The organism is Mycobacterium asiaticum (assembly GCF_001668675.1).
Lineage (GTDB): Bacteria > Actinomycetota > Actinomycetes > Mycobacteriales > Mycobacteriaceae > Mycobacterium > Mycobacterium asiaticum_D.
The window spans coordinates 1-46732 of sequence record NZ_LZKQ01000117.1 but is presented as its reverse complement, the minus strand read 5'-3'; the positions used below and the strand labels follow the sequence as shown (position 1 = coordinate 46732).

The 46732-nt window shown below is 67.1% G+C and carries 52 protein-coding genes and 1 pseudogene; 28 read left to right on the top strand and 25 right to left on the bottom strand.

Annotated features, from left to right (window positions below):
- Nucleotides 1-179: 179 nt before the first annotated feature.
- The 3 genes and pseudogenes from A9X01_RS10340 to A9X01_RS10330 form a co-directional block, all read right to left on the bottom strand.
- Nucleotides 180-857, bottom strand: a pseudogene (locus tag A9X01_RS10340) (PPE family protein); the annotation flags it as partial.
- A gap of 205 nt (nt 858-1062) precedes the next feature.
- Complete coding sequence (locus tag A9X01_RS10335; protein WP_065120667.1) at nt 1063-1497, bottom strand: SRPBCC family protein; 435 nt, start codon at nt 1495-1497, stop codon at nt 1063-1065.
- Between the two features lies 1 nt (nt 1498).
- Nucleotides 1499-2308 (bottom strand): lysophospholipid acyltransferase family protein, encoded by an 810-nt coding sequence (locus tag A9X01_RS10330; protein WP_065120666.1) that lies wholly within the window; start codon nt 2306-2308, stop codon nt 1499-1501.
- Nucleotides 2309-2553: 245 nt separating this feature from the next.
- Here A9X01_RS10330 and manT point away from each other — a divergent pair, with 245 nt between their 5' ends.
- From manT to mmpH, 3 genes are read left to right on the top strand one after another with little or no spacing between them, the layout of a single operon-like run.
- The gene (gene manT, locus A9X01_RS10325; RefSeq protein ID WP_065120665.1) at nt 2554-3810 is read left to right on the top strand and encodes an MMP alpha-(1->4)-mannosyltransferase; all 1257 of its coding nucleotides are present in this window, start codon (nt 2554-2556) and stop codon (nt 3808-3810) included.
- The gene (locus A9X01_RS10320) at nt 3804-4562 is read left to right on the top strand and encodes a class I SAM-dependent methyltransferase (protein WP_065120664.1); all 759 of its coding nucleotides are present in this window, start codon (nt 3804-3806) and stop codon (nt 4560-4562) included. Before manT ends, A9X01_RS10320 begins: the two co-directional genes overlap by 7 nt.
- Entirely contained in the window at nt 4549-5625 is a 1077-nt protein-coding gene (gene mmpH, locus A9X01_RS10315; RefSeq protein WP_065120663.1) for an MMP endo-(1,4)-3-O-methyl-alpha-D-mannosidase, read from the top strand. Before A9X01_RS10320 ends, mmpH begins: the two co-directional genes overlap by 14 nt.
- Here the strand turns inward: mmpH and A9X01_RS10310 are convergent.
- The 3 genes from A9X01_RS10310 to A9X01_RS10300 form a co-directional block, all read right to left on the bottom strand.
- Nucleotides 5606-6292, bottom strand: a complete 687-nt coding sequence (locus A9X01_RS10310; RefSeq protein ID WP_065120662.1) for a class I SAM-dependent methyltransferase — start codon at nt 6290-6292, stop codon at nt 5606-5608. The genes mmpH and A9X01_RS10310 overlap by 20 nt on opposite strands.
- Nucleotides 6293-6396: 104 nt before the next feature.
- Nucleotides 6397-6678, bottom strand: coding sequence for a hypothetical protein (locus tag A9X01_RS10305; protein ID WP_065120661.1), 282 nt, complete (start codon nt 6676-6678; stop codon nt 6397-6399).
- 62 nt (nt 6679-6740) lie between these two features.
- Entirely contained in the window at nt 6741-7604 is an 864-nt protein-coding gene (locus tag A9X01_RS10300; protein ID WP_065120660.1) for a cyclopropane mycolic acid synthase family methyltransferase, read from the bottom strand.
- Nucleotides 7605-7794: 190 nt separating this feature from the next.
- Here A9X01_RS10300 and A9X01_RS10295 point away from each other — a divergent pair, with 190 nt between their 5' ends.
- From A9X01_RS10295 to katG, 3 genes are all read left to right on the top strand, one after another.
- Entirely contained in the window at nt 7795-8499 is a 705-nt protein-coding gene (locus A9X01_RS10295; protein WP_065120659.1) for a DUF899 domain-containing protein, read from the top strand.
- A gap of 94 nt (nt 8500-8593) precedes the next feature.
- Entirely contained in the window at nt 8594-9028 is a 435-nt protein-coding gene (locus A9X01_RS10290; protein ID WP_155772018.1) for a Fur family transcriptional regulator, read from the top strand.
- A 34-nt stretch (nt 9029-9062) separates the two neighbouring features.
- Entirely contained in the window at nt 9063-11300 is a 2238-nt protein-coding gene (gene katG, locus A9X01_RS10285) for a catalase/peroxidase HPI (protein WP_065120658.1), read from the top strand.
- Nucleotides 11301-11365: 65 nt separating this feature from the next.
- On the opposite strand, the gene A9X01_RS10280 is transcribed toward katG, so the two are convergent.
- The gene (locus A9X01_RS10280) at nt 11366-12148 is read right to left on the bottom strand and encodes a DUF1906 domain-containing protein (RefSeq protein WP_065120657.1); all 783 of its coding nucleotides are present in this window, start codon (nt 12146-12148) and stop codon (nt 11366-11368) included.
- A gap of 17 nt (nt 12149-12165) precedes the next feature.
- On the bottom strand, nt 12166-12999 hold the full coding sequence (locus A9X01_RS10275) for a hypothetical protein (RefSeq protein ID WP_065120656.1): 834 nt from the start codon (nt 12997-12999) through the stop codon (nt 12166-12168).
- Between the two features lie 76 nt (nt 13000-13075).
- Between A9X01_RS10275 and A9X01_RS10270 the strand changes: the two genes are divergently transcribed.
- Both A9X01_RS10270 and A9X01_RS10265 read left to right on the top strand, forming a co-directional pair.
- Entirely contained in the window at nt 13076-14329 is a 1254-nt protein-coding gene (locus tag A9X01_RS10270; RefSeq protein ID WP_065120655.1) for a L,D-transpeptidase, read from the top strand.
- A 101-nt stretch (nt 14330-14430) separates the two neighbouring features.
- Entirely contained in the window at nt 14431-15816 is a 1386-nt protein-coding gene (locus A9X01_RS10265; protein ID WP_065120654.1) for an MBL fold metallo-hydrolase, read from the top strand.
- Here the strand turns inward: A9X01_RS10265 and A9X01_RS10260 are convergent.
- Nucleotides 15813-16403: a rhodanese-like domain-containing protein gene (locus tag A9X01_RS10260; RefSeq protein ID WP_065120653.1), complete on the bottom strand. Its 591-nt coding sequence runs from the start codon at nt 16401-16403 to the stop codon at nt 15813-15815. The genes A9X01_RS10265 and A9X01_RS10260 overlap by 4 nt on opposite strands.
- A gap of 222 nt (nt 16404-16625) precedes the next feature.
- Here A9X01_RS10260 and A9X01_RS10255 point away from each other — a divergent pair, with 222 nt between their 5' ends.
- A complete protein-coding gene (locus A9X01_RS10255) occupies nt 16626-17294 on the top strand; it encodes a cutinase family protein (protein ID WP_065120672.1) in 669 nt (222 codons plus the stop codon).
- Here the strand turns inward: A9X01_RS10255 and A9X01_RS10250 are convergent, their stop codons facing one another.
- A complete protein-coding gene (locus A9X01_RS10250) occupies nt 17295-17627 on the bottom strand; it encodes a hypothetical protein (protein WP_253849046.1) in 333 nt (110 codons plus the stop codon).
- A gap of 662 nt (nt 17628-18289) precedes the next feature.
- Between A9X01_RS10250 and A9X01_RS10245 the strand changes: the two genes are divergently transcribed.
- From A9X01_RS10245 to A9X01_RS10230, 4 genes are all read left to right on the top strand, one after another.
- Nucleotides 18290-18589: a PE family protein gene (locus A9X01_RS10245; protein WP_065120651.1), complete on the top strand. Its 300-nt coding sequence runs from the start codon at nt 18290-18292 to the stop codon at nt 18587-18589.
- A 34-nt stretch (nt 18590-18623) separates the two neighbouring features.
- Nucleotides 18624-19811, top strand: a complete 1188-nt coding sequence (locus A9X01_RS10240; RefSeq protein WP_065120650.1) for a PPE family protein — start codon at nt 18624-18626, stop codon at nt 19809-19811.
- A gap of 27 nt (nt 19812-19838) precedes the next feature.
- Complete coding sequence (locus A9X01_RS31840) at nt 19839-21029, top strand: PPE family protein (protein WP_065120649.1); 1191 nt, start codon at nt 19839-19841, stop codon at nt 21027-21029.
- Between the two features lie 64 nt (nt 21030-21093).
- Nucleotides 21094-21897, top strand: a complete 804-nt coding sequence (locus A9X01_RS10230) for a glycoside hydrolase family 16 protein (protein WP_065120648.1) — start codon at nt 21094-21096, stop codon at nt 21895-21897.
- Between the two features lie 13 nt (nt 21898-21910).
- Here the strand turns inward: A9X01_RS10230 and A9X01_RS10225 are convergent, their stop codons facing one another.
- The 3 genes from A9X01_RS10225 to A9X01_RS10220 all read right to left on the bottom strand — a co-directional run bounded on the left by A9X01_RS10225 (nt 21911) and on the right by A9X01_RS10220 (nt 24313).
- Nucleotides 21911-22960, bottom strand: coding sequence for a M48 family metallopeptidase (locus tag A9X01_RS10225; RefSeq protein ID WP_065120647.1), 1050 nt, complete (start codon nt 22958-22960; stop codon nt 21911-21913).
- Nucleotides 22961-23092: 132 nt separating this feature from the next.
- Complete coding sequence (locus A9X01_RS28985; RefSeq protein WP_081282303.1) at nt 23093-23299, bottom strand: hypothetical protein; 207 nt, start codon at nt 23297-23299, stop codon at nt 23093-23095.
- A gap of 165 nt (nt 23300-23464) precedes the next feature.
- Nucleotides 23465-24313 (bottom strand): class I SAM-dependent methyltransferase, encoded by an 849-nt coding sequence (locus A9X01_RS10220; RefSeq protein ID WP_065120646.1) that lies wholly within the window; start codon nt 24311-24313, stop codon nt 23465-23467.
- Between the two features lie 89 nt (nt 24314-24402).
- Here A9X01_RS10220 and A9X01_RS10215 point away from each other — a divergent pair, with 89 nt between their 5' ends.
- Entirely contained in the window at nt 24403-25416 is a 1014-nt protein-coding gene (locus A9X01_RS10215; RefSeq protein ID WP_065120645.1) for an NADP-dependent oxidoreductase, read from the top strand.
- Here A9X01_RS10215 and A9X01_RS10210 read toward each other — a convergent pair.
- On the bottom strand, nt 25406-26014 hold the full coding sequence (locus A9X01_RS10210; protein WP_065120644.1) for a TetR/AcrR family transcriptional regulator: 609 nt from the start codon (nt 26012-26014) through the stop codon (nt 25406-25408). The genes A9X01_RS10215 and A9X01_RS10210 overlap by 11 nt on opposite strands.
- 85 nt (nt 26015-26099) lie before the next feature.
- Between A9X01_RS10210 and A9X01_RS10205 the strand changes: the two genes are divergently transcribed.
- The 5 genes from A9X01_RS10205 to A9X01_RS10185 all read left to right on the top strand — a co-directional run bounded on the left by A9X01_RS10205 (nt 26100) and on the right by A9X01_RS10185 (nt 30513).
- Nucleotides 26100-26993 (top strand): haloalkane dehalogenase, encoded by an 894-nt coding sequence (locus tag A9X01_RS10205; RefSeq protein WP_065120671.1) that lies wholly within the window; start codon nt 26100-26102, stop codon nt 26991-26993.
- 45 nt (nt 26994-27038) lie between these two features.
- Nucleotides 27039-28274 carry a TetR/AcrR family transcriptional regulator gene (locus tag A9X01_RS10200; RefSeq protein WP_065120643.1) on the top strand — a complete coding sequence of 412 codons (1236 nt, stop codon included), beginning with the start codon at nt 27039-27041 and terminating at the stop codon, nt 28272-28274.
- A gap of 107 nt (nt 28275-28381) precedes the next feature.
- Nucleotides 28382-28651: an EF-Tu/IF-2/RF-3 family GTPase gene (locus tag A9X01_RS10195; RefSeq protein ID WP_065120642.1), complete on the top strand. Its 270-nt coding sequence runs from the start codon at nt 28382-28384 to the stop codon at nt 28649-28651.
- A 71-nt stretch (nt 28652-28722) separates the two neighbouring features.
- The gene (locus tag A9X01_RS10190; protein ID WP_065120641.1) at nt 28723-30147 is read left to right on the top strand and encodes an amino acid permease; all 1425 of its coding nucleotides are present in this window, start codon (nt 28723-28725) and stop codon (nt 30145-30147) included.
- A 96-nt stretch (nt 30148-30243) separates the two neighbouring features.
- Nucleotides 30244-30513 (top strand): hypothetical protein, encoded by a 270-nt coding sequence (locus tag A9X01_RS10185; RefSeq protein WP_065120640.1) that lies wholly within the window; start codon nt 30244-30246, stop codon nt 30511-30513.
- Nucleotides 30514-30575: 62 nt separating this feature from the next.
- Here the strand turns inward: A9X01_RS10185 and A9X01_RS10180 are convergent, their stop codons facing one another.
- A complete protein-coding gene (locus tag A9X01_RS10180; protein ID WP_436405256.1) occupies nt 30576-31244 on the bottom strand; it encodes a hypothetical protein in 669 nt (222 codons plus the stop codon).
- A gap of 56 nt (nt 31245-31300) precedes the next feature.
- A complete protein-coding gene (locus A9X01_RS10175; protein WP_065120638.1) occupies nt 31301-32134 on the bottom strand; it encodes a hypothetical protein in 834 nt (277 codons plus the stop codon).
- A 121-nt stretch (nt 32135-32255) separates the two neighbouring features.
- Here A9X01_RS10175 and A9X01_RS10170 point away from each other — a divergent pair, with 121 nt between their 5' ends.
- The 3 genes from A9X01_RS10170 to A9X01_RS10160 are packed head-to-tail and all read left to right on the top strand — an operon-like array spanning nt 32256 to nt 34316.
- On the top strand, nt 32256-32687 hold the full coding sequence (locus A9X01_RS10170; protein WP_065120637.1) for a tautomerase family protein: 432 nt from the start codon (nt 32256-32258) through the stop codon (nt 32685-32687).
- Nucleotides 32677-33453 carry an SDR family NAD(P)-dependent oxidoreductase gene (locus tag A9X01_RS10165; protein WP_065120636.1) on the top strand — a complete coding sequence of 259 codons (777 nt, stop codon included), beginning with the start codon at nt 32677-32679 and terminating at the stop codon, nt 33451-33453. Before A9X01_RS10170 ends, A9X01_RS10165 begins: the two co-directional genes overlap by 11 nt.
- Nucleotides 33454-33494: 41 nt before the next feature.
- On the top strand, nt 33495-34316 hold the full coding sequence (locus tag A9X01_RS10160) for an alpha/beta fold hydrolase (protein WP_065120635.1): 822 nt from the start codon (nt 33495-33497) through the stop codon (nt 34314-34316).
- Nucleotide 34317: 1 nt separating this feature from the next.
- Here A9X01_RS10160 and A9X01_RS10155 read toward each other — a convergent pair whose 3' ends face one another.
- Nucleotides 34318-35223 carry an NAD-dependent epimerase/dehydratase family protein gene (locus A9X01_RS10155; protein WP_065120634.1) on the bottom strand — a complete coding sequence of 302 codons (906 nt, stop codon included), beginning with the start codon at nt 35221-35223 and terminating at the stop codon, nt 34318-34320.
- Between the two features lie 76 nt (nt 35224-35299).
- Between A9X01_RS10155 and A9X01_RS10150 the strand changes: the two genes are divergently transcribed.
- Complete coding sequence (locus tag A9X01_RS10150) at nt 35300-36985, top strand: sensor histidine kinase (protein WP_253849044.1); 1686 nt, start codon at nt 35300-35302, stop codon at nt 36983-36985.
- Nucleotides 36967-37650: a response regulator gene (locus A9X01_RS10145; RefSeq protein WP_065120633.1), complete on the top strand. Its 684-nt coding sequence runs from the start codon at nt 36967-36969 to the stop codon at nt 37648-37650. The genes A9X01_RS10150 and A9X01_RS10145 overlap by 19 nt, the downstream gene beginning before the upstream one ends.
- Before the next feature lie 23 nt (nt 37651-37673).
- On the opposite strand, the gene A9X01_RS10140 is transcribed toward A9X01_RS10145, so the two are convergent.
- Nucleotides 37674-38009, bottom strand: coding sequence for a PE domain-containing protein (locus tag A9X01_RS10140; RefSeq protein WP_065120632.1), 336 nt, complete (start codon nt 38007-38009; stop codon nt 37674-37676).
- Between the two features lie 286 nt (nt 38010-38295).
- Here A9X01_RS10140 and A9X01_RS10135 point away from each other — a divergent pair, with 286 nt between their 5' ends.
- The 4 genes from A9X01_RS10135 (at nt 38296) to A9X01_RS10120 (ending at nt 40684) form a co-directional block, all read left to right on the top strand.
- The gene (locus A9X01_RS10135) at nt 38296-38964 is read left to right on the top strand and encodes a PE family protein (protein WP_301336929.1); all 669 of its coding nucleotides are present in this window, start codon (nt 38296-38298) and stop codon (nt 38962-38964) included.
- Nucleotides 38965-39054: 90 nt separating this feature from the next.
- Nucleotides 39055-39315 carry a hypothetical protein gene (locus A9X01_RS10130; RefSeq protein ID WP_065120630.1) on the top strand — a complete coding sequence of 87 codons (261 nt, stop codon included), beginning with the start codon at nt 39055-39057 and terminating at the stop codon, nt 39313-39315.
- A gap of 6 nt (nt 39316-39321) precedes the next feature.
- Nucleotides 39322-39732, top strand: coding sequence for an NYN domain-containing protein (locus A9X01_RS10125; RefSeq protein ID WP_065120629.1), 411 nt, complete (start codon nt 39322-39324; stop codon nt 39730-39732).
- Nucleotides 39722-40684 carry an NAD(P)H-dependent flavin oxidoreductase gene (locus A9X01_RS10120; protein WP_065120628.1) on the top strand — a complete coding sequence of 321 codons (963 nt, stop codon included), beginning with the start codon at nt 39722-39724 and terminating at the stop codon, nt 40682-40684. The genes A9X01_RS10125 and A9X01_RS10120 overlap by 11 nt, the downstream gene beginning before the upstream one ends.
- An 8-nt stretch (nt 40685-40692) precedes the next feature.
- Here A9X01_RS10120 and A9X01_RS10115 read toward each other — a convergent pair whose 3' ends face one another.
- Genes A9X01_RS10115 through A9X01_RS10085 form a run of 7 tightly spaced genes read right to left on the bottom strand, consistent with a single transcriptional unit; the run spans nt 40693 to nt 46676 of the window.
- Nucleotides 40693-41346 (bottom strand): CAP domain-containing protein, encoded by a 654-nt coding sequence (locus A9X01_RS10115; RefSeq protein ID WP_065120627.1) that lies wholly within the window; start codon nt 41344-41346, stop codon nt 40693-40695.
- 9 nt (nt 41347-41355) lie between these two features.
- Nucleotides 41356-41706 (bottom strand): DUF732 domain-containing protein, encoded by a 351-nt coding sequence (locus A9X01_RS10110; RefSeq protein ID WP_065120626.1) that lies wholly within the window; start codon nt 41704-41706, stop codon nt 41356-41358.
- A gap of 9 nt (nt 41707-41715) precedes the next feature.
- Nucleotides 41716-42198, bottom strand: a complete 483-nt coding sequence (locus A9X01_RS10105) for a hypothetical protein (protein ID WP_081282302.1) — start codon at nt 42196-42198, stop codon at nt 41716-41718.
- A gap of 35 nt (nt 42199-42233) precedes the next feature.
- Nucleotides 42234-42827, bottom strand: coding sequence for an Rv1363c family protein (locus A9X01_RS10100; RefSeq protein ID WP_436405254.1), 594 nt, complete (start codon nt 42825-42827; stop codon nt 42234-42236).
- A gap of 10 nt (nt 42828-42837) precedes the next feature.
- Entirely contained in the window at nt 42838-44283 is a 1446-nt protein-coding gene (locus A9X01_RS10095; protein ID WP_065120624.1) for an MCE family protein, read from the bottom strand.
- Nucleotides 44284-45426, bottom strand: coding sequence for a virulence factor Mce family protein (locus tag A9X01_RS10090; RefSeq protein WP_065120623.1), 1143 nt, complete (start codon nt 45424-45426; stop codon nt 44284-44286).
- Entirely contained in the window at nt 45423-46676 is a 1254-nt protein-coding gene (locus A9X01_RS10085) for a virulence factor Mce family protein (protein ID WP_065120622.1), read from the bottom strand. The genes A9X01_RS10090 and A9X01_RS10085 overlap by 4 nt, the downstream gene beginning before the upstream one ends.
- Between the last annotated feature and the right edge of the window lie 56 nt (nt 46677-46732).

Genomic DNA, 46732 nt, shown 5'->3' with positions numbered 1-46732 from the left:
CCGCAGAGCAGCATCGCCAATGCCGCCCAGGCGTTCTCGGCGGTGCCGAACTCGCTGACCAGCCTCGCCGCGCCGGCGGCGGCCGCCGACGCGGTGGATCCGATTCAGGTGCTGGACATCCTGGGCGACCTCAGTGGCCTGTTCCTCGACCCCGGCATCGGCACAGCCGGGTTGTCCACCGACGCGGTGCTGGCCGGCGCGGCGAGGCTGGTCAGCGAGTTCGGCACCGCCGAGAACGCCTGGGCGGCATTGGCGATGCTGCTCTGCGCGTTGCCCGCGGCGGTGCCGGCGGCCTGACTGACCACCGTGGACTGGGTGGCCGAACCGGCTGGGTCGGTGGTGGCGGCCGGCTCGGTGAACGGCGAGAGCGTGGTGGCTCTGGCTGCGGCGCCGGCATAGCCCTGCATGGCGGCGGTGTCCTGGGCCCACATGTCGGCGTACTGGGTTTCGGTCAGCGCTATCAACGGCGTGTTCTGTCCGAAGAAGTTGGTGGCGACCAGCGTCATCAGCAGCAGCCGGTTGGCCGCGACCACCGGGGGCGGCACCGTTTCGGCGAACGCCGTTTCGTAGGCGACGGCCGCGGCGGTGGCCTGGGCGGCCGTCTCCTCTGCCTGCAAGGCGGTGCCCTGCAGCCATGCCACGTAGGGAGCGGCGGCGGCGACCATCGCGGCCGACGACGGGCCGATCCATGGTCCGGCGGTTAGGGTCGAGATCACCGATTGATATGCGCTGGCCGCCGAATACAGTTCGGTCGCCACCTCGTCCCACGCCGCGGCGGCGGCGAGCAGGGACCCCGAGCCGGGCCCGGTGTAGATCCGGGTCGAATTGATCTCCGGTGGCAACAGTGCAAAGTCCATCGCACCCTCTCCGATCGGTCTGGGCGGCTGCTAGCCGGCCTGGAGGCGGAAATTCGGTGCGCCGCCCCCACTGCCGGCGCAAATGCTAAGCCGAACTACCAGCTAATCGCCTGGTGTTCCCATAGCCGTCACAAATAAATCACACATTTGTCTTTGCGGCCCGCGCCCGCCGCACCGCAGCGCCGGTAGCTCGGCTCGTGCCCAGCTACCGCTCGAACTCCAGGTGATGACGGATTTCCTCGGCGGCCGCCTCGAGATTGCGGTTCACCAGCCCCCGGCCGATCCATTCGCTGAGCCGGGCGAGACCCAGGCCCTTGGTCGAGAACGTCAGGCTCAGGGTGAGCCGGCTGCCGTCGCCGTCGGGCTCGACGAGCGCCGTGAACGAGTGCCGGGTGCCCTGCACCGACCGCCATTTGAGCAGGCTGCCGCGGGGCGGGGCGATCAGCACGCGGCCACCGAGCTGAATGGTGCCCCCGTCCATATAGACATCCCAAAGTTCGCCGTCGGCACGGGATTTCACGAACCGGCACCGGCTGAACGTGGATACCTGCGGGATCAGCTGGTGCGGGTCGGTGACGAAGTTGCTGCTCTCTTCCAGAGGGCAGCGGACATGGCGGCTAACCGTGACGGTCTGGGTCATCTCACCGAACCAGCGGAACGATGGTCTTGCTGGCCAGTTTCGAAAGCCCCACCTGCATCACGCTGGTGACGTAGTCGTAGGCGTGATCCCAATCGGGGTCCTCGCCGTATCGCTCCCGCAGGTCCACCGGTTCGAGCACCTGCATCCGGATCTTGGCCGGCAGCGGGAAGTGTGGCAACGGCACCGGCGACAGGCCCCACGGAATGCTCAACGTCATGGGCAGGCTCTTGACCCGGGCGAGTTTGTCCAGCCGCAACAGCTGTGCGGTGCGACGGCCGTCGTTGAGCACGATCAACGTGTCGTGGCCGCCGGTGGCCACCACCGGGACGATCTTGACGTTGCACTTGTGAGCCAACCGCAGAAAACCTTTGCGGCCGGAAAAGACGATCTTGTTGCGGTCGCGCCAGGGTCGCAGTGCCTCGACGTCGCCGCCGGGATAAACCAGCGCTGAGCCGCCGCTGTCAAAGACGCGTTCGGCGAACGAGTTCGCGGCCGGAACCACACCGAGCTTGCGGGTCAATCCCCCGATCCCGGGCGCGGCGGTGACCGTGTCGTGGGCAAGGGCGTAAAGCGGGCGGCCTTCGACCGTGAAATAGGTGTTGTAAGCGAGCAAAAAGATGAACGTGTCCGGCGTGGCGCCGCCACCGCTATGGTTTCCGACGAACAGCACCGGCTCGTCGGGAACGTTCTCAAGACCGTGCACCTCCGCGCGGAACCACACGGTGGCCGCCAGCCACAGCGGGGGCAGGACGGAGCGGATGAACTCGGGATCGCGGTGGCGAAGTTCCTGCGGAAGGCGTTGCCGGGTCACCCGATTGACACTATCCCGCGCGGCGAAGTTTTAATCACGATCGTTGTCGGTGGCCGCACCGGGGTCGCGGCGAGCAGCGGCTATTGTTGCGACGGTGCCTTCCGGGGGTTGGGTTTGCGTCGTTTAGCTGATCGAACTATCATCTGGACACATGTCCAGTTTGCTGTCGCGGCCGTCGTGGAGCCGTTGACCGCAATGCACCCGGCGCGTTTCCGCGGTGGCTCGCTGGCAGCGAAGGGTTGAGTATGCGAATTGCTCTGCTGTCCTACCGGAGTAAGGATCACTGCGGAGGACAGGGTGTTTACGTGCGGCATCTCAGCCGCGGCCTGGTGGATCTCGGTCACGAGGTGGAGGTCTTCTCCGGCCAGCCCTATCCCGAGTTATTGGATCCGCGGGTGCGTTTGACCAAGGTGCCCAGCCTGGATCTGTACCGGGAGCCGGACCCGTTCCGGGTGCCCCGCCCCAGCGAGATCCGTGATTCGATCGACCTGCTGGAACTCGCAACCATGTGGACCGCGGGATTCCCCGAACCGCGCACGTTCACGCTGCGGGTAGCGCGACTACTGGCCGAGCGGGCGGGCGACTTCGATGTCGTGCACGACAACCAGAGCCTGGGCACCGGCCTGCTCTCGCTCGCCGAGACGGGGATGCCGGTGGTCGCCACCGTGCACCACCCCATCACCCGCGACCGGCTGCTCGATCTGGCCGCCGCGCGCTGGTGGCGAAAGCCGTTGGTGCACCGCTGGTATGGGTTCTCCAACATGCAAAAGCAGGTCGCCCGCCAGATCCCGGACCTGCTGACGGTCTCGTCGTCGTCGGCCGCCGACATCGTCACCGACTTCGGCGTCTCCGCCGAGCAACTGCACGTGGTGCCCCTGGGAGTGAACACCGAACTCTTCAAGCCGGGATCGACTGCGCGGCAACCGGGCCGGGTGATGGCGATCGCCAGCGCGGACACCCCGCTGAAGGGCGTCAGCACCTTGCTGCACGCCGTCGCGAAGTTGCGGACCAGTCGGGACCTCGAATTGCGGCTGGTCGCCAAGGTGGAGACCAACGGCCCCACGCACAAGCTGATCGCCGAACTCGGGATCTCCGACATCGTGCACATCGCCAGTGGGCTGCCCGACGCGGAGCTGGCCGCCCTGTTCGCCTCGGCCGAGGTCGCGTGCATTCCGTCGCTTTACGAAGGGTTTTCGCTGCCTGCGGTGGAAGCCATGGCCAGTGGAACCCCGATCGTCGCCAGCCGGGTCGGTGCGCTGCCCGAAGTCCTTGGCACCGACGGTGCCTGCGCGGAACTGGTGGCCCCCGCCGACGTCGACGCCCTCACCCAGGCCCTCGGCAAGTTGCTTGATTCGCCGGAGCGACGCCGGAGCCTGGGGGCTGCCGGGCGGGCGCGTGCGGTCAATGTGTTCAGTTGGGAAGCCGTGGCCGCGCAAACGGTGCGCGTCTATGAGCGGGCGATCGCGCGTCGCGGCGCCGTCGAGGGCGAAGCGCGATGCTGACGGTTGACTTCGACCGGCTCGGCATCGGCCCGCGCACCACGGTGATCGATGTGGGCTGCGGCGCCGGCCGGCACGCTTTCGAGGCCTACCGGCGGGGTGCCGACGTGGTCGCGTTCGACCAGGATGCCGCCGAATTACGCTCGGTGGACAACCTGCTGCGGGCCATGGCCGAAACGGGTGAGGCGCCGCCGGCGGCGTCGGCGAAGGTGGTGCGTGGCGATGCGCTCAACCTGCCCTACGCCGACGGCACGTTCGACTGCGTCATCGCCTCGGAGATCCTCGAACACATCCCACACGACGACGCCGCGATTGCCGAGCTGATCCGGGTGCTGAAACCCGGTGGGACACTTGCGGTCAGCGTGCCACGCTGGTTGCCCGAGCGAGTCTGCTGGCTGTTGTCCGAGGAGTATCACAGCAACGAGGGCGGCCACGTCCGTATCTACCGGGCCTCCGATCTGCGCGACAAGATCGCCGGGCGCGGCATGGAATTGACCCACACCCACCACGCCCATGCATTGCACTCGCCCTTCTGGTGGCTCAAATGCGCGGTGGGGCCGTCGAAGAACGACCATCCCGCGGTCACCGCTTATCACAAGCTGCTGGTCTGGGACCTGATGCAGCGGCCCAAGATCACCCAGCTCGCCGAAACGGTGCTCAATCCGCTGGTGGGCAAGAGCGTGGCGATGTATTTCACCAAACCGCCGTCAGCGAAAGCCGAAGCACCCCAGGGGTACTCAGTTGCGTCGGGATAGCGTGCCGGCCGTTGCGGGAGTCCTGACTCCCGAGCAGTGCCGACAGACCGCGCTGTCGATCGCCGCCGCGCAGGAGCCGTCGGGCGCCATTCCCTGGTTCACCGGCGGGCACACCGATCCGTGGGATCACGTGGAGAGCGCGATGGCGCTCACCGCGGCGGGCCTGCTGGAGCCGGCGCGGGCCGCTTACGACTGGAGTCGCCGCACGCAGCGGCCCGACGGGTCCTGGCCGATCCAGCTGCGCGCGGGCGTGATCGAAGATGCCAACAGCGACAGCAACTTCTGCGCGTACATCGCCGCTGGCGTCTGGCACCATGTGCTGGTCACCGGTGACGAGAGCTTCGCGCAGACGATGTGGCCGGTGGTGCAGCGGGCGATCGACTTCGTCATCGATCTGCAGACCGGATACGGCGAAATCAGTTGGGCCCGAAGCGAAGCTGGGCCGCTGCCGGAGGCGCTGCTGACCGGATGCGCCAGCATCTTCCACAGTATCCGGTGCGCGCTGGCGCTGGCCGCCCTGATCGGGGAACCGCAACCGGAATGGGAGCTGGCGTTGGGCCGGTTGGGCCACGCGATCGTCGCGCACCCCGAGGCGTTCACCGAGAAGGACCGTTACTCGATGGACTGGTACTACCCGATCCTCGGTAGTGCCCTGCGGGGCCCGGCGGCCGAAGCCCGAATCTCCCAGCGCTGGAACGACTTTGTCGTCGGCGGGCTCGGTATTCGCTGCGTGCTCGACCGGCCGTGGGTGACCGGTGCGGAGACATGTGAATTGGTGATGGCCCTGGATGCCATCGGTCAACGGTCGGCCGCGCACCAGCAGTTCGGCGCAATGCAACATCTCCGCGAAAACGACGGGTCCTACTGGACCGGACTGGTATTCGCCGACGGCAAGCGGTGGCCCGAGGAGCGCACCACCTGGACCGGTGCGGCCATGATCCTGGCTGCCGACGCGTTGTCGGACACCACACCCGGCAGCGGCATCTTCCGCGGCGACGGCCTGCCGGTGGGGCTGCAGACCGACTTCGACTGCGAGTGCGTGTCTACCGGGCCTGGTCGCTGAGGGCCTCGACCGACTCGCCGGCCACACCGCCCACCCGCTGCAGCACCCGCAGCGATCCCGTCGCGACTACCTCGCGAAATTGGCCGGAATCTAGTGCGCGGCAATAGATTTGATACGGGGCGCGACCGCCGTCCGCGGGATCGGGAAAGACGTCGTGGATCACCAGTCCCCCGCCGGCATCCACCCACTTGGCCCAGCCCTCGAAGTCGCGGGCAGCGGCCGCCTCGGTGTGACCGCCGTCGATGAACAGGAACTGCAACGGCGACCGCCACCCTTGAGCAACGACCGGTGACTTGCCGACGACGGCGACGACATGGTCGTCGAGTCCGGCGGCGTCCAGCGCCCGGCGGAAGGTCGGCAAGGTGTCGAACAATCCGGTGACCTCGTCCACCAGCGACGCGTCGTGGTATTCCCAGCCGGCCTGATGCTCCTCGGACCCATGGTGATGGTCGACCGTGTAGAGCACACTGGCGGTCTCCTGCGCCGCCGCGCCCAGCAACAGCGTCGACTTGCCGCAATAGGTGCCGATTTCGACGCCGACCCCGCCGCTCAGGAAGCGCCGCGCCGCCTCATACAGTGCCCGGCCCTCGTCGCTCGGCATGAAGCCCCGAACCTGTTCGGCCAGCGCGAACAAGCGCTCGGTCGAGGTGGTGTCGCTGTTGCCCATCAGCCGAACCTATCGGGCGCCCAAGCAGCACCGACAACATGGTCGCCGTCCTTGCTGGCGCTTCGCGTCACCGACGCTTGCTGGACAGCCGTCCGGCGGGGGCCTCAGCCGTGCGGCGCCTCGGAAATCTTGCTGTCCGGCTTCCCGACGGTCTGGCAGTAGGCCTGCACCGATGCCCGGGTCGCGGTGATCTCCAGCGAGCTCGGCTCAGCACCGCTCTTGTCCTTGAGCATCTTGCTGACTTCTTCGCTCTGCTTCTTCTCGTCTTGGGACGTGTAATCCTTGCATTTGGTGTCACCACCGGTATTGATGACTTCTGAGGCCGAACACCCACTGAACATCAGCGCGGCGATGGCAACCATGGCAGGTGCAAGGCGCTTCATCATTACCCCTCCTCATCTCGGATTCTCAGCTCATTATTATCCGCCGCGTGATCTCCCCAAACGCGCTATTTCTGCAGCGTGAACTGGTTGACGTCGATATAGCCGGTGCGGAAGGCCTCCGCGCAGCCGGTCAGGTACCGGCGGTAGCGGTCATAGACCACCTGGCCCTGGATCGCGAGAGCGTCGTCCCGGTGGTCTTCCAGGGCCTGCGCCCAGATGTCGAGGGTCTTGGCGTAATGCTGCTGCAGGGATTGGCGGCGCGTCAGCCGGAAGCCGGCGTTCGCGGAGAGCTCCGCCACCATGTCCACCGACGGCAGGCGTCCGCCGGGAAAGATCTCGGTGCTGATGAACTTCACGAAGCGGATGTGCTCCATGGAGATGGGCAGACCACTTGCCAGCAGCTCCGCCATGGTCAATCCGGTGATGGTGTGCAGCAGCATCACACCGTCGTCCGGCAGCAGCTTGGCGACCCGCCCGAAGAAGTCGTCGTAACGGTCGTGGCCGAAGTGTTCGAACGCACCGATGGACACGATGCGGTCCACCGGCTCGGCGAACTCCTCCCAGCCCTGTAGCAGCACCTGCCGGCTGCGCGGAGTGTCCAGCTGTTCGAACATCCGCTGCACGTGGGCCGCCTGGTTCCTGGACAGCGTCAGGCCCACGACGTTCACGTCGTACTTTTCGATCGCCCGGCGCATGGTCGCGCCCCAACCGCAGCCGATGTCCAGCAGCGTCATGCCGGGTTGAAGCCCCAGCTTGCCCAGCGACAGGTCGATCTTGGCGAGCTGGGCTTCTTCCAGCGACATGTCGTCGCGTTCGAAGTAGGCGCAGCTGTATGTCTGGGTGGGGTCGAGGAACAGGCGGAAGAAGTCGTCCGACAAGTCGTAATGTGCCTGCACATCGGCAAAATGCGGCGTCAGTTGCTCAGACATGAGGGTGTGCCTTCCTGGCCCGATGCTGCCCCGGGCGCTGACCGAAGCTGGGGTAAATCAACCCGCGCGCCCTACGCCGGCCCGCAGCAGCATTCCCGTCGCAGCCCCGGCCAAAACCGAGCGATGAGTTCTGCGTGCGCCGCCGGTCATAACTTGTAGAACGGACGGATCAACACCGAAGGGGAATGCCATGCCGAACGCCCTGCCGCCGGTTGCGGACCTGCAGACCTGGCGTGCCGAGCTCGACGAGCTGCGCAAACGCGAGAAGGCCGCCACCCGTGAGCTCGACGCGATCGCGGCCCAACGGCGCCGGCTACCAATGGTGGAGTTGCCCAACTACACCCTGATCGGTGCCGACGGACCGGTCCGGCTGGCCGATATGTTCGCCGGCCGCGCCCAGCTGATCGTTTACCACCACATGTGGACGCCGGGGGCCGAATGGCAGTGCGGCGGCTGCACCGGGTTCACCTCACAGTTCACCCGGCTCGAATTCCTGGACAACTATGACGCCCGCTTCGTCATCGTCACCAACGGCACGATCGACGAGGCGCTGGCCTACAAGCGCAAGGTGGGCAACACGATGGAGTGGTACTCCGCTTCCGACAGCACCTTCGGCGCCGACATGGACGCGCCGCCCGGCGGCGGGTTCGCGGTCAACGTGTTCCTGCGCGACGGCGACACCGTCTACCGCACCTGGCACACCGCCGGCCGCGGCACCGAGCAGCTCAGCCACTCCTTCGCGCTGATCGACATCCTGCCCTGGGGCCGGCAGGAGGAATGGCTCGACTCGCCTGAAGGCTGGCCGTCGCGGCCCACCTACTCCGGCTGGCTCGACTCGCCCGACATCGCTCGCGCTTACGGGCCCGGATCCGCCACCGCCGAGCGCGGGGCTTAGGGCGGAGCCCAGCCCACGTCCTTGTAAGTAATCCCCACGTTCGGCGCCCGCAAAGTCTTGACCGACTCCAGATAAGGGCGAAATATAGGGGTTTGTGTCCTCAGCCCAGGATTACGCCGCGCAGCTGCGGATGGCGGATTTACGGGTGACGCGTCCTCGGGTCGCAGTGATGGAGGCCGTGCGCGCTCACCCACACGCCGACACCGACACCATCTTCTCGGCGGTGCGGCAAGGGTTGCCCGACGTGTCGCGTCAAGCCGTCTACGACGTCCTCAACGTGCTGACGTCGGTGGGCCTGGTACGCCGAATTCAGCCGTCCGGCTTGGTCGCTCGTTACGAGGCGCGCGTCGGCGACAACCACCATCACGTGGTCTGCCGGTCATGCGGGGTGATCGCCGACGTCGATTGCGCGGTCGGCGACGCGCCATGTCTGACACCGTCCGACGAAAGCAATGTCTTGGATGGTTTCGTTCTCGACGAGGCCGAAGTCATCTATTGGGGCCTGTGCCCCGACTGTTCTGATTTCTGATCAGCCCGATTCACCAACACCCGGAAGGAATGCAGTGTCATCCGATACATCCGATAGCCGCCCACCCCACCCCGACCACTCGGCCAGCACGAGCGAGAGCGAAAACCCGGGGATCCCGTCGCCCAAGCCGGCGTCGGACACGCCACGCACCATCCAGGACTGGTGGCCCAACCAGGTCGATGTGTCGAAGCTGCACCCGCACTCGCCGCAGGGCAACCCGCTGGGCGACGACTTCGACTACGCCGCGGAGTTCGCCAAGCTCGACCCCGAGGCGCTCAAGGCGGACCTGGTCACGTTGATGACCACTTCGCAAGACTGGTGGCCGGCGGATTACGGCCACTATGGCGGTCTGTTCATCCGCATGAGCTGGCACGCGGCCGGCACCTACCGCATCTACGACGGACGCGGGGGCGGCGGCCAGGGCCTGCAGCGGTTCGCGCCGCTGAACAGCTGGCCGGACAACGCCAGCCTGGACAAGGCGCGCCGGCTGCTGTGGCCGATCAAGAAGAAGTACGGCAACAAGATCTCCTGGGCGGACCTGTTGGTCTTCGCCGGCAACGTCGCCCTGGAGTCCATGGGCTTCAAGACGTTCGGGTTCGCCTTCGGCCGGCAGGACGTCTGGGAGCCGGAAGACATCCTCTTCGGTGAAGAGGATGAATGGCTGGGTACCGACAAGCGCTACTCGGGCAAGCGCGAGCTGGCGCAACCATACGGTGCGACCACGATGGGCCTCATCTATGTGAATCCCGAAGGCCCGGAAGGCAAGCCGGATCCGGTCGCCGCCGCGCACGACATCCGCGAAACGTTCGGCCGGATGGCCATGAACGACGAGGAGACCGCGGCGCTGATCGTGGGTGGGCACAGCTTCGGCAAGACCCACGGCGCGGGCGACGCCGAACTGGTGGGACCCGAGCCCGAAGGCGCCCCGATCGAGCAGCAGGGCCTGGGCTGGAAGAGCGCCTACGGCAGCGGGGTGGGCAAGGACGCCATCACCAGCGGTCTGGAAGTGGTGTGGACGCCGACACCGACCAAGTGGGACAACAGCTTCCTGGAGACGCTGTACGGCTACGAGTGGGAGCTGACCAAGAGCCCCGCCGGGGCATGGCAGTTCACCGCGAAGGATGGCGCCGGCGCGGGCACCATCCCCGACCCGTTCGGCGGGCCGGGCCGCAACCCGACGATGCTGGTCACCGACGTCTCATTGCGCGAGGACCCGATCTACCGGGAGATCACCAGCCGTTGGTTGAAGAACCCCGATGAGCTGTCCGAGGCCTTCGCCAAGGCGTGGTACAAGCTGCTGCACCGCGACATGGGCCCGATCTCGCGCTACCTCGGACCGTGGATTCCCGAGCCGCAGCTGTGGCAGGACCCGGTGCCGGCCGTGGACCACGAACTGGTCGACGAGCAGGACATCGCGGCCCTGAAGGCCAAGGTGCTCGAGTCCGGTCTCTCGGTGCCTCAGCTGGTCAAGACGGCATGGGCGTCGGCGGCCAGCTACCGCAACACCGACAAGCGCGGCGGCGCCAACGGGGCACGCATCCGCCTGGAGCCGCAACGCAATTGGGAGGTCAACGAGCCGTCCGAGCTGGACAAGGTGCTGCCCGTCCTGGAGCGGATCCAGCAAGACTTCAACTCGTCGGCATCCGGCGGCAAGAAGATCTCGCTGGCCGACGTGATCGTGCTGGCCGGATCCGCGGCGGTCGAGAAGGCCGCCAAGGACGCGGGCTACGAGATCTCGGTGCATTTCGCTCCCGGCCGCACCGACGCCACGCAGGAGAGCACCGACGTGGAGTCGTTCTCGGTGCTCGAGCCCCAGGCCGACGGGTTCCGTAGCTACGTGCGGCCCGGCGAGAAGGCCCCGCTCGAGCAGCTGCTGCTGGAGCGGGCGTACTTCCTGGGCGTGACGGCGCCGGAGCTGACGGTGCTGATCGGCGGTCTGCGGGTGCTGGGCGCCAACCACGGCGGCTCCAAGCACGGCGTCTTCACCGACCGGCCGGGCGCGCTGACCACCGACTTCTTCGTCAACCTGCTCGACATGGGCACGCAATGGAAGGCGTCGGAGACAGCGGAGAACGTCTACGAGGGCGTGGATCGGTCCACGGGTGCGCCCAAGTGGACCGCGACCGCCAATGACCTGGTGTTCGGTTCGAACTCGGTGCTGCGCGGACTGGTCGAGGTGTACGCGCAGGACGACAACCAGGGCAAGTTCGTCGAGGACTTCGTGGCGGCCTGGGTCAAGGTGATGAACAACGATCGGTTCGACCTGAGATAACACACTGAAGTGAGGCAACACCCCGCGGGCAATGCGCTCGCGGGGTGTTCGCTATTCGCCCAAAGTCAGCGGTTGAGGTCCCACTGGCCGAAGTCGGCGGCCAACACGTCGTCGACGTCGACGTGGATCCCGCCCAGCACCGGCCCGTCCAGCACGCCCTGATACAGCACCGCGGCCGGCTCGCGCTGGCCGTTCGACCATGCCCTCGTCTGCCATGCCCAGCGGTGCCCGGGGGTGGTCGAGTTGCCGACGACGTTGTCGCCGATCGCCCAGCCGCACGCCTGGGCATGCCCGTAGATGCCGGTGCGGCCGACGCCGAGCACCGAGTTGATGCCGCGGAACCATTGCACCGCAATGTCATTCCAGGTGTTGCGGTCGATGTTGTCGTCAACGCTGAAGAAGATCGGCGCCGACGGTGTGCCACCCGCGGCGTTGTGCAGGTTCAGTGCCGTTCTCGCGTCCGCCACGCCGCCGTCGTAGCCGCGGGTGTAGTCCGACGGGTCGGGCCAGCCGGGTTTGCCGTACTGGAAGTTGCTGACGATCTGCAGACCGGCCGCCCGAAGCGAGTCGGCGTACTGGCGGGTGATGGGCTTGGCCTCGAAGTTGGAGCCGGGCCGCGCCTCGGACACGTAGTTCACCACCCCGTCGTAGCCGGCGGCCTTGATCTCCTCCGGGGCGATCCTGCGCTCGGCAAAGTCGATGAGCCGGGTGGTTGCCGCCGAAGCCGGTGGAGGGCTCAACGCCGCAGCCAGTGGCGCCGCGCCCAGCAATACCGGGGCCAGTGCGTAGCGGAAGACGTCGCGTCGGGAAACGGAGCCGGAGGTGTGCTGGGTTGCCGAGTCGTGCATCGCGCGATGGTAACGCGTCACCCTCGCTGCAACCGAGCCCTGGCCTCCGCTGCCGCGTCGACGGCGGCTTCGCTGGCGTCCTGCGCGGCGCGGTACCGGTCCTCGGCCGCGCTCAATTCACGCTCGGCCGCCCGCAGCGCCTGCAACGCTTCGTCGCGGCGCTGCTCGGCGGCCTCAACCGCGGCCCGCCGTTCGGACAGCACCCGGTCGGCCTTGGCTTCGGCGCGCTCGGCGGCCGCGACCGCAGCGGTCAGCTTTTCCCGCTGCCGGCGGGCCGCCTCGGCATCCTTGTCGCGTTGGGGTGTCGGGGTCCCTTTCGGTTTCGGCTTTGCTTTCGGCGGTGTCGCCGGCCGGTCGTCGCGCGCCGGTTTCGACACGGCCGTCACGTCGCCGAAATCACCGAATCCGGACCATTGTTCGGCCTTGGCGAGCCGGCCCAGCCGCGCCGAGACGTCCGGGTCGGCGATGGCGGCTTGCAGCGTGCCGGCCACGTCGTCACGCACCACCGCCGAGGGGTCCGTCAGCCCGGCGGCCTCCAAGGCGGCCTTGGTGAGTTCGTTGATCAGGGTGTGCTGACGGGCCGACAACTCCCGGATCTGCACGCCGTCCATGGCGGCATGGGCGGCCCGCAGGCTGTCGCCGAGCTCAGCCAGGCGCGACTTGGCATCCCGCTGCCCTATCACCAGCCGGTTGACCACCCACGCCGCCGTGGTGGGTCGGCGAGCAGCGGAGATCTCCTTGGCCGCCGCGGCGTCCCCGCGGTCCTTGGCCGCTTTCGCCAATTTCGTGCGCTCGGCGGTGAACTCGTTGGGCGGCGCCCAGTACAGGGTGTCGAGCTCGTCGTCGGCCATACCGCCATGATCTCCCCCGCCCGGGTGAGTAATGCAACTGTTTCGAAGAGCTGGCCAAGGGCTACCTAACGCCGTGATGAAAACCAACCCAGTCCACGGCCGGCGCCGCCGGTTGCTGTTGTGCCTGCTCGCCGTGCTCGGCGTGATCGGCGCAGTTCAGCTGGCGTCGCATTGGCGGTGCCCGGACGGCCGCTGCGCCGGCGGCCTGACCACCGCAACGGGGCCCGCCCGGGTCAGCGTGACCCCCGGTGCCGACGCGCATGACGTTCAGCCGGTCACCCAGGTCGAGGTGAAGGCGGAGACGGGAAGCCTCACCGAGGTTCGGATGGTCAACGATGCGGGCAAACCGGTGGACGGTGTGATGACCCCGGACAACACCGTCTGGAAGCCCGTCACCGCGCTGGGCTACGCGCGGACCTACACCCTCACCGTCACCAGCCGCGGGCCCAACGGTGAAGAGAACACCCAGGTTTCGTCGTTCTCGACGGTGCGCCCGTCGAATCAGACCAAGGTCGCGTTCACCGCGACGTCGGAGGCGACCCTGCGCGAGGGCGGCGCCTACGGCGTGGGAACGGTCATCGTCGCGTATTTCGACGAGCCAATCTCCGACCGCGCGGCCGCTGAACGGCGGTTGACGGTGACCACCAACCCCGCGGTGCAGGGTTCCTGGTTCTGGGTCGACGACCAACATGCCCATTGGCGTCCGGAGCGGTACTACGCGCCGGGTACCACAGTCACGGCCGAGGCCAAGATCTACGGAATCCCGGTGGGCGACGGCCTGTTCGGCCAGGAGGACAGCCGCGTGTCGTTCCGGATCGGCGACGCGCACGTCTCCATCGCCGACGACGCCACCAAGCTGATCAGCGTCTTCGACAACGGAAAACTGGTTCGCACCATGCCGACGTCCATGGGGATGGGCGGGACCGAGACGGTCGGTGGCCGGACCCTGTCGTTCTGGACCCCGCCGGGCGTCTACACCGTGCTGGACAAGGCGAACCCGGTGGTGATGGACTCGTCGACCTTCGGCCTGCCCAAGAACTCCCGGCTCGGCTATCGCGAAACCATCAACTACGCCACCCGGATCAGCATCGACGGCATCTATCTGCACCAGCTTGACTCGACGGTGTGGGCGCAGGGCCACACCGACACCTCGCATGGTTGCTTGAACCTCAACGGTGAGAACGCCAAGTGGTTCTACGACTTCTCGGTGCCCGGCGATGTCGTGGAGGTCCGCAACAGCGGTGGCCCGCCGCTGAAGACCGAGCAAAACGGCGACTGGACCATGAGTTGGGAGCAGTGGCGCAAGGGCAGCGCGCTGCAAACCCAATAGCGCGCAGTTCAAATCGCCGAGAAGTCAAGTTCGGGCAGGTCGCGGACGGCTGTCCGGGATGCGCTCGGAGGACGGCCGCCCCGGGGGGTATGTCCGGTCGTATGGAAGTCGAAGTCATCGAAACCTCGAGTCTGGGTGATCGAAGTTATGTGGTGGTCGGCGACGACGCGGTGGTGGTGATCGATCCCCAGCGTGACATCGACCGGGTCACCCGGCTGCTCGGCGAGCGCGCGGAGCGCATCACCCATGTGCTGGAAACACACCTGCACAACGACTATGTGACGGGCGGGCTCGAGCTGTCCCGAACCACCGGCGCCGAGTATGTGGTGCCCGCGGGTGACGAGCAGCTCGGCTACCCCGCCCGCCGGGTGTGCGACGGCGACGTCATCGAGGCCGGCGATTTCAGCCTGCGGGTGGTTCACACGCCCGGCCACACCCGCGAGCACGTCAGCTATGTGCTCACCGCGGCCTCAGCTGAAGTGGTAGGCGTATTCACCGGCGGCTCAATGCTTTTCGACACCACCGGGCGCACCGACCTGCTGGGCGCCGACCACGCCCACGAACTCACCGTCGACCAGTACCGGTCGGTGCGCCGGCTGGCCGACGAACTTCCCGCCGACGCCGCGGTCTACCCCACCCACGGCTTCGGCAGTTTCTGCTCGGCCGACACCGCCGGCCGCGACTCCTCGACCGTCGGCGAGCAACGCCGGACCAACCCGGCGCTGACCAAGGATGAAGAAACCTTCGTCGAGGAACTGCTTGCCGGGCTGTCGGACTATCCCGCCTACTACGAGCACATGGGCGTCATCAACCGCAACGGCCCCGAGGCGGTCGATCTGTCGGATCCCGCGCCGGTCGACCCCGCCGAATTGCGCCGGCGCATCGAAGCCGGCGAATGGGTGGTCGACTTGCGCTCCCGAACCGCTTTCGCCGCGGGCCACCTCGGCGGCTCCTATGGGTTCGAGCTCTCGGACTCCTTCATCACCTATCTGGGTTGGCTGTACGCCTGGGGCGAGCCATTGACGCTGATCGGCGACGATGCGGACCAGATCGCCACGGCGCGAAGGGAACTGGTGCGCATCGGGGTGGATGATGTGCGCGGCGCGGCGACCGGAGACATCCAGAAGCTGGCCCACGGATCGGAATTGCGCTCGTATCGGGTGGCCGACTTCGGTGCGCTGGTCTCCGAGATCCGTCGCGACGACGTCGCCGTGCTCGATGTCCGCCGCGAGGACGAATTCCTCGACAGCCACGTCCTCAAGGCGATCAACATCCCGGTGCACGAACTGACGCGGCGCCTCGACGAATTACCCGACGCGGAGATATGGGTGCACTGCGCGAGCGGATACCGCGCCTCGGTGGCGGCCTCGATCCTGGACAAAGACGGCCGCACCGTGGTTCTGGTCGACGACAAGTTCGGCGCCGCAGAGGAACTCGGGTTGACCGAGGCCGGACGGGAGTCTGCCGGGGCCCCGTCGAAGGTCTAGGCCACCGACGCCCCGCCACCCAGGTTGGCCACGACGGTGTCGGCGTCGGCATCCGCGCCCCGGTTGTATGGCAACTTGGACAGGGCGCTGGCCATCGCGCACGTGTCGGTGACGGCCGCGAACGTCAATCCGCCGCCGATCGCGGCCGCGAGCCACTTCAGCTTCGGCAGCGCGACGCTGCCGATCACCGACGACAGCACGATGGAGCCCGCAACCAGTCGCACCTGCCGCTCCAGTTCCCAGCGTTGCCGCCCCCGGTTGACGGCCCGACCCTCGCCCTGCCAGCCGGTGATCCCGTTCTCCAGTACCCGGCCCGAGGGCACACCGGCGCCGCGCAGCAACTCCCCGGCTTTCGCCGCGCGCTGACCCGACTTGCAGACCAGCACCACATCTTCCTGTTTGAGTTGCTCGGCGATCTCGGATCGACGTGCCCTCAGCACATCGAGGGGCACGTTGTGGGACCCGGCGATATGCGCCGTCTCGTACTCGGCGGGCGTTCGCACGTCCAGTACCCGTGGGGGGCTGGACGAGTCGAGCAGCTTGTTCAGTTCCGCCGGGCTGATCGTGGCCGCAGCCGATGCATTCATGCCATTCTCCCTCGTCAACTGGGCGCCAGTGTGCGCTGCCCATCCGGTGAGCTGTCCCGATTCGCATACCCGGCGAGGCGCTTGCGGACCCCGGTTTAACTCGCCGCGACTTTTAGCCCGTCGTCCGGCGCTCCCGCTCCGGTGAAACATTGTTGTTAAGCCGCGCTATGGCCGCGCGGGAGTCGCTAACATCTTGCTGTGCTTCCTCTCGGTGCCCGGAAATTGCTCGTTCGCGGTCTCGCCGCTGCCGTGCCGGCGGCCGCGGTTTTCCTCTCTGGCGTGGTGTTGCCGCCTGGCGCGCCCGGTGCCCCGGCAACGGCATCGGCCAGTTGCCCCGATGTCGAGGTCGTGTTTGCTCGCGGCCGTTATGAGTCTGCGGGCCCGGGCACGCTCGGCAACGCCTTCATCAGCTCGCTGCGTTCCAAGATCGGCGGGCGCAGCATGGGCACCTATGCCGTGAAGTACCCCGCCGACACCGAAGTCGATGTCGGCGCCAACGACATGAGCCGGCACGTCCAATACATGGCGAACAGCTGCCCGAACACCCGTCTGGTGTTGGGTGGCTACTCACTCGGTGCGGCGGTGACCGACGTGGTGCTGGCGGTCCCGATGTCCGCCTTCGGATTCGACAGCCCGCTGCCGGAAGGCACCGATCAACACATCGCCGCGGTTGCTTTGTTCGGCAACGGGATTCAGTGGGTCGGGCCGATCACCAATTTCAGTCCGATCTACAACGACCGGACCATCGAGCTCTGTCACGGCGCCGACCCGGTATGTAACCCGGCCGACCCGAACACCTGGAAAGAGAACTGGCCGCAGCACCTGGCCAGCGCGTACGTCGACGCGGGGATGGCCAACCAGGCAGCGGACTTCGTCGCCGGCAAGCTGTAACTACCGGATCCTGGACCGCAGCGCGGTCCAGCCGATCACTGGCAGCGCGCCGCGCACCACAACCATGCGCTGAACGCGGCGGACCACCACCAGTCCGGCCAGCTGCACGACAAGGCGGCCGAGGGCGACCCGGCTCGTTCGTTGTTTCCAGGTCATCGGTCTCCCGGCGGTGCGATGGCCCCACTGGTAACCGATGCACAGGGCCATCCCCAGCGCGCAGCCAACGAAGAGCACCGTCATGAGATCAGCGTCCTCGGCCGCCGTCGCAACGGGGTCACATGCCAGCCACGCCTCGGCCAACATCGGCCGCCCGTGTGCCCGAAATAAAATCATCGTGATGAATAGGGTATTTCGGACCGAATTTTGGGAACCCCCAGCGGGTAAATAAGTTCACGCCGCGCCGAACTATTGCATCGGAATGTCATATCGTCGCCGTGCGAATTTATATCCAACGATTCACTTTGCTGTGCTATAGGGGCGGCCGGTGTGGCGGCCGCGGGGTATTTCGTGCGTTCACCGGTGCCGCCTACCGCCGGTTCTCCGGAGTGCCATTTTCCGGATGCGGGCGCTGCGGTGGCGGCCGATCTGGGTGCCGCCCCGACTGCGGCGGCCCAGTCGACCGGTTTACGCGTCAGCTTGCCCGCTGGGCGGAAAAGCTGTCACCACAAGGGTTTAGACAGCCGCATTGGTCTGGCTGCCGGGCCGGGATGCCTCGGGAGATCGACCGCCCCCGCGGTGGCACGGCCGGTCGGCGCCGCTCGACCGGAGCCGCAGATTATCCGCCGAAGAACTGCTGGAAGGCTGCCCGATTTCTATGAAAGAGGTGTGACTAAAAATCAAGATGAATGTTGAGGAAACATCAAGATCAGGGTCCATTCCGGAGAATCGAGCGCGTTGAACCAGCGGACGCTCTGTCAATACCGTCCTGAGACAACGGCAGCACATTGACGTGTATTCAGCCGAGCGCCCGTCCCACAGCCCGATGGAGGAACTTTATGTCTTTCGTCCGCACTTATCCAGAGCACCTGGCCGCGGCCGCCAGCAACCTGCGGTCCCTGGGCGCTGCCCTGAACGTGGGTAATGCGGCAGCCGCAGGGCCCACGACGGGCGTCGTTCCCGCGGCTGCGGACGAGGTGTCGATCCTGACGGCGGCGCAGTTCGCCACCCACGCCGCGCGGTTCCAAGAGCTGCACGCGCGTGCGGCCCAGATCCAGGCGGCCCTGACGGCCACCCTGTCCACCAGCGCCGGTTCGTACGCGGAGACCGAAGCCGCCAACGCCGCTGCCGCTCACTAGCGCGCAAACACCGGGATTTAGGGGATAAATAGCGATGGTTGATTACGGCTTGCTGCCGCCCGAGATCAACTCTGGGCGCATCTACGCCGGTCCGGGTGCAGGTTCGCTGCTCGCGGCCGCCACCGCCTGGAGTGGGCTGGCGGCTGATCTGCAAGCCGCGGCGGCCGGGCATCGATCGGTGATCACCGCGTTGACCAGTGGACCGTGGCTCGGGCCTGCAGCGGGGAAACTGCTGGCGAGCGTGAGTCCGTTCATCACGTGGCTGGAGACCAGCGCCGAGCAGGCCGGTGAGGCGGCAAGCCAGGCGAGCGCGGCAGTGGCCGCCTACGAGGCGGCCTTCGCGGCCAGCGTGCCGCCGCCCCTGATCGCGGCCAACCGTGCCCAGTTGCAGGAGCTGATCACCACGAACCTGCTGGGCCAGAACAGTGCGGCGATCGCGCAACTCGAGGCGCAGTACGCCGAATTCTGGGCGCAGGACTCGGGGGCGATGTACACCTACGCCGGCCGGTCGGCCTCGGCCGCGCAGTTGTCGGAGCTGCCCGCGCCGGCCGAAGTCGCCGACCCGATGGGGGTCGCCGACCAGGCGATCGCAGTTGTCAAGGCGCAGGTCAACAGTGTCTACACCAACGTGAACAACGTGACGTCACAAATCACGCCACGGGTCGGCGACGTGCTCAAGACCCTGTCGTCGCCGATCAACGGCGCGGCCATCGACCAGTTCCTGGTTGCCAACACTCCCCTGGATGACATCGTCTCGCTGTACAGCAAGTACCTGTCCCCGTACGTGAACTCGCTGGCGGCGATGATCCAGTCGACACAGTCGTTCGGTCAGGTCAGCAACGGTCTGACCGCCATGGCCAACTTCGCGAAGCCCGCAGCCGCGGCGGCGAGTAAGGCTGCCGAGGGCGCGGCGTCAGCCGCCGGCGCCGCCGCTCAGGCCGCCGGTTCGGCGGCAGCCGGGGTCGCGTCCAAGGTCGGCGCCGTGGCCGCGGGCCTGGGTAAGGCCACCCCGATCGGGGGCCTTTCGGTGCCGGCGAACTGGGTTCCATGGCAGGCCACCACCAACCCCGGCCTCGTCTCGGCGATCTCGACCGGCGCGGAAGGCAGCAGCTTCCCGATGGCCCCGCCGTTCGGTCAGTTCGTCAACGGCGGTTACGGCCGCAACCTACCGACCTACGGCTTCAAGCCTTCGGTCATGGCGAAGCCGCCGGCCGCCGGCTAACGGCCGGCTCTGGGGGAACGAAAGCTCATGGTTGACTACGGCTTGTTGCCGCCTGAGATCAATTCCGGGCGCATGTACGCCGGTCCCGGTTCCGGTCCGTTGCTGGCCGCCGCGGCGGCCTGGAGCGCACTCGCCGCCGACCTGCAGTCCGCCGCGGCGGGCCACCGGTCGGTGATCACCGAGCTGACCAGCGGCCCCTGGCTGGGGCCGTCGTCGGCGTCGCTGCTCGCGGCGGTCACGCCGTTCATCACCTGGCTGGACGACAGCGCGCTGGAGGCCGAGCAGACGGCAAGCCAGGCCTTCGCCGCCGCGGCCGCCTACGAGGCGGCGTTCGCGGCAACGATCCCGCCGCCGGTGATCGAGGCCAACCGCGCGCTACTGGCGGTGCTGGTCGCGACCAACTTCCTCGGGCAGAACACCCCGGCGATCGCGGCCACCGAAGCCCTCTACGCCGAATTCTGGGCCCAGGACGCCTCGGCCATGTACACCTATGCGGGCAACTCGGCGGCCGCAACCGAACTGGTGGAATTGCCCGAACCGACCGACGTCGCAGACCCCTACGCGTTGATCGACCAGGCGATCGCCGTGCTGAAGTCGCAATACAACAACGGCCTCAGCAACATCATGAACATCGCCGGGCAGGTCAACCCGCGGGTGGCCGACGTCCTGCAAACACTTTCCTCGCCCATCAACGGCCCGGCGATCGATCAATGGCTGATGGCCAACACGCCGCTGGACGACATCGTGCCGCTGTACAGCAAATACCTCTCGCCGTACGTCTCAATGATCACTGCGATGTTCCAGTCCGGGCAGGCCTTCGGCCAGGCCAGCAGCGCTCCAGTTGCGATGACCACGTTCCTGAACAACGCGGCCAAGGCGGCACAGGTCGCCGAGGGCGCCGCTCAGGCCGCAGGATCGGCGGCGGGCACCCTGGGCACCAAAGTCGGCAGCGTCACCGCGGGCCTCGGCAGGGCGGTACCACTGAGCGGACTGTCGGTGCCCGCCAGCTGGACCAGCTCGGTGAACGCGGCAACCGGTACCGGGGCGACGGCGATCAGCAACGGCACCGCCATCCCGGCCGCGGCGGAAGGAGCCGTCGTCGGCCACACCCCGGTGGCCCCGCCGTTCGGGCAGTTCATCAACGCCGGCAACGGACGGAAGACCCCGGCGTACGGGCACCGGCTCACCTTCATGACACGGCCACCCGCGGCCGGCTAACGGCAAGTGCTGCCGATCAGCGAATTTTCAACGCGTCTGGCGTGACTGCTATGGTCGCTTGCTAATGCCCGAAATGGATCGACGCCGCATGCTCAAACTGGCGGGCCTGATGACAGGTGCCGCCGCCCTGGCCCCCACTGCAAAGGTCTCCGCGGCGCCCAGCGGCGCATCGGGACCGTACATCTTCCACGACGAGTTCGACGGGCCGGCCGGCTCTGCGCCCGACCCGTCCAAGTGGAGGGTGTCGAAGGCCCGCGAGACGATCAAGGACCCCACGTATTGGGAGTTACCCGAGCACGTCGGCCAGTACCGCGACGACCGGCAGAACGTCTTCATCGACGGCAATTCCAACCTGGTCATCCGCGCGGCGAAAGACGGCAACACCTACTACGGCGGCAAGATCTTCAGCCCGTGGGAAGGCGATATCGGCCACACCTGGGAAGCTCGCATCAAACTGGACTGCCTGACCGCCGGGTGCTGGCCCGCGTTCTGGTTGTCCAGCGACGCCCAGGGTGAAATCGACATCCTCGAGTGGTACGGCAACGGCAAGTGGCCCGCCGCGACCACCGTGCACGCCAAAGCCAACGGCTCCGAATGGAAAACCCACAACCTCGCCCTCGACAGCGCCTGGCACACCTGGCGAGTCCAGTGGGACGACGCCGGCATGCGGTTCTGGCAGGATTACACCGACGGTGCCCAGCCCTACTTCACTGTTCCGGTGAATTCGCTGGCCGACTGGCCGTTCAACAACCCCGGCTACCGGCTGTTCCCGATCCTGAATCTCGCCGTCGCGGGCTCGGGCGGCGGTGATCCCGGACCGGGCACCTACCCCGCGCAGATGCTCGTAGACTATGTGCGCGTCTGGTAACTAACCCCCGACGTCAGTCCTCCGGCTTCTGCCGCCACTCGTTGATCTTGCGGCCCAACGAATCCGCCGCGGTGGTGGCCGCGCGCCCGACGCCGTCGACCAAGCCGCCTAGGCCGTCGCGGATCCCCTTGATCAGCGGGTCGTCAGACTGGTCGAAGCCATCCTTGTAGTGACGAGCGGCTTCGCCCAGGTCGTCGGCGAATGATGCGTTGTCGTCGTCGGCGCGGCGCGGGTAGTCGCCGGACAGCACGGTGGCGTACCCGCCGGTGTCCACCCACTGGGTCAGGGCGGCGGCGCGCAGCACCGAAAACGGGTGGGTCTGCAGTTCCAGATTCAGCAGTTTGAGCACGCCGTCGCGCATGTCGCCTGAGCGCTCGTACTCCCGGGCCTGGGCCAGGAAGGCCTGCGAATCCAGTTTGTCCAGCCGGCTGCCGCCGGCGAGTTTCATCTCCACCCGGATCGCGGTGTCCAGGTCCTGGCTGCACAGCAACCCGGCGCGATCGCCGGACAACTCCGACTTCCGCTGCCACTCCAGCAGGGCCGCGACGATCGCGCGCAGCGCCCAGCCGCCGACCGGCATGAATCCGAACGACCGTGCCAGCCGCATCAGATGCATCATCATGGTGCGGTAGACGGCGTGCCCGGACAGCGCATGCCCGAGTTCGTGGCCGACCACGAACCGCAACTCGTCGTGTGTCATCAGGTCGTACAGCCCGGAGGTGAGGACGATGAACGGCTGGTCGATGCCGATGGTGTAGGCGTTGGCCTCCGGCGACTGGATGACGAAAAGCTCTGGGGGCTCCGGCGCGTCCAGCACGTCGGCGCACTCCTGCAGCAGCGTGTCCACGTCGGCGAACTGGCGCGGGCCCACCCGCGCGGCACTGGCCAGGTAGAGCAGCCGGTGTTGGCGTTCCCGCAGCATTCCGGACAGCAGCTTCAGGATCTGGTCGAAGCCCTTGAGCCGGCGTAGCGCTGACAACGCGGTCCGGTCCGCGGGGTGCTCCCATGCCCGGGAGCTGATGTCGGGAAAAACCGCGCGCGTCGTGGCCGGCGGGTTGGACATGGCCGCTCCCCTCGCTGGTCGCTCTCAGGATAAGGGGGTAGCCAGGGGTAAAAAGGCAGCAAATACCGGGGTAGACGTGCGTCGGGGTATCGGTTAACCGGCAGTGGATAAACCGGTTACCGTGCGAAAACGCTAGGCGGGTGCGTCGCCGGTCGAGTAGAGGGCGAATGCGCGGTCGCGGGCGTGCACGGCGCCGCCCGCCGCGAGGGCACGTTGCCGGCCGATATGCGCCGGATGCCTGCGCATCGCTTCCTGAAGTTGGCGTTCGCGGCGCTGAGCTGCGGCCCAGCGAGGATGGGACTGCAGGTAAATTACGTTCGCCTCAGAAGAATTCGCCACGATTGTCAACTCCTCTCCGATTTAGCACCGAAAGCCACAACCTGTGGTTCTTAAGCTCTGTTTGCCAGGATGCCCAGCAAAGCTGAGACCTAACCGTGTCCCAAGATGAGAATTTGCCGTGAATTCGTTATCGCATGATGATCCGCCTCCGATAGGCGGTCGGGTCTAGGGAGTTAGCAGGGTGACCGCGCTCCATGGCCTGCGGGGTCCGGGGTGGCGGGGATCCGGTTGCGGAAACAGCGCCGCCGCGCGCATCGGCACTGGTAGGCGACCGAATCGGCGCGCCGCGACCAGCAGTGATTCGGCTTCGACGACGTGCCACCCGAGCCCTTCGAAGTAGGCCAGCCCGTTCTCGGGGGCGAACCGGAACGGCGCATTCTGCAGCAGCCCGGCCATCCTTTTGTTCATCATTCTTTTCAGGCCCGGGCCGGCGAAATCGAGCATCCACCAACCCACTTCGGGTCGCTTGATGGCCGCCGAAAGCGCGGCCACGTCCCGTTGCTCGAGATACATCAACAGCCCCTCGGTCAGCACCAGCGCCTTGGTGGCGCCCGCGAGCGCCTCGTGCAGGAACGCATCGCGGGCGTGGGCATCGGCCAGGTCGACGGCGGCACGGGTCAGCCGGCAGCGCGGCGTCTGGTCGGCGAGCAATTGCGTCTTCTCGGCCAGCAATGGCGGCAGATCGGCTTCGACCCAGGGGAATTCGGCCGGCAGGGGCAACCGGTACGGGCGGGTGTCCAGGCCCGCGGCCAGGTTCAACACCCGGTCGCAGCCGTCGCCGACGGCGCGAAGAATCGCGTCGTCGATGATCTTGGTGCGGGCGACCAGCCACCAGCCGTTCCGGGTGGAGCGGGGAACGTGGGCGACGATGGCCCGGCCCTGTGGGCCTGCGAGCCGCTCGGCGAGCGGATCGTCGAACAACGCATCCGGCCGAGCCGACTCGGTGGCCCGGTGCAAAGCCGTCCACCGGGCGGTATCGGAAACGTGGGTGATGACGTGTTCGCTTCCTGCCATACGTTGGGTTATAGCAGCCGGCGGTGACAACGAGCCCGAGCGTGCGCGGGCGCATTCGCGCCAGTTGCGGGGTCCGGTACGGTTCGCTCATGGCCGACCGAAACCGTCGTTTCCTGCTCCGCGAACGTCCCACCGGGCGCATCGGGCCCAATACCTTCGAACTCGACGAGCAGCCGATACCCGATATCGGCGACGGTGAGGCACTGGTCCGCGTCGACTGGATTTCGCTCGACCCGACCAACCGGGCCTGGATCAACGACCTTCCGTCCTATCTGCCGCCGGTGGGCATCGGCGAGGTGATGCGCGGTGGTGGGATCGGCGAGGTCATCGCATCCAAGAACCCGAAACTTCCGGTGGGCCAGGTCGTGCAGGGCCTGCTCGGCTGGCAGGAGTACGTGGTCGCCTCAGCGTCGACGATGGTGATGCCGGTCGAGGTCGCCGAGGGCGTGTCGCCGAGTGCCTACATGGGTGCGCTCGGTATGACCGGGTTGACCGCGTGGATCGGTATCCGCGACATCGGTAAGCCGAAACCCGGTGAGACGGTGGTGGTCTCGGCCGCCGCCGGTGCGGTGGGTTCGGTGGCCGGACAGCTCGCTAAGGCTGACGGCGCGCGCGTGGTCGGGATTGCCGGCGGCCCCGAGAAGTGCGCACTGCTGACCGAACAACTCGGCTTCGACGCGGCCGTCGACCACAAGGCCCCGGACTGGGCCGCACAGCTGGCCGCGGCGACCCCGGACGGCATCGACGTCGACTTCGAGAACGTCGGCGGCGACATCATGGACGCGATCTTCGCCCGGTTGAATATCAATGCGCGAGTTGCGTTGTGCGGCTTGATTTCTGGCTACAACGACGCAGAGCCGCCGCCGGGGCCGCGGGCCTTCGGCAACCTGCTCGTGCAGCGCGCGACGCTGCAGGGGTTCATCGTGCTGGACCATTTCGGCCGCGCGCAGGAAGCGGCGAGCGAGATCGCCGGGCTGATCTCCGCGGGCAAGCTCACGCCGCTGGAAACGGTGGTGGAGGGTTTCGAGCAGCTGCCGACCGCGATCAACATGCTGTTCGACGGCAAGAACGTCGGCAAGCTGATGGTCAAGATCAACGGTTAGCGGCCGGCTCGGCCAGATACGCGTCGAGGAAATTCCGTAGCGCGGGTTCCAACTCCGAAATGCTCGAGCCGTGCAGCTTGGCGAGCAGGATGAGCCCCTGGTAGTGCGCGAACAGCGCATGGGCCAGTCGATCCGGGTCGACGTCCGCGCGCAGCATTCCCCGTTGCGCGGCGTCGCGGCAGATCGCGGCGAGCCGGCCCTGCAGCTCCGCCAGTCGGTCGGCGAGGTGGCTGCGGACGGCCTCGTCGGTGGTGGACAGTTCGGCGGCGAGGTTGCCGAACGGGCAGCCGACGAATCGTCCGAACTGGGCATGGAGCGCGGCCTGAATCCCGCCGATCGCGGACGGGATGGAGGACAGGGTCTCGGCCGGCGTATCCCCCGGCTGACCGGACAGCCGGGCCGCGAACAGCTGCAGATGCAGATCGATGACGGCCTTCGCCAGATCGGCTTTCGACGGGAAGTAGTGATAGAAGCTGCCTTTTCGAACGTCGGCGGCGGCGCAGAGTTCCTCCACGCCGACGGCGTGGTAGCTGCGCTCGAGGAACAGCCGGGCCGCGTTCGACACGATGCGATCGCGAGCGTCCGAAGTGCGTGGCACTTGGGAATGGTACCGAATAGTTGACTGGTCAGTCAAAGGTCGGTTACTTTGGCGCGGGCCAGCACGTCGAATGGAGATCGCCGCTATGAATTCCCCCGCCCCAGAGGTGTTTCGCACTCCCGATGCACGATTCGAGAACCTCCCCGGATACGACTTCACCCCGCACTACCTCGAGGTCGACGGCCTGCGAATGCACTATCTGGACGAAGGGCCTATGGATGGGTCACCGGTCGTGTGTTTCCACGGCGAGCCGTCGTGGGCCTTTCTCTACCGGAAGATGTTGCCGCCGCTGGTCGCCGCCGGGCGCCGGGTCATCGTTCCCGACTACGCGGGCTTCGGACGGTCCGACAAACCGACCGACCGGCGCTGGTACAGCTTCGACCGGCACAGCGAATTGGTCGCCAAGGTGCTCGGCGCTCTCGAGCTGGAGCAAGCCACCGTCGTCGTCCAGGACTGGGGTGGCCCGATCGGGCTGCGCTGGGCGGTCGAGCACGAGCCACAGGTGGGCGCCTTGATGGTGATGAACACCGGCCTGTTCACCGGTCGGGTGTCCAAGGGTTTCATGGCCTGGCGCAACTTCGCCGAGAAGAATCCGGACCTGCCGGTGGGCTTCGTGATTCAGAGCGCCACCACGACCGAGCTGCCCGACGAGATCGTCGCCGCCTACGACGCGCCGTTCCCCACCCCCGAGTCCAAGGCCGGCGCCGCCCAGTTCCCGTTGCTGGTCCCCATCGAAGAAGACGCGCCGGGCGCCGCCCGGATGCTGGAGATCACCGATCAGCTCTCCCGCTGGAATAAGCCTGCGCTGGTTGCCTTTTCGGACAGCGACCCGGTATTCCCCTACCCGAAGTCCGGCGAGCTGTTCTGTCAGCTGATCCCCACCGCCGGCGAGCAGGTGCGCATCGAAGGGGCGGCGCATTTCCTGCAGGAGGACCGGGGCGAACAACTCGCCGCCGAGCTGCTCAGCCGGCTCAACTAGCGGGCCAGAATTGCCCGGGGTCGCCGCGCCGCTACGGTGATCTCTATGCCCCCGGCCAGCCGCCCGCCCACGGATCAGGTGAAGCGGCGCCCGAAGGACCGCAAGGCCCAGATCGCGCGGGCCGCGGCCGACGCGTTCAGCGAGCTCGGCTACCACGCGGTCAGCATGGAAAACATCGCGGCGCGCGTTGGGATCTCGGCCGCGGCACTGTACCGGCACTCCCAAGGCAAGTACGAACTTTTTCGGGATGCCGTGCTGGCACTCGGTCAAAATCTGGTGGACGCCACGGCATTCGTCGACGGGTTGCCCGCCGACGCGGACCCCGAGCAGACACTGCGGGCACTGATCCGTGCCCTGATCGACATCACGATCGTCAACCGCACCGCCGGTGGGCTGTACCGCTGGGAAGGCCGCTATCTGCACGGCGATGACCAACAAGCGCTGGCGAACCAGATCAAGGTGGCCAACCGGCGCCTGCAGCGGCCGCTGATGGCGATTCGGCCGGAGCTGACCCCACGCCAGCGCTGGACGCTGTCGGCGGCGACCCTGAGCGTGATCGGCAGCATCACCGATCACCGCTCCCGCCTCGCCACCGGCGAGATTCGCGCCACGCTGACCGACATCACCACCGCGCTGCTGTCCGCCGAGCTCCCCACCGGGCCCGTCGGTGCAGTCAAACCGCCACGGCCACAGGCGATCACGAGATCCGCGGGCAGTTACGAGCTGCTGCTGCACGAGTCGATGCGGCTGTTCCACGAGCGCGGCTACCGCGAGACCAGCATGGAGGACATCGCGGCCGCGGTCGGCATCCCGGTGGCCGGCATCTATCAGTACTTCCCGGGTAAGGCGGACATCCTGGGTGTCGCCTATCGGCGGGCCGCGGATCAACAGTCCGGTGACCTGTCCACCGTGCTGGCCCTCAACAGCGATCCCGAGGCGGCGCTGACTGGGCTCATCGACGCCTACGTCGCGCGGTCGCTGGCCTACCCCGAACTGGCCCACGTGTATTTCACCGAGCGGCACAACCTTCCGGAGGCCGATGCGGTGATGCTGTACAACATCCAGCGGTCCACCGTCGAAAGCTGGGCCCGGCTCGCCGTGGCCGCCCGGCCGGAGCTGACGATGGGCCGGGCCCGGTACGCCGTGCACGCGGCGTTCGCCCTTGCCGTGGATATCGGCCGGTTGTCCGGGCCGGATGCGGACCAGGGCGCGTATGCCGTGCTGCGCCGGCTGATGGAGATCACCCTCCTAGGCAGGGCCGTGACGCGCGAGCAGACGTAAAAGTCCGCACACGCACGGCGTGTCGCGGACTTTTACGTCTGCTCGCGCAGGGGTGGTGACCTGCGTGCCCTCGCGGACCAGCCCTTGGGTCGGAGTAGCGTTGGCGCATGTTTCGCATGACCGTGCAGGACGTATTCGTCATCCGCGGCCGCGGTGCGGTGGCCACCGGCCGGGTGGAGTACGGAGAGTTGCGCGTCGGTGATCAGGTACGCATCAACGACGGGCCTTCGGTGCGGGTGGACGCCATCGAGCAATTCCGGAAGAAGGTGGACACCGCGACCACCGGCGACAACATCGGCATCCTGTTGTCCAAACTGAAAAGGGACGACCTGGCCGCCGGCGACGTCATCACCTCGTCGGGTGCCTTCCTGGCCTAGCCGGAGAAGACCTGGGGGGCGGGGCTGGGCGAAGCGGTTGAATTGCCCGACGCGACCTCTATTGTCGTCCCATGGCGACCGGCGGTGTCCCCCATCTGCACAGGGAGCTGTCCAACCGCCAAATACAGTTGATTGCGATCGGCGGTGCGATCGGCACCGGCTTGTTCATGGGGTCGGGACGCACGATCACCCAGGCGGGCCCAGCGGTCGTCGTGGTCTACGCCGTGATCGGATTCTTCATATTCTTCGTGCTGCGCGCGATGGGCGAACTGCTGCTGTCCAACCTCAACTACAAGTCCTTCGTCGACTTCGCCGCCGACCTGTTGGGTCCGGCGGCGGGATTCTTCGTCGGATGGTCCTACTGGTTTGCCTGGGTGGTCACCGGCATCGGTGAGATCGTTGCGATTGTGGGCTATTCGCGGTTCTGGTGGCCCGACATCGCGTTGTGGTTACCGGCGTTGGTCACCGTGCTGCTGGTGGTGCTCATCAATCTGTTCAGCGTCCGCAACTTCGGGGAGATCGAGTTCTGGTTCGCGTTGATCAAGATAATCGCGATCCTCGGACTGATCGTGGTCGGGGTGGTCCTGGTGACCATCGGGTTCGTCTCCCCCGCCGGTGACCTCGCGACGGTCGGGAACCTTTGGACGGGCGGTGGATTCTTCGCGACCGGAGTCATGGGCCTGGTCGGCGGTTTCCAGATCGCCTTCTTCGCCTTCGTGGGGGTGGAACTCGTCGGCACCGCCGCGGCCGAAACAGCCGACCCCCGACGCACTCTTCCCCGGGCGATCAACGCTGTTCCGATGCGCATCGCAATTTTCTATATCGGTGCGCTGCTGGCGATTCTGGCGGTGGTGCCGTGGCGGAAGGTCGCCAGTGGTGAATCGCCCTTTGTGACCATGTTCGCCCTGGCCGGCCTCGGCGCCGCCGCGTCGATCGTGAACTTCGTCGTGATCACGTCGGCGGCTTCATCGGCCAATTCCGGCGTATTCTCTACTGGGCGAATGCTTTTCGGTCTTGCTGACGAAGGCAGCGCCCCAGCGCTATTCAGGCGGCTCAACCGCGGCGGGGTGCCGGGGACCGCAGTGCTGTTGACCGCCCCACTGCTGCTGGTCGCGATCCCGCTGCTCTACTTCGGCGGCTCGGTGATGGATGTCTTCACCGTCGTCACCACCGTCGCCTCGCTGCTGTTCATGTTCATCTGGACGATGATCGTGATCAGTTACCTCGTCTATCGTCGGCGGCATGCCGGGCGGCACACCGAATCGATCTACAAGATGCCCGGCGGCGTCGCGATGTGCTGGGCGATATTGGCGTTCTTCGGCTTCGTGATCTGGACGCTGTCCACCGAGCCGGACACAGCAGTCGGGATGATGTGGTTCCCGGCGTGGTTTGTGCTGTTGGCTGCGGGCTGGTTGATCGTTCGGCGCAGACCCGGCCGCGCCGAGCGGTACCGGATGTTCCAGGACGAGATGAATCGCCCGGCTGGACAGGTATGAGGCGCCAGGGTTGGGATCGGTAGCCGTGCGGCGGATGTGTAGTTGGCGCAACGACGACGCCAACGAGGCGGCGCCCCACGAGAGGAAGGCAACACCATGAACATCGTCCCCGCCGGCATCGAACAGCAGATCAACCGTGTCGACCGGCAGCGCAGCCTCTGGATCGGCATCAGCCTGGCCGTCCTGGCCGCCGCGTCCTTCTTCCGGCTGCTCTGGATGGTCTACATCGCCATGACGTTCGGCTGGTTCGCCGGGTCGATGGCTTTCAGCCTGGTGTTCACCGCCGTGGTCGGAATCGCCGCGGCCATCGGCGCGACCGGATTCCTGACTCGCTACTACAAGGGCGCCGATTCAGACCGGCTCTGATCGATCGCTGGGATGGTTCCGGACCCTCGGGTTCGGAACCATTTCCCGTTTGAGAGCCGGCCTCAGCGGTTGACGATCCGGCTCAGCGTGCTGTCGAACAGTGCGTCGAAGGCTTGTTGGTGGCCGGTGCTGGCCGCGCCGGTCAGGATCAATCCCGAGGTGCGCGCGTAGGAGTAGTAGTCGGTACGCGTTTCGTCGGACGGGTCGGTGCCGATTGTGGTGGTGACCGAATAGCGGAACCGTTGCGGCCCGCCGCCGGCGCGCGTGTCCTCGAGGATACGAACGGTGTAGCTGCCCGCGGCGGCACTGCTGAACTGCAGGCACCGTGAAACCTGACCGGTGAATGCGTCGAACCCCGCGGAGTCGAACTCCCGGCCGATCATCAGTCGAATGTCCCTGCGGGCGGCGACCTCCGGCGGATCGGCGCGGTCATGTCCGAAGACCTCGGCCGCATCGAAGGCGCCGGTGGATGCCACGCCGAGCACCGAGAAGCACTCCACCGGGTTGATGCCCAGGCCCTCGTCGTCGACGTGATACCTGAAGTAACCGAACGTATCCGAGAGTTGCTTGATTTCGCTGACCGTCCAGGAGGCCGGGAAGTCCTGCTCCTTGGGCAGCAGATCGGCCAGCTGCCGATCGTTGAGTGCGGCGAGGTTCGGGGCCAGTGCGCCCTGGCTCGAATTATCTTGATGGCGTTCGGATTTGAGCACGGCCGGGACCGAAACCAGCACCGCCGCCGCCGCGATGACGCACAGCGCGCCGGTGACCAACCAGGGAGTTCGCGAATTCACAACGCACGCAACCTTTGCAGCGTGCGTGCCGCGATCTGCTTCGCCCGGCCGAGTTCGTCGCCTTCCAGGTAGATCGTGCACTCCAGCAGCACGCCACGCACGGCGTAGTACTCGACGTGGTAAGTCGACGCCGGGTCACGCCCGGCGATCGGCTTGAATGTGCGGGTCACCGCGACCGCTGCGTCGGCGCCCTCGGCCGAACGCGCCTCTACCGACGTGGTCACCTCGCGCCGGTTCTTGACCTCGCCGTCCAGAAAGTGATTGGTGACTTGGTATGAGCCGCAACGGTCCAGCCAGTCCGAGTACTGTGCGATCTGCCCCGGACCGTCCTCGACGACCCAGATCGCGAAGCGGGCGTTGGGGCCGTGCTCATGCGACTCCCCGGTAGCTGCGGCATCGGCCGGCGGAGCGTCCTGGACGAACAATTGGGCGTACCGGTCCACGTGCACGAAGGCAGCCAGCGCGGAACCGCCGTGGTCGAGGACGGCGGGGATATCCCTGCAGGTGTCCGGGGCATACAGCGCGGCGACCGGACCCTGGCTTTGCGGACCCGACGCTTTGGAGACGGTCCTGGATACGGGCGCCGTCTCGGGGCGCTCCAGCCGTCCGGTCAACGAATAACCCCAGTCCTGCGGGAAATCGGTACTCACCGGCAGCGCGGTCGCCAGCACCCAGTTGGTGCGCGTGGCCAGGCTGCCGGTGGTCGGGCGGGGCGCGGTCACCAGCACGCCGGCCGCGCACACACCGAGGACGACAAGCGCGGCGCCGCCCACCAGGCGCGGCCAGAGTCCGCGGTGCGCCGCGGCGCGGGTGGGGGCGACGGCTGCCATCCGCTCTCCTCCCCGCGGGCCGGCCAACGCGGCACCGCATCGCCACCGGGGTTTGCCGGGCGTAACACTATCGCGGCGCGGCCGCGGAAAAGCCGATCGACACAGCGGTTACGCTCGCCAAGTGCCGATGATCGATCTGACGTACGTGCGCGGATCGATTCGTGATGACGCGTTACGGACGCTGGCCGACGAACTGGTCACGGCGCTGCTGCGCGCCGAACGCGCGCCGGACACCCCGTTCCTGCGGGACAACACCGTGGTCTATCTGCACCCGACCGACCCTGAGGCGCAGTTGGTCGGCGGGCGGCATCCCGGCGAACCCCGGTTCCGGGTTGATGTGACGGCGTTCGACGCGGCGTTGTCGACGGCGGGTAAGGAGCAGCTGGCCGCCGATGTACATGCAGCGGTCTGCGCGGCGGCGGACATCGACCCGGTGGGTCCGCGCGCATACCACGTGTGGACATTGATCCACGAGGTGCCGGAAGGTAATTGGGCGGGTGCCGGCAGCGTCGTATACCGCCGCGATGTGCAGGATCTGACGGATGAGTCTTGAAGGGGGTACCGGGTTGTCGGTGCAGGATCGGGTGGCGGCGGTTACCGGTGGCGCGTCGGGAATCGGCGAGGCCATCTGTCATGAGCTCGGCCGCCGCGGTCACCGGGTCGCGGTGCTCGATATCGACGGCGGCGCCGCCCGGCGGGTCGCCGCGGAGCTGGGTGAAAACGGTATCACCGCAACGGGTATCGAGGTCGACGTACGGGACCGGCCCGGCGTCGAGGCGGCGTTCGGTGCGGTACGAGCCGAGCTGGGTTCCGTCGCCGTCCTGGTGACCAGTGCGGGCAAGGCGGCGTTTGCGCCCTTCGCCGACATCACCGTCGAGTCGTGGGCCGAGATCATCGACATCAACCTGACGGGGACCTTTCACTGCTGTCAGGTCGCACTGCCGGACATGGTCGCCGCGGGGTGGGGCAGGATCGTGATGGTGTCCTCGTCGAGCGCGCAGCGGGGCTCGGCGAATATGGCCCACTACGCCGCCGCCAAGGGTGCGGTCATCACCCTGACGAAATCGCTCGCCAGCGAGTATGCGCCGCACGGGATCACGGTCAACAACGTCCCACCGTCCAGTATCGACACGCCGATGTCGCGGCAGTGGCAGGCCGAGGGCCGACTCGGTGCGCCCGATCAATTGGCGAAGCGAATTCCAGTGGGTCGCATGGGCTCGGCCGATGACATCGCGGCTGCGGTCGGCTTCCTGTGCTCGCCGGAGGCGAGTTTCATCACCGGCCAGGTGCTCGGGGTCAATGGAGGCGCGGTGATGTGATGCGGACCCGCTGCGCCCCCTAGTGGCGTAGCGTCCCCGTCATGGCCGATGAGATCAGCTACGTCGACGCCAACGGGCTGCGCTTCGCCTATCTCGAGGAGGGTTCCGGGCCGCTGGTGCTGATGCTGCACGGGTTTCCGGATACCGCTCATTCGTGGGATCACCTGCGACCGCGGATCGCCGCGAAGGGGTACCACGCGGTCAGTCCGTTCATGCGTGGATACCACCCGAGTGCGATTCCGGACCGCGATCCCGACCAGGAGACGCTGGCCCGCGACCCGTTGGCGTTGATCGACGCGCTGGGTGCCACGGAGGCCATCCTGATCGGGCATGACTGGGGAGCCTCGGCCGCCTACGGTGCCGCGGGTTTGCGCCCTGACCGGGTGCGGAAGCTGCTCGTGATCGGCATCCCCCACCCCGCCGCGCTCAAGCCGACGCTGAGAAAGATCTGGGGCGTGCGACATTTCGCCGCCTACAAGTTGCCCGGCGCGCCAAAGCGATTCGCGCGCAATGATTTTGCCGCATTGCCGGAGATCTACCGTCGATGGTCGCCCACCTGGACGCCCGAGCCCGGCGAGTTCGACGCGGTGCGCGCCAGCTTCGCGAACCCGGCCAGCCTGAACGCGGCGTTCGGGTATTACCGCAAACTGTCCCCGGTGCCGTCCGCGTCGCTGAAGGCGCGGATCACGGTGCCCACGGTGGTTTTCGCCGGTCTCGATGACCCGATCGCCGAACCGGCCGACTATCGGTTCGCCGCCCGGGTATTCGACGGCGAATACACCGTCGAAGAAGTACCGGGCGGCCACTTCATGCACCGGGAACACCCCGCGGTGTTCGCCGAACGGCTGCTGAACTACTTGTGAGCTACGCGCTGACCAGGTCCGGGTGATATTTCGCGGCCATCCGCCGCAACCCGTCCTGCCAGTCCACCGTGCTGCCGCCACCGATGAGTTCGTGCAACCGGGTGACGTCGACGGGATTGCCGCGCAACGCCTGGGCGCTCTCGCTGAACACCGGCTCGCGGCCGACCAGCGTGCCCAGATAGCCACACCACTCCTGGATGCTGACGATCTGGTTGCCGGCCCAGTTCACGGTGGTCGCCGGAACCGACGCGGCCGCAAGCAGTTTCGGGATGGTGGCGATGATGTCGTCCTGGTGGATCGGGTTGTAGCGGGCCGGTTCCCCGGGCGGTACCGGAATCGGGATGCCGCCGAGCATCATCTCCATGTGGTAGAACGGCCAGCCGCCGTTGTCCCCGTAGGGCACGTTCAACCGCGCGATGATGGTGGGTAATCCCAACACCCGCGCGGTCGACCGGGCCACCGCCTCGCCGGCGATCTTGGAGATCGAGTAGGTGGGAAACAACGGTTTGTGGTTGTCCCCGAGCGCAGCGCTTTCGGCGCGCAGCGCGTCGTCCGGCGGGTCGTAGACCGCCGCCGACGAGCAGTGCAGGAAAGCCTTCGCATCCCGGCAATGCGCCATCAGCAACCCGACCGATTCGGCGTTGGCGGCCAGATCCCTGTCCCACTTGCCGCTTTTCGCCACCGCCAGATTCAGTACGTAGTCGAAGTCGGCGGGCAGGCCGGTGAAGTCGCCGGCGGCCAGGTTGACCGCCGCGCAGCGCACCCCGGACTGCTCGAGGGTGCTGCGGGTCGCGGAGTCGGTGAACCGGGCAACGCCCCACACTTCGTTGTCGGCCGCCAGGGCCAGGGCAACCGGGGCGGCGACCTGGCCGGTCACGCCCGTGATCAGGATCTTGGAGTCGCGCATGCGCTGATCGTAGGCGGAACACGATCGCTTGCTAGTTTTGCGCATTCTGCTCATCGCCGCGTGGTAGTGTCCCGGCATGCCCGGTCGCATCGACATGCGGCTCGCCAGCCGGGTGCTGTTGTTGCAGCTGGTGCTGGTCACGCTGACGCTGATCGTCGCGTTCGTGCTGTTTGCCGAGTTCAACCGGCACCGGCTGGACCTGCAATACGGTGTGCACGCCATGGACATCGCCCGCGTCGTGGCCTCATCCCCCACCGTGCTGAACAACATCGCCCGGTATGACGACGCTGCGATCACTCCCGATCCCGCCACGGTGTCGCAGCTGGCGGCCGGCCCGCTGCAGACCGTCGCCTCCCGCGTCGAGCAGCGCACCCACGTGCTGTTCGTGGTCATCACCAACACCCAAGGGGTACGCCTGGCCCACCCCCATCGCGACGAACTGGGCCGCAAGGTGAGCACCGATCCCGCGCAGGCGTTGGCCGGGCACGAGCAAGTGCTTCATCAATCCGGCACCCTGGGCCGGTCGATCGTCGCGAAAGTGCCTGTGCTGGAACCTGGTACGAACCGGGTGCTGGGCATGGTCAGCGTCGGCATCTCCACCAAGGAGTTCGACGAACAGTTCTCCAAGAACCTGCGGGTGCTGGCCCCGCTGGGCGGCGCGGCCCTGCTGATCGGTGTGGTCGGCTCGGTGGCACTGGCGCGGCGGTGGCGCGGCATGACCCTGGGGTTGCGGCCGGCCGAGATGGCCGAGCTGGTTCGCACCCAGGCGGCGGTGCTGCACGGGATCGGCGAGGGTGTGCTGGCCGCCGACGAGACCGGCAGCATCACCTTCGTCAACGACGAGGCGTGCCGGTTGCTCGAAATCGGTAGCCGGCTGGGTCGCCGGATCGACGAGATCGGTTTGACACCAAGGGTTCTCGATGTGTTCCACGCCGCTGACGCCGCGCCGACGCTGGCCACCGTGGGCCATCGGATCGTGGTGGTGTCGGCGCGCAAGGTGCAGCGGGAGGGCCGCGAGCTGGGCACCGTGCTGGTGGTACGCGACCGCACCGATGTCGAGTCGCTGACCCGGCAACTCGACGCGGTACAAGTGATGAGCACCGCGTTGCGCGCCCAGCGCCACGAGTTCGCCAACCGGCTGCACCTGCTCAACGGGCTGTTGCACACCGGGCACCTCGAGGAGGGCCTGACGTACCTGGAGGAATTGCTCGGTGCCGGTCCGCTGGGTGTGACGGTGCCCGGCCTCGACGCCATCCGCGATACCCACCTGCAGGCATTCCTGGCGGCGAAGGCCGCTGCGGCCCGCGAGGCTGGCGTCACGCTGAAGGTCGGCGAGAACACCTGGGTGTCGGGTCGGCTCGAACTTCCGGTGGACGTCACCACGGTGGTGGGCAACTTGATCGACAACGCGATCGATGCGGCCCGGATCGGCGGCAACGGCACAAAGGCGGTGGAAGTAGAGCTGCTGCAACAGGATTCGACCCTGCACGTCACCGTCGCCGATAGCGGCGACGGGGTGCCGGCTGACTTCGTGGACCTGTTGTTCACCGAAGGCACCTCCACGAAGCCGGACTCCGGAATCCCGGGCGGCCGCGGCATCGGGCTGGCGTTGTCCCGCCAGATCAGCCGCGCACTCGGCGGCGAGCTCTGGTTGTCGAGTCCGGGCGACCCGACCGCATCGCGCGGGCTGACCGGTGCCGAGTTCATCGCCCGGCTTCCGGGTGTGATGGCCGAGGAGGAGCAATGGGCAGCGCAGACCTGACCGTGCTGGTGGTCGATGACGATTTCCGCGTCGCCAACATGCACGCGGGAATCGTCGAAGCCATGCCGGGGTTCACGGTGGTCGCCACCGCGAACACGCTCGCGGCGGCGCGGGACGCCGAGCCGGTGGACCTCGCGTTGGTCGACGTCTACCTGCCGGACGGCTCCGGTGTCGACTTCGTGCGTGAACTGCGCGGCGACAGCATGGTGCTGACCGCGGCCACCGAGGCCGACACGATCCGCGCCGCGCTGGCAGCCGGGGCACTCAGCTATCTGGTGAAGCCGTTCGCGACCACCGAGCTGGCCGCCCGGCTGGCGGGGTACTCGCGCTACCGCAAGATCCTGTCCAGCCCCAACCTCAGCGCCGCCGACGTGGACTCCGCGCTGGATGCACTACGCCCCAAAGTCGCTCCGGCGCAGTCCGCGCCCCCCGTGGCGTCCCCCACCAAGAAGCTCGTCCTACAGGCATTGCAAGCCGCGCCGGCACCGATGTCGGCGGCGCAGGTCGCCGGCGCGATCGGCATCTCCAGGGCGACCGCGCAGCGCTACCTGGCCGCGCTGGCGACCACCGGCGAACTCACGGTTGGGTTGCGGTACGGGACCACGGGACGGCCCGAACAGGAATTCGCCGCGGCGCCCGAGCCGGCCGTGCGCCCTACGCGCTGACCCGCGGACCCGGCCCGCCGTGGTTAGGCCGCCGACCAACGAGCCGACATCGGCAGCGCACTGAACACCACCGCGCGTGCCGCCGATTCGTCGACGTCAATGTATGTTTGCGCGATCTCGATGAATGCCGTACCCGCGCGCATCAGTTCCTGCTGGGCCGCCGCGTGCAGTCGCAGCAGCGAGGCCGCTTCGTTCTGGAAGGCGGTCGAAGCCAGTGCGGACACCTCGTCCGCCCCTGCCGGGGGCAGGCCGGTCACGGACAGCGACGCGCGGTCACCGGCTTCGAGAGCGGCGCCGCCGAGGTGCACTACCTGCGCGCCGAGGTCGGCGACGACGGGGTGAAAAGTCATGGGTTCCATGTGTGTACTCCCTCGTTTTCGCGAGTTGTCCGGCGGCGGCCGATCATTGACGCCGTGCTTCGCGTGATGCGTTGAGAATCAACGTATGGCGCAGTCCGGGACCCGTCGCGCTTCTATGCGATAGTCGGAGTAAGCGACGATTTCGTAGTTTTGCGCATTGTGCTCATGCGAGGGAAAAGGTGCATCTGGCACGCGCAACAGACCTTAGAATTGATGTGTTGTCCAGCGCCGGTCGGAACGGAGGTTCCGGCAGAAGGTGCGGTCACATACAAGGAGCAAGACGCAGATGGCAATGGACTCCATGTCCCACAACCCAGCGGCGGGCGACATCGGCTCGCAGCTGGTCGACATCGGTAGCCAGGGCATCAGCGCCGGCTCGACGGCGGCGATGTCGGTGTTGAGCGGGCTTGTCCCGGCTGGTGGCGAAGAGGTCTCTGCCCAGGCAGTGCTGGCGTTCGCGCAAGAGGCCGCGACCATGCTGGCGTCGAACACGGCCGCCCAAGAGGAGCTGATGCGCACCGGGAGTGCGTTGACCGACATTGCCCGGATGTACGGCGAATCCGATGACAACGCCGCCGGCGCCCTGTTGTTCAGTGCGAACCCGATGTCCCGGCTTGGCTCGGCGTCGGCGTCGGCGTCCAGCGGTGGCGCCGGACTCGGTGCGGCCGCATTACAGAGCGAACTCGCCGCGGCGGCAAGCAATCCTCTGGTCGCCGGAGCCGCCGAAGCGTCGACATCCTCGGTCACCTCCGCCGCCGCGAACGCCGGGTCGGCGGCGACGAGCGGCGCGGCCCCGCTGGGCAGCGGGATGGGAGCCGGTTCGTCGGCCGGCGGTGCCTCGAAACCGAGTCTGGCGTCGGCCACCGCGCCCGATGAGTCGGACGACAGTTCGCGCGAAGATCGCCAGGATCGCGAGGACCTGCAGGACCGCCAATACCTCGGGCGTCTGCTCTGATCGACCCTCGGGTGTCCGCCCCAGATCGCGGCCCGCGCGGGCGCGGTCTCCTACGCTAACGCTGACACTCGATCGTGAAGGAGCGGTTCTGTGACCGATGAGCCCGACATGGCCTCGATCCTGCGGCAGATGAAGGTCCCCGAGCGGATGACCGGCAGCAAGGCGCTGCGCGACTTCCTGCAGATCTATGTCGACGACCAGGAAGCGATCCAGAACAACCCCGAACGACTCAAGCAGCTCAACGGGTTGCTCATCCTGTCCCAGCTCGAGGTCATCAACGCGCTCGGGGTGCTGGAGGAGGCCGCCGTGCAGCGGCACGCGCAGCGGTCCCGCAGGCGCCGGTGGTTCTGAACGGTCGTGCGCTGGATCGTCGACGGCATGAACGTGATCGGCAGCCGCCCGGACGGCTGGTGGAAGGACCGCCGGCGCGCGATGGCGACGCTGGTGGAACGTCTTGACGCGTGGGCGGCTTCCGGCGGTGAGGCGGAGCGGGTCACGGTGGTGTTCGAGCGGCCACTCGCGACTCCCCTGCGCTCATCGGTGATCCAGGTGGCGTATGCGCCGCGGGCGGCCGCCAACTCTGCCGATGACGAGATCGTCCGGATGGTGCGGGACGACCCCGCGCCGGGCGAAATCCGGGTGGTGACCTCGGATCGGGTGTTGACCGAGCGGGTCCGCAGCCTCGGCGCCGCCGTGCACCGCGCCGAAGGCTTTCGCGACCTCGTCGATCCACGCAACCCCAAACCCGGAGGCCGGCATGGCGATTGACCGGCCCCCGACCCCCGGGACCAACCGGCTCTGCGCGCTGGCGCGGGTCGAAATCCCGATCATCCAGGCACCGATGACCTATATCGCCGGCGCCCAACTCGCCGCGGCGGTATCCAATGCGGGTGCGTTGGGCATCATCGAGACCACGTCCGAGCAGGGCCGCGCCGACGTGCAACGGGTGCACGAGCTCACCGACCGGCCGGTCGGGGCGAACATCGCGCTGCTGTTCAACCGGGACCCGGCCGTGGTGGACCTGTTGGTAGCCAACGACATTCGTTTCGTCACCACTTCGGCCGGCGACCCGAGACTGTTCACCGCGCGGCTGCACGACGCCGGCATCACCGTGTTCCACGTGGTGGGCACCCTCTCCGCCGCCAGGAAGGCCGTCGACGCCGGCGTGGACGGCCTGGTGGTCGAAGGTGTTGAAGGGGGCGGGTTCAAAAACCGGTTCGGGGCCTCGACCATGGTGCTGCTGCCGTTGGTGGCGGCTCATGTCGACGTGCCGATTGTCGCGGCGGGCGGTATCTGCGACGCCCGGTCCATGGCCGCCGCGTTCGTGCTCGGTGCGGACGGCGTCCAGATGGGTACTCGCCTGTTGGCATCCGCGGACTCCCCCGTGCACGGCAACCTCAAGCAGGCGGTGGTGCGGGCGGACGAGACGTCCACCGTGCTGCTGCCCCTGGACGGCCGGCGGATGATGCGGGTCATCCGCACCCGTGCTGCCGAAAAGCTGGATGCCTCAGCCTCTTTCGAAGAGGGCGGTGCCGCTTTGCAGCGGGTGCAGCGGCTGTACTTCGATGGTGACATGGATGCCAGCGTCGCCAACACCGGTCAGGTGGCCGGCCGCATCGAGGACCTGCCGCCGGCCGCCGACATCATCGCGCGCATGTGGGCCGGTTGCCGGCAAATACTGGCTGCCACCGCCGAGCGGTTGGCCGGCGGCGACGGGTAGGCCCTGCATCACTGCGGCGGCATCGCCGGTGGTGGGTATCCGCCCCGCAGGATCCACGGGAACCAACTGATGGCGTACTCGACCTCGTCCGTTGCGTCGTAGTCGGGGCTGGGGTCGAGCGGAACGTTCTCCGGCATGGCCACCACGGCGGGCGGCTTCGTGGTGCTCGGCGGCGCTGGGGCGGCGCCGTCCGGCTGTCCGTAGACGGCCACCACCACCGTGCGGTCCGGGCTGTTCTCCGACCACACCCCGACCTGGCTGTTGTCGCAGTTCGACATGATCGCGAAATACGCGGGCTGGTAATACCACTGGTTGAGGATTTCGACGCCGCTGATGGCCACGGCGGGATTGATTGCCACCGTTTCGGCCACCCGGCCGCGGAAACCGGCGGCCGCCGCCCGGTCTTGCGGCATGGATCCGTCGGACCCGTTGTCGCCGCCGAGGTCGCGGTGGCTCAGCAGGTCGGCGGCGTGCCATTGGGCGGCCAGTTGCAGCGGCGGGCTGATCCTGACGTCGTTGGTGCAGCCGGCCTGGTGCTGCACGGTGTAGATGTTGGCCACAACGCTGTCGTTGAGCCGTTTGTTGTCGGCGTGTGCAGCGGGTAATCCCATCACTGCGCCCACGGTCAGCGTGGTGGGTAGGCCAAACAGCAAGCATCGCATGGTATCTCCCTAGCTGGCCGCTGACTTGCGCAGCTGCCAGATCAATGCCGGGCAGAGTTCGTTGACCGCCTGACTGAGCAGATACGAGGCCTGATACTCATCCGCGGTCGCGAAGTCGGACTCGATGTCACCGAGGACTTGGGCATACCTGCGGCCCTGAGCTACCTTGTCACACAGGGCATGTCCGTAACTCAACGCTGCGTCGGCACTGGCGAAGTTGTACCCGGGTCGCACGGTCACATTGACCAGATAGGCGACCGTATCGGCGTGCGCGCCGGGCGCTGCTGCCCCGAAAAGCAGTGCGCCGGCCACAATCCCGGCGCCTATGGGCTTTCCGGTTCGGTGGCGTCGGCGTGGCATCGGTACGGCTCAAATCGGGTCGAATTGTGAGATGAGCCAGCGTCCGTCGATGCGGTCCAGGGTGACCCGCACGTTGGATGCGGTGCTGGTCGGAGGGTCCTGGCCGACCACGATGGTCTGGTTGACGAACAACAGCACAACGGCGTGACTCGCCGAAGTTGAAACCGCCCCGGCGGCCGGCACGGTGGCAACCGCCGAGATCTGCTTCTGCTGTGCGCCCGGGATCACCACGTCGTGGGTCAACTGGGTGTAGGCGTTGAGGAACGCCCCGGTCAACCGGCCCCGCGCGGCCTCGAGATCCCGCTGGACGGTGTCGGGCCGGTACGACAGCAGGGCGATGGTCGCCTGCGTGGCGGCCTGAACCGACTCGACGCGGGCAACTGCGGCGTCGCGCTCGGAGCCGTCCCGCCACTTCAGCGCGGCCGTGGCGCCCGTCAGGGACAGGGCCAGGACGGGCAGCAGCGCGTAGCCGATCACCTTCGGCCAGCGAATGCCGTTTGGTCGCATAGCTTTTAGCGCGCCGGCAATCATGCCACGAACCCGACGTTGGCGACCTTGACCCCGGCGCCGCTCCGTTGGACCGTGATCCGCATTCGCCACACTCGCGGAACCGGTTCTGGTGTACCGGCATTGGAGGTCTGCACGGAGACGACGACGAGCGCCTGCGCGGTATCCGCGGTCTGCGATTCCAGCGCCGCCTCCGTGATGGTGCCGACCGTGCTGGCCTTGGCTTCCCGCAGTACTTCGATGAACGGCTGTGACCGCTTGGCGAAGTCGTTGTGGAACTCTCCGGTCGCGCCGTCCAGTATCCGGCGTACATCGGCGTCGGCGTGTCGCCAGTCGATGGTCGTCAGATTCAGCGCGGCCTGCCGCGCAACCTGCAGGAACTGAGTGCGCTGAGACAGCTCCTGCTGGTTCTGGTCGACGCGAAAGCCGAACCAGCACAACAGTGTCGCCAACGCGGTTACGGCGGCCAGCCCGAACGCGATGGCCCGACGGGGTTGTTTTGCTGCCGTCCCGGGTGCGGGGATGTCCGCAGCAAGGTCCGATTCGACTTCGGATTCGGCCTCGACATCGGTTTCGGTTTCGGTTTCGGTTTCGGTTTCGGTTGACACCGACACAGGTCCTCCCTCAGCTGCCCGGCGGCAGCAGCATCGTCTGCCATGTCTTGTCTTTCGGCGCTGTCTGCGCCAGGTCAGATTGGGTGTAGCGCCGCCCGTCGGGCCCGATGAAGGTGCCGGTGGCCGGGTCGTACTCGGCTGCCGGGATGGGCGGTGCGGGCGGCAACTGGGGGATGTCTTGCCCGGACAGGGTCGCATTCGGGTCGCCCTTCCAGTTGAACCCGTCGTTGAGGGGCACGTACGGTTCATCGCTCTCGCACAGTTTCACGGTCGGCGCGCGTTTACCCGGCACCGTTTCGCAGGGGATGTTCCGGGCGCCGCGCACGTTGAGCGGCGAGTCCTGCGGCACCCGGCAATACAGGTCGCCGGCCGGGCGCGCCGGGTAGTCCTCGAAGGTAGGGACGCGTTGTTGTTGCGGGGGAAGGAATCCCGTCGTGCACGGCGGCGGCAGATTGAGATTGAGGTTGAAACTCAGGTACTGGCCCCGGTATGCCTGCTTGGTGTTCAGGTTGGCCAAGATCCCGGCCTGCTCGGCGCTGATCGCCATCGGGAATACCACCAACAGCTGCTCGATGTCATTCTGGTAAGTCAGCGCGACCTGTCCGACGCTGACCAGGTTGGCCAGCAGGATCGGCAGGGTGGGCTGCAGGCGCTCAGTCAGCTCACGCACCTCCCCCAGTGCCGGGCCGCCCCGATCGATGACGGCCGCCACGGCCGGGTCGTGCGTCTGCAGTTCGGCGGTGACCGTGGCCAGATGTGCCGCCCATGAGGCGATCTCGTCGGAGCTGCGTGTCTGGGAATCGAGCACCGCTGGCGCGCGGTCGATCAGCGCCACCAAGGGGTCAAGGTTTTGGCGCGCATCGATCGCCAGTTTCGACGAGCCCAGCACCAGCCGGGATAGCTCCGGTCCGAGCCCGGCCACCGCGGTGTAGGACTCGTCGACGACGGTTTTCAGGTTCTCGCGCGGGATCGCCGCGAGGGCCGTATTCGCCGCGCTGAGTAGGGCGTTGATGTCGGGCGGCACCGAGGTGTCGGCCAGCGTGATCACGTCACCGTCCCGCAATGGCCGTGATGTGGCGTTGCGGGGCAACAGGTCTAGATACGATTCGCCGATCGCGGTATGGCTGTGGACCTCGGCCCGCAGGTCGGATGGGATGTCGATGCCCGACTTGAGGGACAGCACCGCGATGACTCCGGTGCGGGTGCCTGCGCCGGCGTCGATGTCGGCCAGCCGCACCGATTCCACCCGGCCCACCTCGAAGCCGCGGTAGGTGACGTTCCCGGTGCCGTACAGGCCGCCGGCTTCGGCCAGCTGCACCGTCACTGTGTAGCGCCCGACCCCGAACAGCATCGCCGGCAGCTTGACGAAGTGCAGGAAGGTCACCGCAAGCACGCCGACCGCGATCACGGTGAACACGGTCAGCTGAATGAAGACCCGGCGCGGTAGATGCAGCATCTAGGGCCCCTGATCCCAGTGGTAGGCAGTGGTCAGCGGGTTCCCCGAAGTACCACGGTATCCGGCGGTGCAGGGACTGGGGAACTGGCCGATGGTGCGCCCCCACTGCAGTTCGAGCTGAGTCAGGTGACACTCCCACCGTGTTCCGGTGAACAGGCCCTGGTCGATTCGGCTCAGCGTGAGGTCGACGATGGCGGTGAGGTTGGCATAGTCGCCGCGCTGGAAGTTCTCGAATGTCTCGTTGGGGAAGGGAAAGGTGCCCAACAGCGACAGCGACCGGGTGAGGCTGGGCCCGGCGTTGGCCAGCGACTCGAGCACCGGCCCGATCTCGGTCAGCTCTTTGACCAGGTTCGCTTTGGTCCTGGTGACCGAGTCGACCGTCAGGGCCGCGAATTTGCTGAGTTTGTCGGCGGCCTCGACCAGTTTGTCCCGCTCCCCGTCGAGCGCCGTGAGCGCGTCGGGGATGGTTGCCAGCGCCCGGTCCAGCACCGGTTGTTGTGCGGCGAACTTGCCGACGAGGCGATTGAGGCTGTCGGTGGCGGCGATGATGTCACCGGACTGGTCGTTGAGGTAGGCGGCGAACTTGTCCAGCTCGCCGATCAAACTGCGCAGATCGTGTTCGCGCCCGCGGAACGCGGTGCTCAATGCTTCGGTGATGTCCTGCAACTGGCCCAGCCCGCCGCCGTTGAGCACCAGTGACAGCGCGGCCAGCGTCTGTTCGGTGCTCGGGTAGGCGCCCCCGCGCGCCAGCGCAATGACCGATCCGTCGCGCAACCTGCCCTGCGCCGCTTCACCTTTCGGTGCGCCCAGCTCGATGTGGTAGGAGCCGAGCAGGCTGGTGGTGCCGATCTTGGCGGTGGCGTTGGCCGGCAGATCCACGTCGCCGTTGAGCCGCATGGTGACCAGGGCGTGCCAGCCCTGCCGCTCGATCTTGGTCACGTGGCCGACCGTCACGTCGGCGACCCGGACCCGCGAGTTGGCCTGAATGTTGTTGACGTCCGGCATCTGTGCCTGGATCAGAAAGGAGCCCGGGCCGTTGCCTTCGGTACCGGGCAGAGGCAGCGAGTTCAGCCCCCGCCAGCCGCAGCCGGACGCCGCCGTCACGATCATCACCAGGCTCACCAGCAGGCGGCAGATGTTCATGAGCCCGCTCCCGGGGGAATCATCAGGCCACGCAGGCCTGCCCCGGGGTCCACCGGTGTGTTCGTGGCCGGCGGAACGAAGTCCGGCCGCATCCAATTTTCGCTGTAGGTGACTTCGTTGGGTCGGGCCTGTGCCCCGACGAAGAGGTTCTCACCGATCGGCGGGAAGTTGTACTGACGGTTCTTCACGATCGGCGCCATGTACTGCACGCAGAGCTTCGCCGCTTCCTCGCCGCCCAGCCGCGAGGCGGCTTGAATCGCGCCGCACAAGAAGGCGATTGGGTTGGCCATGTTGGCGCCGGCCAGCGCTCCGGTCAGTGAGCCGTTGGCCGGTTCGAAGATGTTGTTGAAGTTCTGCAGTACCGTCGGGCTGATGTGCAGGGTCTGCTTGAGGTCGTCGAGGCTGGACACCAGCACCCTGGTGATGGACGTGAGTTTGTCCGATGCCGTGCCGATCGCCTCGCGGTTGTCCGCCGTGAAGCTCTGCACGTCGTCGACCACGGCATTGAGGTCCTCGGCCGCCTGCGCGACTTTGGTGGGGTCGTCGGCCAGCACCGAGGAGACCGCGGCCAGGTTGTGGTTGAGCTGTTCGAGCAGATCGGCGCTGTCGTGCAGGGCGCCCACCAGAGTCGACAGGTTCCGCACGGTGGTGAAGATGTCGTTGCTGTGGTCGGCGAGCGCCGAAACCGCTTGAGAGAGTTTGACGATGGTGTCGCGGATGGTGGTGCCCTGGCCGCGCAGGTTGTCGGCGGCGGTGTTGATCAGGGCACCCAGGGTGCTGACGCCGCCCGGCTGGGTGGGCTTGAGCAGTTCGGTGAGTCGCTGCAGTTGGGTGCGGAGGTCGTCCCACTCCACCGGAACCACCGTGCGTTCCTGCGGAATCACCGCCCCGTCGGCCAGGGTGGGCCCACCGGAATACGGCGGGGTCAACTGGATGGCGCGGCCGGTGACGAGTTGCGGCGACAGAATCGCCGCGTTGGCGTTGGCCGGAACCTTGTGCTTGCGATCGAACCAGAACGTGATCTTGGACCGCAGCGGTTGCGGCTCGATCTTGGTGATCTTGCCGACCGGCACCCCACGGATGCGGACATCATCACCGGCGAAGACACCGTTGCTGTTCTCGAAGTAGGCGATCACGACGGTTCGGGCGGTCTCGTCGGCACTGCGCATTGCGACGATCACCCCGGTCACCAGCACCAGGGTCAGGATGGTCGCCAGCAGGGACCGACGCCGCCTGAGTTGCCTTGTCACGGTTGACCTCCCGGCGTCAGCGAGGCCGGCGGCCCGGGTGGTGGGGCACCGGGGGG

Bases quoted from the DNA above. Each gene is read 5' to 3' on its own strand.
- A9X01_RS10225 (WP_065120647.1), bottom strand. From the start codon at position 22,960: ATGTCCAACCCGCCGGCCACGACGCGCGCGGTTTTTCCCGACATCAGC.
- A9X01_RS31840 (WP_065120649.1), top strand. From the start codon at position 19,839: ATGGTTGACTACGGCTTGTTGCCGCCTGAGATCAATTCCGGGCGCATG.
- A9X01_RS10295 (WP_065120659.1), top strand. From the start codon at position 7,795: ATGCCGAACGCCCTGCCGCCGGTTGCGGACCTGCAGACCTGGCGTGCC.
- A9X01_RS10260 (WP_065120653.1), bottom strand. From the start codon at position 16,403: ATGAATGCATCGGCTGCGGCCACGATCAGCCCGGCGGAACTGAACAAG.
- A9X01_RS10110 (WP_065120626.1), bottom strand. From the start codon at position 41,706: ATGCCACGCCGACGCCACCGAACCGGAAAGCCCATAGGCGCCGGGATT.
- A9X01_RS10185 (WP_065120640.1), top strand. From the start codon at position 30,244: ATGAACATCGTCCCCGCCGGCATCGAACAGCAGATCAACCGTGTCGAC.
- A9X01_RS10215 (WP_065120645.1), top strand. From the start codon at position 24,403: ATGGCCGACCGAAACCGTCGTTTCCTGCTCCGCGAACGTCCCACCGGG.
- A9X01_RS10140 (WP_065120632.1), bottom strand. From the start codon at position 38,009: ATGGAACCCATGACTTTTCACCCCGTCGTCGCCGACCTCGGCGCGCAG.
- A9X01_RS10250 (WP_253849046.1), bottom strand. From the start codon at position 17,627: ATGATTTTATTTCGGGCACACGGGCGGCCGATGTTGGCCGAGGCGTGG.
- A9X01_RS10280 (WP_065120657.1), bottom strand. From the start codon at position 12,148: ATGCACGACTCGGCAACCCAGCACACCTCCGGCTCCGTTTCCCGACGC.
- A9X01_RS10245 (WP_065120651.1), top strand. From the start codon at position 18,290: ATGTCTTTCGTCCGCACTTATCCAGAGCACCTGGCCGCGGCCGCCAGC.
- A9X01_RS10095 (WP_065120624.1), bottom strand. From the start codon at position 44,283: ATGCTGCATCTACCGCGCCGGGTCTTCATTCAGCTGACCGTGTTCACC.
- A9X01_RS10320 (WP_065120664.1), top strand. From the start codon at position 3,804: ATGCTGACGGTTGACTTCGACCGGCTCGGCATCGGCCCGCGCACCACG.
- A9X01_RS10300 (WP_065120660.1), bottom strand. From the start codon at position 7,604: ATGTCTGAGCAACTGACGCCGCATTTTGCCGATGTGCAGGCACATTAC.
- A9X01_RS10145 (WP_065120633.1), top strand. From the start codon at position 36,967: ATGGGCAGCGCAGACCTGACCGTGCTGGTGGTCGATGACGATTTCCGC.
- A9X01_RS10200 (WP_065120643.1), top strand. From the start codon at position 27,039: ATGCCCCCGGCCAGCCGCCCGCCCACGGATCAGGTGAAGCGGCGCCCG.
- A9X01_RS10335 (WP_065120667.1), bottom strand. From the start codon at position 1,497: ATGACCCAGACCGTCACGGTTAGCCGCCATGTCCGCTGCCCTCTGGAA.
- A9X01_RS10270 (WP_065120655.1), top strand. From the start codon at position 13,076: ATGAAAACCAACCCAGTCCACGGCCGGCGCCGCCGGTTGCTGTTGTGC.
- A9X01_RS10090 (WP_065120623.1), bottom strand. From the start codon at position 45,426: ATGAACATCTGCCGCCTGCTGGTGAGCCTGGTGATGATCGTGACGGCG.
- A9X01_RS10120 (WP_065120628.1), top strand. From the start codon at position 39,722: ATGGCGATTGACCGGCCCCCGACCCCCGGGACCAACCGGCTCTGCGCG.
- A9X01_RS10195 (WP_065120642.1), top strand. From the start codon at position 28,382: ATGTTTCGCATGACCGTGCAGGACGTATTCGTCATCCGCGGCCGCGGT.
- A9X01_RS10155 (WP_065120634.1), bottom strand. From the start codon at position 35,223: ATGCGCGACTCCAAGATCCTGATCACGGGCGTGACCGGCCAGGTCGCC.
- A9X01_RS10175 (WP_065120638.1), bottom strand. From the start codon at position 32,134: ATGGCAGCCGTCGCCCCCACCCGCGCCGCGGCGCACCGCGGACTCTGG.
- manT (WP_065120665.1), top strand. From the start codon at position 2,554: ATGCGAATTGCTCTGCTGTCCTACCGGAGTAAGGATCACTGCGGAGGA.
- A9X01_RS10240 (WP_065120650.1), top strand. From the start codon at position 18,624: ATGGTTGATTACGGCTTGCTGCCGCCCGAGATCAACTCTGGGCGCATC.
- A9X01_RS10205 (WP_065120671.1), top strand. From the start codon at position 26,100: ATGAATTCCCCCGCCCCAGAGGTGTTTCGCACTCCCGATGCACGATTC.
- A9X01_RS10135 (WP_301336929.1), top strand. From the start codon at position 38,296: ATGGCAATGGACTCCATGTCCCACAACCCAGCGGCGGGCGACATCGGC.
- A9X01_RS10190 (WP_065120641.1), top strand. From the start codon at position 28,723: ATGGCGACCGGCGGTGTCCCCCATCTGCACAGGGAGCTGTCCAACCGC.
- A9X01_RS10160 (WP_065120635.1), top strand. From the start codon at position 33,495: ATGGCCGATGAGATCAGCTACGTCGACGCCAACGGGCTGCGCTTCGCC.
- A9X01_RS10230 (WP_065120648.1), top strand. From the start codon at position 21,094: ATGCCCGAAATGGATCGACGCCGCATGCTCAAACTGGCGGGCCTGATG.
- A9X01_RS10265 (WP_065120654.1), top strand. From the start codon at position 14,431: ATGGAAGTCGAAGTCATCGAAACCTCGAGTCTGGGTGATCGAAGTTAT.
- A9X01_RS10275 (WP_065120656.1), bottom strand. From the start codon at position 12,999: ATGGCCGACGACGAGCTCGACACCCTGTACTGGGCGCCGCCCAACGAG.
- A9X01_RS10165 (WP_065120636.1), top strand. From the start codon at position 32,677: ATGAGTCTTGAAGGGGGTACCGGGTTGTCGGTGCAGGATCGGGTGGCG.
- A9X01_RS10305 (WP_065120661.1), bottom strand. From the start codon at position 6,678: ATGATGAAGCGCCTTGCACCTGCCATGGTTGCCATCGCCGCGCTGATG.
- A9X01_RS10150 (WP_253849044.1), top strand. From the start codon at position 35,300: ATGCCCGGTCGCATCGACATGCGGCTCGCCAGCCGGGTGCTGTTGTTG.
- A9X01_RS10220 (WP_065120646.1), bottom strand. From the start codon at position 24,313: ATGGCAGGAAGCGAACACGTCATCACCCACGTTTCCGATACCGCCCGG.
- A9X01_RS10115 (WP_065120627.1), bottom strand. From the start codon at position 41,346: ATGCGATGCTTGCTGTTTGGCCTACCCACCACGCTGACCGTGGGCGCA.
- A9X01_RS10310 (WP_065120662.1), bottom strand. From the start codon at position 6,292: ATGGGCAACAGCGACACCACCTCGACCGAGCGCTTGTTCGCGCTGGCC.